Here is a 55,968-nt window from a genome sequence, read left to right as displayed (position 1 = left end):
TTGCCAACGACAGCATCTTGTCGCGATCACGCTGGCGGTAGACCACCCCGCGACCGTCGGCGGTGGTGACGGTGACGCCGTCGACCCGGCCGAGCGAGAACCAGCGCGCCTCGATGGGCGGATAGTTGGCCTGCGGGACGCTGTGATGCCGGGGATCGGCCGGGCGCGCATTGTTCACGACCGCCGCGGCGAGTGCCTTCACCTTCGCGACCGGGCCGGTGGGGACGTCTGCGCCCAGCGCCGTGGCCTCCCCGGTGGCGGTCGGCAGGTCGGTGGCCGAGGGAAGCACCACCGCGTCGGGGTAGCCCTTGCGGATCTGCGCCACCTTGCCCAGGGCGGTGGGCAGCAGCGACCGGATGTGCTCCGGCCCGGCGAGGAAGTCGCGGATCGCCTCGTTCTGGATGGCGACCGTGGAGTACTCCAGGCACAGGAGGTGCTTCGCGGTGGCCTTCGCCATCGACTTGAGGATGCCGTCGATGGAGCCGTCGGTGTAGATCGACGCGACCACCAGGCGGTTGCGCAGATGGAAGTACGCCTGCCAGTCGATGGCGTCGTCCTTGTCGCTCCACGCCATATGCCAGATGGCGATGCCCGGGATGGTCGCGGTCGGATAGCCCGCCCGCTCGGCACGGAGCGCGAACTCCCAGTCGTCCCACTTGATGAACAGGGGCATCGGTAGGCCGACGGTCTCCGCGACCTCGCGGGGGATCATGCACATCCACCAGCCGTTGCCCTCGACGTCGATGCGCCGGTGCAGGTTCTTGGAGTTCTCGCGATCGCTGAGCGGATACTCGGCGAAATTGTGGTCGTACTCGACGAACGGAGCGGCGGTCCACATGAACCGGTTGCGGTCGATCACCTCCCCCATGCAGTGCAGATGGCTGCGATCCTGCAGGTTCAGCATCTGACCGCCGACCAACATCGGCGACTTGGCGAAGCGCGACATCGCGAGCGCACGCAGGATCGAGTCCGGCTCGATCATGATGTCGTCGTCCATGTACAGGATGTACGGGCTGTCGGTGAGCCGCAACGCCTCGTACATGATGCGCGCGTAGCCGCCCGACCCACCGAGATTGCCCTGGTCGAAGATGTGCAGACGATCACCGAGGCGCTCGGCGGCGGCCGAGTAGCCGTCCTCGTCGACCACCTTGCGGGTGCCCTGGTCGGGCATCAGGACGGCGTCGATCACGGCGTCGACCATCGGGTCCGAGGTCAGCGCGCTCAATGCCGCGACCGCGTCGGCCGGGCGGTTGAAGGTCGGAATGCCCACGGTGACGCGGTCGGTGCCGGCCTGTGCGGGCTCGATCGGTGCATACCACCCGGCCGAGAGGATCTCGGTGTCCGTGTCGGTGGTGATGTCGAACCAGATCCAGCCGCCGTCCTCGAACGGGCCGAGGTCGGTCTGAAACTCGAACACGCCGGTCCCGTCGTCCCCGAGCGGAACCAGATCGCCGCCGATCGCGATACGGGAGCCGTCGATCTTGGATCGGTAGAGGTCCACGCGCGCAATTCCGCGCACCTCGACGCGCAGGACCACCGAGTCCAGGACGCTCCAGCGGCGCCAGTACGAGGCGGCGAAGGCGTTGAAGTAGGTCGCGAAGCTGATCTCCGAATCGGCGCCGAGCCGCACGCTGGTGCGGTCGGGCGCGTGGGCGCGCGAGGCGTTGCTCGGCGACTCCACGAGGTACAGCGACCGAACGTCCAGCGGTTCACCCGGACGAGGGAAGATCACGCGCTGAAGCAGGCTGACCGCTCCGGATTGCTGTGCCTGAGTCATCGGGCCGCTCCCTCGGCCAGCGGCGCACCGTCGCGCAGGTGCGGCGCCAGCGTGTTGTCGAACATGGTCAGCGCGCTGGCGATGGCCATGTGCATGTCCAGGTACTGGTAGGTGCCGAGGCGACCGCCGAAGAGCACCTTGGACGAGGCCGCCTCGGCTTTCGCCAATTCGCGGTAGGCGCTCACCATGGCGCGATCGTCCGGGGTGTTGATCGGGTAATAGGGCTCGTCGTCGTCCTTGGCGAAGCGGCCGTACTCCCGCATGATGACGGTCTTGTCGGTCGGATAGCTCTTCCGCTCCGGGTGGAAGTGGCGGAACTCGTGGATCCGCGTGAACGGCACGTCGGCGTCGTTGTAGTTCATCACCGGGGTGCCCTGGAAATCGCCGGTCGGCACCACCTCGAGCTCGAAATCGAGCGTGCGCCAGCCGAGCCGGCCCGCCGAGTAGTCGAAGTAGCGGTCCAGCGGGCCGGTGTAGACGACGGGTGCGTCGGGACTCGCGGCGCGCAGCTCGTCGCGAACGTCGAACCAGTCGGTCGACAACCGCACCTCGATGCGCTCATCGGCCGCCATGTTCTCCAGCCACGCGGTGTAGCCGTCCACCGGCAGACCCTCGTAGGTGTCGTTGAAGTAGCGGTTGTCGAAGTTGTAACGGACCGGCAGACGGGTGATGTTGCCCGCCGGGAGGTTCTTCGGATCGGTCTCCCACTGCTTGGCGGTGTAGTGCTTGATGAATGCCTCGTAGAGGGGACGGCCGATCAGGCTGATCGCCTTCTCCTCGAAGTTCGCCGCCGCATCGGTGTCGACCTCGGACGCCTGTTCGGCGATCAGCGCACGCGCCTCGTCGGGGGTGAAGTAGCGGCCGAAGAACTGGGACACCAGGCCCAAGCCCATCGGGAACTGGTAGGCCTGGCCGTTGTGCATCGCGAAGACTCGATGCTGGTAGCCGGTGAAGTCGGTGAACTGGTTGACGTACTCCCACACACGCTCGTTGGACGTGTGGAACAGGTGCGCGCCGTACTTGTGGACCTCGATGCCGGTCTCCGGCTCCGCCTCCGAGTACGCATTGCCACCGATGTGGTCACGCCGTTCGACGACGAGCACTCGCTTCCCCAGTTGCGTCGCTGTGCGTTCGGCGACGGTCAAGCCGTAGAAACCCGAGCCGACCACGATCAAGTCGTAGGTGCTGTTGTTCGTCACGACTGTTCAGCCTATCGGACCGATCCTGAGTATTCCCGCAGCGAGCACGCGCGACGGCCCGCCCGGCGGTGTGAGATTCGTCCGTGAAAGAGGCCGTGAGAACCGTCAGCCCAGGCCGTCCCGCGTGGGGAAACCGAGCGCGGCCAGGCCGCCCGCGTTCAGGAAGTCGGTCAGCGACTGGCCCATCAGCGCGTGCACGCCGGTGAGCGGGCTGAAGTAGATGACGCCGTTCTCCAGCACCTGCACCAGACCCGGCAGTCCCTTGCCGTCGGTGAGCAGTTCCGGTTTGGCGACGGTGCCCGTGGAGCCCTGCGAGTTGTCGCTGCGCTCCAGATTCACCTGCTTCAGATCCACCTGCTTCGCGGTGAGCTGCTTGAGTCCCTCGGTGACCAGTTTCTCCAGCATCGGGGTGACCTCGCCCACGATGCCGGTCACGTCGGGCAGTCCCACCGCCGACAGCCCGGGCACGATCTGGTTGAGGACGGCGCCCAGCGGGCTGAGGTCGAGCAGTCCCCCTCCCGGCGAGTCCGGTCCCACCTGCGGCTTGACGATCTTCGGCATCGATTTCTGGCCCCGCACGGAGAACCAGTCCGATTTCAGTTGCAGCTTGACCCGCGCGTCGTTGCCCGAGGCCTCCACCGTTCCGCCGGTGCCGGTCACCCGGACCTTGACGACGCGGCCGCCGCCTTCGCCGAGACCGTTGGCCTCGATCACCTCGAAGCTCTTGAGCGACCCGACGCCGAACGCGGAGCCGATGCTCGACGCGCTGACGGTCGCGGACCACGAGTGGTCGGGTGCGATGGAGTCGCCCGCATCGCGGACGGCCGGGAAGAGTCCGCCCGCGGTGTACCCGCCGGTGGAGGCCGAGAACTCGGTGAGAGCGGGTTTGCCGTTCAGCAACCGGATCTGCCCGGCGGTGGCGTCGGCGGCCCGGCTGGTCCGGGGATCCTCGCCGGAGGCGCCGTGATACATCTGGGACGCCTGGGTGTTGTCGATCTTGCGACCCGCGGCCAGTCCGGCCAACACATAGGAGCGCGCCGCGACCGCCTGCGCCTTGAGGGCCTCGAATCCGCCGGTGTCACCCCAGGACGGCATCGACTCCTTGGGGATCACACCCTTGACGTAGTCGTCCACGTGCAGCTTGTTGTAGACGCCGCCCGGACCGATGCCGATGGAGCCGCGGTACTTGTCGCCCCCGTTGCAGAAGGTCAGCAGTTCCTGGTCCGGCCGGTTGGTCCCCGGGTTGATCGGGTCCACCTGCGTGGCCGGAACAGTGCTGACGACGGCGCCGCCGCAGCCGTCGGTGATCGTGGCCGTACCCCCGGACAGGCTGACCGCCTGCCCGGGAGCGACCGTCTGCGTGCCTACGCGCATTCCGGCAGCCGCATGAACACCGACCGACGCCTTCTCGCTCAGCGAGACCGTGACGTCGGGGGTGCTCACCTTCCCCGCGACTGTGTTTCCGTAGTAGTGCCGGAGGATCTGATCCGCCGACCACCCCTGCTTCGCGTAGCCGTACGCACCCCACTGGCCCAGACCGCGTCCGTGCCCGTGCCCGTGCCCGTCGAGGACGATCGGCGTGTTCGCCGCCAGGGCGACCCCGTCGGAGGAGAACACGTCGGTGCCGCCGACGACCAGACCACCCGCGAGCAACGCGGGCGCCAGGCCCAGGGCAGCGAAGGTCAGAGTTCGCTTCTTGGCTCGGCTCGGTCGAACATTCGGCACAGCACAACCCCTTATGGCGGGACCACTGCATGCGTGTGGCCCGTGTGACTAGTGGGACTCCTGTGACAGTAGTGACCAGACTGCGGACACGACAAGTTCAGACGGTCACAACCGAGTCACGCTTTTAGAACCAGCGTTCGAGGACCTGGGCGACACCGTCGTCGAGGTTCGACGAAGTCACTTCGTCGGCCGCCTCCGCCGCTGCCGGATCGCCGTGACCCATCGCCACGCCGTGCGCCGCCCACCGCAGCATCTCGGCGTCGTTGGGCATGTCGCCGAACGCTATCGGTGCCCGTCCGTCGACGTCCGAATGCTCCACGAGCCACGCGAGCCCTGCGGCCTTGTGCGTTCCGGCCAGCGAGAACTCGATCAGGCCGGTGTCGATCGAGAAGGTGATCTCCGCCAGGTCGCCGACGCGCGGCGCCACCGCCTCCGCCATCGCGCGCGAGGACATGCTCGGCATTCGTGCCAGCAGCTTGACCGCAGGCGACGCGGCGACCTCGTCCTGGCTCACATAGACGTGATCGGGATTGAGCCAGGCGTGTTCGTAGCCCGGCGTCGCGACGAACGGCGGCGTCGCGGTGTCGTGGGCGGAGCCTCCGGCCCGCTCCGCGGCGAGCCCGCATCCCGGCAGTACGTCCGCGCAGATCTCGGCGATCCGAGCGAGTGCGCCGGGTTCGAGGGTCGCGGCGTGCAGCACCGTGTCGGTGGCGACGTCGTACACGATGGCGCCGTTGGCACAGACCGCGTAGCGCACGGCGGCGGGGGTGCCCGCGAGTTGATCGGTGATCTCGGGAATCCAGCGTGGCGGGCGACCGGTAGCCAGAACCAGTTCGACGCCGCGCTCACGGGCGCGGCGCAGCACCGAGACCGTGCGGCCGGAGATCCGGTTGTCGTCGTCGATCAGGGTGCCGTCGACGTCCGAGGCGATCATCGTCGGCGTCGGCGAGTCGGTGGTCATTCGGATCGGCTCCCCCGTTTCGCTGCGCGACGTCGCGCCTTCTCCGCTGCTTCCGCGTCCTCGATCACCAGTGCCTCCGCGGGTGTCGGCGCACAGCCGCCGAGTCTCTCCGGCAACCAATCGGCACCGGCGGGCGCCTCCGGGTACCGGTCCTGCACCCGGTGCAGAAGGACGGTCATCGTCTCGCGCAGTCGGGCCGTGCCCACGGCGGGATCCTCGTCGGCGGAGAAGGTCATCGGCGCACCGAACTCGACGTCGATCGGGATGCGATGGAATCCGATCCGGCGCTTGGCGCCCTTGGTCCATTGCCGCTGTGCGCCCCAGACGATCGTCGGGATCACGGGTACGCCGGCCTCGGCCGCCATCCGCACAGCTCCCGACTTGAACTCCTTGAGTTCGAAGCTGCGGCTGACCGTCGACTCGGGGTACACGACGATGAGTTCACCGCCGCGAAGCGCGTCGACGGCGGATCGATATGCGTCCCCGCCCGCTGAACGGTCCACCGGCACCGCCCTTGCGTGTTTGACGAGAAATCTCATGATGCCCAGGTCCATCACTTCGGACTTGATGAGGTACCGCCCGCGTCGACCGCGCCGGTAGAGCCCCAGACCGGCCGGAATGAAGTCCACGTAGCTGGTGTGGTTGATCACCACGACACCCCCGCCCGCGGCGGGAACGTTCTCGAGGCCGAAGTAGCGACGCCGAACCCCCTGCGCCAGCATGATCGATCCGGCGATCCCCTCGAGGGTTCGATAGACCGGCTCCATCGTCAGTCCGCATCTCCGGACGCCTCGCGCCGAGCCCTCTTCGCCGCCTTGGCCTCGGCATCCGCGCGGTCCATCGCGTTGGCCTCCTCGAGCGTGGGGGCACCGCCGCCGCGCGCCGCGGGCACCCAGAACTCACCCGCCGGGTACTCGCCGTAGCCGTCCTGCAGTTCGGTGAGCTTGGCCCGCATGGAGTCGAACAACCGCTGAGTCAGTTCCTCCGGCGTGCCCTCCGGCCTCAGCGGCTCGCCGACCCCGACCATGATCTTGAATCCGGTCCGGCCCAGCTGCCGCGGATGTCCCTTGGTCCAGATCCGCTGCGCTCCCCAGATGATGGTCGGGATGATGGGCGCGCCCGACTCCAGCGACATCCGCGCCGCTCCGGACTTGAACTCCTTGAGTTCGAAGCTCCGGCTGATCGTCGCCTCCGGGTAGACGCCGACCAACTCACCGCGCTTGAGGTAGTCGACGGCGTCGCGATAACTCTGCGCACCGTTGGCGCGATCGACCGGGATGTGCTTCAGGGACCGCATGATCGGTCCGCCGACGGCGTTGTCGAAGACCTCTTTCTTGGCCATGAAGCGGACGTACCGCCGCGGCTTCTGCAGGAATGCGGGAATGCCCGCGAAGGTGAAGTCGAGGTAGCCGGTGTGGTTGATGGCCACCACCCCGGGACCGTGGGCCGGCATGTTCTCCACACCGGAGATATCGAACTTCAAGCCCTGGGCGAGCCAGAGCAGACGGGCGGTGGACACGACTCCGGCGTACACGGGTTCCATGTCAACAGAGCTTAGTCACCGGCTCCGACACCGCAGGACTCCGCGAGGCGTCGTCGCCGGCTCCCGCGCTCATGCGAGCGATCGACTGATCACCAGCCGCTGGATCTGGTTGGTGCCCTCGAAGATCTGGGTGATCTTCGCTTCGCGCATGAATCGCTCGACCCGGAAGTCGCGCGTGTAGCCGTTGCCTCCGAACACCTGGACCGCGTCGGTGGTCACCTTCATCGCCGCATCCGTCGCCACCAACTTGGCCACCGACGCATTGCGCGAATACGGCAGTCCGGCGTCGCGGCGCCGTGCCGCGTCCAAGTACGTCGCCCTCGCCGAGTCGACCGCCGCGGCCATGTCCGCGAGCAGGAAGCCGAGGCCCTGGTGGTCGATGATCTTGCGGCCGAAGGTCTCGCGCTCCTTGGCGTAGGCCACCGCTTCGTCGAGGGCCGCCTGTGCGATGCCGGTCGCGACCGCCGCGATGCCGAGGCGTCCCGAGTCCAACGCACTGAAGGCGATCTGAAGTCCCTGGCCCTCCGCACCGATCCGGCGCTCGGCCGGCACCAGCGCACCGTCGTACCGGGCGGAGGTGGTCGGCACGGCGGCCAGGCCCATCTTCTCCTCGGGGCGCCCGAAGCTGAGGCCCTCCGTGCCGTCCGCCACGAGGAAGCAGGAGATTCCCTTGGACCCCTCGCCGGTCCGGGCGAACAGGTTGTAGAAGTCCGCGACGCCGCCGTGGGTGATCCACGCCTTCTCGCCGGTGATCCGGTAGTCGTCGCCGACCGCCTCCGCGCGGCATGCCAGGGCCGCGGCATCGGATCCGGCCTGCGGTTCGGACAGACTGTACGCACCGATGCTCGCCCCGCCGAGCATCTCCGGAAGCCAGCGTTCCTGCTGTTCCCGGGTGCCGAAGGCGAACAGCGGATGACATGCCAGGCTGTGCACGCTCACTGCGACGCCGACCGCCGCCCAGCGCGCCGCGATCTCCTCGAGTACCTGCAGGTACACCTCGTACGGTTGGCCTCCGCCGCCCCACTCCTCGGGATACGGGAGGCTGAGCAGCCCCGCCTCGCCGAGCTTCGCGAACACGCCCTCCGGATACTTCTCCGCCTTCTCGTGCTCGTCGACGATCGGAGCGAGCACCTTGTCCGCGATGTCGCGCGTCAGGTCGATCAGATCGCGGGCTTCTTCGGTCGGCAGCAGGCGGTCGACGGGCACGTCGGACTCCTCGGGATTCGAAAGCGAACAGTACTGGGAACGGTTTCAGAGTACTGCCGGGCCGGCAGTACTACAAGACAAGGAGCAGTACCCCTGGTCAGTACTATCGAACCCATGTCCGCGCCGACCGATCCCGACTTCGCCACGCGACGCCGCTCGCAGTTGTTCGACGAGTTGCTCGCGATGTTCCTCGAGGAGGGCTTCGCCCACTTCACCCTCGACGCCATCGCCGGGCGCCTGCGGTGCTCCAAGTCGACGCTCTACACGCTCGCCGCCAGCAAGGGCGAACTGGTCCGCGCGACCACCATCCACTTCTTCCGCCGGGCCACCGACGACGTCGAGGCCGCCGTAGCGGAGGCCGCGTCGCCGCGCGAGAAGATCACCGCCTATCTGGAGGCGGTGGGCGACGCACTCGGCGGGGCCTCGCCTGCGTTCATGACCGATCTCGCCGCCTTCGCTCCGGCGAGAGAGGCGTACGAGCAGAACACCCGGATCGCGGCGGCGCGCGTGCGGGAGCTGATCGACGAGGGCGTCGCCACCGGCCAGTTCCGGGACGTGCACGCGGCTTTCGCCGCCGACCTGGCCGCGACCGCGATGGTCCGGATCCAGCAGGGCGACGTGCGCGCGGCCACGGGCCTCGACGACGCCGGCGCCTACCGCGAATTGGCGGCGCTCCTCACAGCGGGGATCAGCGCCTGACCCGGATCATCCGCGGCCAGGTCAGCGCCCAGGCGACCGGTCCGGCCATCGCATCCAGAAGTCCAACTCGAGCGGTCCGGTGCCGGGTTCGGCCCGGTACGGCTCGAAGTCGGTGATCCCCTCCGCGGCGAGCACGTCGTCGTCGATCAGGCACCGGCCGGTGAACTCCGCCGCGGGCTTGGTCAGGACCGCGTACGCGGCGTCGCTCATGATGTCGGCACTGCGCGCACCCCGGAGCATCTCCTCGCTGAGGAGATTGCGGACCGCCGCGGTCGCGATCGAGGTCCGGGGCCACAACGTGTTCGCGGCGATGCCGTCCGCGGCGAGCTCCCGCGCGAAGCCGAGCGTCAGGATGGTCATGCCGAACTTCGACACGGTGTACGCCGCCCCGACCTGATCGAACCATTCGGGCGCGAGGTCCACCGGGGGCGAGAAGGTCAGGATGTGCGGGTTCTCCGACTTCCGCAGGTGCTCGATCGCCGCCTTCGAGAGTGCGAACGTGCCGCGCGCGTTGATGTCCTGCATGAGGTCGTACTTCTTCATAGGGATGTCGTCGGTGGCGGTGAGATCGATCGCCGATGCGTTGTTGACCACGATGTCTATGCCGCCGAACCGCTCCACCGTCTGCGCCACGGCGCCGGCGACGGACTCGTCGTCGCGGACGTCGCCCACGATCGGCAACGCCCGCCCGCCGGCCTCCTCGATCGCCGCGGCCGCGGTGTAGATGGTCCCGGGGAGCTTCGGGTGCGGCTCGGCCGTCTTGGCGAGCAGCGCGATGTTCGCGCCGTCGCGCGCCGCGCGAATCGCGACAGCCTCGCCGATGCCGCGGCTGCCGCCGGAGATGATGAGCGTCTTGCCGCGCAGTGAACCCGTTTCGGTCATGGTCGCCTTCCTGTCCACCGATCCGAGCCGTGACGGCCCAGATCGATCGTTCGTATCCGATCCGAACGTAGAAGGCTCGGACGCGTTCCGTCAATAGCCCGATCCACGCACTTCAAGCCCGTTAAAACAGACCGTCAGTCCTTTCGTGAACCGCTCCGATCGCACACGGCAGATTTAGTATCCTTAAATCCATGAACGATGATTCGGCGTCGGCCGCCACTATCGAAGCCGAGCTGGGATCGCGGATCCGAGCGGCACGCCTAGCTCAGCGGCGGACTCTCCGCGATCTCGCCGCGGCGGTCGGCGTCAGCACGGCCACGCTCAGCTTGATCGAGAACGGGCGATCCGGGCTTCGCGTGGCTCGGCTCGCCCGGATCGCCGACGCACTCGGACTTCCGCCGGCGGCGCTCCTGTGCCCCGAAGTCCCCGAACCGCCGGCTCCGGGGCCGCCCACAGCCGGCGGCATCCTGCCCGACGACGGCGACTGGCGACGGTACCGCCCACTCGTCCTCGATCCCGTTCTCGCCGCAGCGCTCGACGAGATCGTCGAAGTGGGATACCACGGCGCGACCATCCGCAGCATCGCGAACCGGTGCGGAAGCACGGTCTCGGCTCTCTACACCAGGTATGAGAACAAGCAGCACATCCTGATGACGCTGCAGGAGCTCGCCGTCAGCGCGGCGACCGACCGCGGCGCCATCGCCCGCGCGGACGGCCGGAACCCCGTCGAACGCTTCTGCTTCCTGGTGGAGCATCTGGCATTGCTGCACACCTACCGGCGCGAGCTCGCGTTCATCGGCACCAGCGAACTGCGCAGTCTCGATCCGGAGAATCGGCGCCGGATCGCCGGACGCCGCACCGATCTGCAGCACATGGTGGACGAGGAGGTCGACGCCGCCGTGCGCGCGGGGCGGTTCCACCCGGACCATCCGCACGAGGCCTCGCGCGCGGTCGTGACCATGTGCACGGCGATCTCCGGCTGGTGGCGACCGGGCGGCCCGTTGTCGCCGGAGCGGGTGGCACAGTTGTACGTCGGCTTCGCACTTGACCTGATGCGCGCCGATCCGCGATAGCGACGCCGGTCACGGCGCGACGATCTGCCCCCACCGCCGACCGTGCTCGGCGATACCCTGGAACAACAGCCCCTGCGCCACCCGAAAGGCAGCACCCCGTGCAGATCACCAGCATCGGCCACGCCGGATTCCACATCCAGACCGCAGCCGGATCGATTCTCTGCGATCCCTGGGTCAACCCCGCGTACTTCGCCTCCTGGGTGCCCTTCCCCGACAACTCCGATCTGGACTGGAAGGCGCTCGGCGACTGCGACTACCTGTACGTCTCGCACCTGCACCGCGACCACTACGACGAGCAGAACCTGCTCGAGAACGTGAACAAGGACGCGACCGTGCTGCTGCCGGACTACCCGGTGCCGGATCTGCGCCGCGAGCTCGAACGCCTCGGCTTCACGAAGTTCGTCGAGACGCAGGACTCCACGAAGCACACCGTCTCGGGACCCAAGGGCGATCTGGACATCATGATCATCGCGCTCCGCGCGCCCGCCGACGGCCCCATCGGCGACTCCGGTCTGGTGGTCGACGACGGCGAGACCGTCTGTTTCAACATGAACGACGCCCGCCCGATCGATCTCGACGTGATCGCCGACGAGTTCGGCCGCGTCGATGTGCACCTGCTGCAGTACTCCGGCGCCATCTGGTACCCGATGGTCTACGACATCCCCCGCAAGTCGAAGGCCAACTTCGCGATGCAGAAGCGCCAGCGCGGCATGGACCGCGCACGCTCGTACATCGAGCAGGTCGGTGCCACGTGGGTGGTCCCGTCGGCCGGGCCGCCGATGTTCCTGGACGACGACCTGTTCGGTCTCAACGATTTCAACACCGGCAGCGATGCCGACAAGGCCAGCATCTTCCCCGATCAGGCGGAGTTCCTGGAACAGATGCGCACGCACGGCACCGACGACGGGGTCAAACACCGCGGACTGATGATGGTCTCCGGGTCGGCGGCCGACTTCGCGGGAGACGAACTTCGCGAGATCGTGCACCCGTATCCCCCGGAGACGGTTTTCGGCGAGAACAAGAAGGCCTACCTGGAGGCGATGAAGGAGAAGTTCGCTCCGGTCATCGCCGCGCAGAAGGCCACCTGGGCCTCGCCCGACGGACCGTCGCTCCTGGAACCGCTGCGCGAGAAGTTCGAGCCGATCATGAAGCAGTCGGACCTGATCTGCGACGGCATCGGCTACCCCGTCGGTCTGGTGGTGGGAGAAGAGACGTACGTGCTCGACTTCCCCAAGCGGACGGTGCGGATGCGCGAGGACGGCGACGGCAAGTACCGGTACGGATTCCGGATCGCCCCCGAGTTGGTGCGCACGGTGCTGCGCGACGACGAACCCGACTGGGTGAACACCATCTTCCTCTCGACCCGGTTCTCCACCTGGCGGATCGGCGGATACAACGAGTACCTGTACACCTTCTTCAAGTGCCTCACCGATGAGCGCATCGCCTACGCCGACGGCTGGTTCTCCGAGGCGCACGACGACTCGGCGTCCATCGAGCTCGACGGGTGGGAGATCCAGCGCCGCTGCCCGCACCTGAAGGCCGATCTGAGCAAGTTCGGCGTGATCGAGGGCGAGAAGCTCACGTGCAACCTGCACGGCTGGCAGTGGGATCTGGCGAGCGGGCGCTGCCTGACGTCGAAGGGACACGAGCTGCGAGCACAGCGTGCCGAGCCCTAGTCCGGACGCCCCCAGCCGGTGCTATGCCGGCCGTTCACTGGCCGAGCGGAGGGCTGAGCGGCGGGAACGGTTCCAGGAGGCCGGCCTCGAGCTGTTCGGCACCCTCGGCTTCTCCTCCGTCACGGTCTCGGCGCTGTGCGCCGAGGCCGGATTGTCGCGCAGACAGTTCTACGAGGAGTACTCGAGCCGGGAGGCGTTGCTCGCCGAGGTCTACGACAAGATCCAGGAGCACGCACGCAAGACTGTCGTCGACGCGGTGCGGGCGCTCGGGGAGACGAATCCCCGCGAGGCGGCGCGCGCGGCGATGAGCGCCTACATCGACACGATCGCGACCGATTCGCGAGCTATCCGATGCTCCTTCATCGAGGTCGTCGGGGTCTCCGCCGAAGTGGAACGGCGTCGTCTCGCCGGTCGTGTGACATGGGCGCGGTTCATCGCCGACACGATTTCAACGATCCCGGGAACCACGCGCAAAGACTTCGACTACGCCGCGACTGCCTTCATCGGCGCGCTGACCTCGGTCGTTCACCGCTGGGGGACGGCACAGGAGCGTCCGGACCGGTCGGAGATCGTAGATCTGCTGTCGGACATACTCGTTCACATCGCAATCGACCGCACTGACTAGTGCACACAGCCGGTTAACCGTGATAGCTTTGGCACAGGTTCTGAGACGCTAGAGTCTCACACCGCGTGCTCGGTCCGGGTGGAATCGGGGCTCTTGGGAGGGAGCTGCTCGGATCGCCGGAGGGCGCGGCGCCGGTTTGGGGGAGAATCCGCAAACTGCGCCGCGCTTTCTCTTGCCACAGGTCAGGACGGATTCAGCACACCGGTCGCGACCAGGACCGCATAACCGATGAAGGCCACGGTGTCGATCAGCGCGTGCGCCAGGACGAGCGGCCAGAGCCGCCCCGTCGCCTGATACCAGCGTCCGTACACCAGACCCATCACGAGGTTGCCCGCGCCGGCACCGACGCCCTGGTACAGGTGGTAGCCGCCGCGCAGAAGCGCGGACGACGCCAGCGCACCCCGCTCTCCGACGCCCAACTGCCGTAGCCGGGTCATGAAGTAGCCGACCACGACGACCTCCTCGGCGAACCCGTTGCCGAACGCCTTCATCGCCAGAACCGGGATCCGCCACCACAGACCGTCGTCCGGCGCCGCCACGAGCTGCGAATTCCAGCCCATCGCCTGAGAGAACGCGACCAGCGCCAGACCGGGCAGTCCGATGATCGCCGCCAGGACTGCGGCGGGCGGCACATCCGCACGCACGGGCCGCCCGAGGCCGATCCGCCGAAGGCCGATTCCGCTGCGCCACAGCAGGTACGCGCCCAACCCACCGATCGCCAGCAGGCGGACCACGCTCATCGACTGACGGATCACGTCGATCGCGGCCACCGACGAGCTCACCGGGTTGAGGGCGACCGTCGTGTCGCCGATGCCCGCGGTGAGAGCGTTCTCCGCCAACGACAGCACCGCGTACACGGCCGAGAACCCGAAGGTGAGAACGCCGACGAGGATCAGTTCGACGACGATCGCACGCCGTTCGCGGCGGTCGTCGACGCGTCCCACGGCAGGCGCGGGCGGGTGGACGAAAGCCCGCAGAAGTCCGCGGATGCCGCCCGCCTCAGAACTCACCGCTCCAACGGTAGCGGCAGCACTGAGGCGATGCGTTCAGTCCTCGCCGAAGCAGGGATGCAGGGCCAGCGAGTGAATCGCCGCGGACAGTTCCGGGATGCGGGAGACCGGGCGGGCGAACGGCATCCGCACGTCTTCATCGCGATTGCCGACCTCCACGCGGAAGGTGATGCCGAACCGGTCCAGGCGCAGCGGCCGGGCGCGCCCGCCTCGGATGTGGTCGGGCAAGCGCTGAGCGAGTTGGCAGATGAGGTCCTGGTGATCGGCGTCCAGGTGCACCAGCCAGTCGTTCTCGAACTCCCAGAACAGATCCGGACTCGCGGCGGCGAGCGCGTCCACGTCGACGCCGCCCGCCCCGGTCGACGTCGCTATGACAGCCGACTCGAGCGCCATTCGCATGAGGCTGTAACCGTGGCCCACGTCGAGCAGCTTCTCGTCCGGGTGGTCACCGGCGATCTCCACCGCCAGGTCGCGCTCGAGCCGTGCGGGCATCTCGTGAAGCGTGCCCGACAACCAGATCAGCGACCGCACCCGCTCGCGCATCCTGACCGGTGCGACGTCGATGACCTCGACCATCGCCGTGACGTCTCCGCCTTCGCGGACCAGGCGCAGCGCCGGCGTCTCGTCGGGAACCAGGAGAAAGGCGTCGCTTTCGAACAGATGGACCATCCCGACCGAATCGCACCCCTTCGGCTCGGTCGCCGCACCGTCCGGCGCACTGACCGACAGCGTTCCCGAATGAGCACGACGGCAGGCCGTCTGGATCAGTTCGGCATCGCACGGCGCGAGGATCGTGTTCACGTCCACCTCCAGGAAACGGTCTAATTAGCTAAGCCTAACTTATGCTCACCTAACCTAACCTGAGGGCTTTTCGCCGTCAACGCCCCGGCCGCACGGCCGGTTTCTCTCGACTACTGTGAAATGGTGCCCGTCTACGCTTACTTCGGCCCCGCCGGCACGTTCACCGAGATGGCGCTCGATGCCGTCCTGCGCCGACGCGGCGAGGCATCGACGGCGACCAAGATCGCGGTGAGCAATCCGCCGGCCGTCATCGATCTGATCCGCAGCGGGGGCGCGGACTTCGGCTGCGTCCCCATCGAGAGTTCGCTCGAGGGAGCGGTCCCGGCCACGATGGACGCCCTGTCGCCGAGCGCCGGCCTCCCGCGCGTCCAGGCGTACGCGGAGGCGGCTCTCGACATCTCCTTCACCGTCGCCGCGGCAACGCCCATGGACCCCGCCGACGTGCGGACCGTCGCGGCGTATCCGGTGGCCGCGGGTCAGGTCCGCCGCAGCATCGAAGAGCTGTTCCCGCGGGCCGAGGTGGTCGTCGCCACCTCCAATTCGGGCGCAGCGCGCGACGTGGCCGAGGGTCGCGCCGACGCCGCCGTGACCACGGCCGCCGCGGCGCGGATGCATGAGCTGGCGACGCTGGCCGACGGCGTCGCCGACTCCGACGACGCCGTCACCCGGTTCCTGCTGCTGGGGCCTGCGGGGCCGCCGCCGGAACCGACGGGAGCAGACCGCACGTCGGTGATTCTGGACCTTCCGAACACGCCCGGAAGCCTGGTCGCGGCGATGAACGAGTTCGCGATGCGCGGCATCGACCTGACCCGTATCGAATCGCGGCCGGTCGGCCCCGGACAGTACCGTTTCTATCTCGACGCGCGAGGCCACGTTCGGGACGCTGCGGTCGGCGAGGCGCTCCGCGCCCTGCACCGCAGTGCCGAACGTGTGGTCTTTCTCGGATCGTGGCCGGTCGACCCGCAGTTGGCCGTGACCACGGCCGCGACACCTCCCGACCACACCGAGTCACGCGAGTGGTTCCACCGTCTTCTTTCTGGGGAACTCTAAAGACATGGCAAGGCTTCACCTGGTCCGGCACGGCGAGACCACGTCCAACGTGCTCAAACGTCTCGACACCGCACTTCCCGGAGCGTCGCTGACCGATTTCGGCGCGCGACAGGGCGTGCGGTTCGGGCTCGAACACCCGCTGACCGACTCGGCGGTGCTGGTGAACTCTGTCGCCAATCGGGCGCAGCAGACCGCGGAACTGATCGGATCGGTGTGGGACTCGTCCACCGAGACCGTGGAAGGCGTCCACGAGATCCAGGTCGGCGACCTCGAGGGGCGCAGCGACCGCGAGGCGCATGAGCAGTTCCACGAGATCGTCGTGCGCTGGCACCGGGGCGACCTCGACGCCCGGCTGCCCGGTGGCGAGTCGCTGGAGATGCTTCACGACCGCTATCTGCCGATCATCGACGATCTGGCGTCGCGGTACCTCACCGGCGAGAATCAGCGGGACGTGTACCTGGTCTCCCACGGTGCGGCGATCCGGCTGATCGCCGCACACCTGACGCGGCTCGACCCGGAGTTCGCCATGAAGAACTACCTGAACAACACCGGTTCGGTGGAGTTGGAGTTCACCGGCGATCTGTGGGTCTGCCACCGATGGGGCGAAGCCGCACTGCCGGACGCCGACGGTTCGGACACCGCACCCGGCTACGAGGATCCGATGGGCTGACCCGGCCCCGGCGGCCTGATCCGGTCAGCCCCACCCGTTGGCGTGCAGCCACTCGTCGCTGATACCGAAATGGTGCCCCACCTCGTGCAGCACGGTGATCGCAACCTCTCGGCGTAGTTGCTCGGCCGAATGGCACATCGCGAGGAGCGGCTCGCGATAGATCTCGATCGTGTCGGGCAGGAAGCCGCTGTACTCGGTGGTCCGCTCGGTGAGCGCCACACCCGTGTACAGGCCCAGGATGCCGGGATCGTCCTCGTTGTGCGGACGCACCAGGATCACGACGTTCGACATGGCGTGCATCAGCTCCTCGGGGAGGAGGTCGAGCGCATCGCCGACGAGGTTCTCGAACTCTCGCTCCGACATCCGCAGCGGCATGTCAGCCGCCTGCCGGCGCGGGAAGCTGCGCGTCGTTCGGCGTGTAACCGGGAGGCAGTGGCACGGGCTCGCCCACCGACCGTCCCGGCGGGCCGACGTCGACCGGCTTCGGACTGCCGCCGTTGATGAGCAGCGTGTCCGGTCCGCCGCGAGCGTCGCCGACCAGGGTCGCGAAGCCGCCGCGGTCGGGCAGCGCCGCGTAGCAGACCACACGCCGGCTTCCCGTCAGCCAGCTCACCTCGGAGATCACCGACCACTGCACGTTGAGCGTGGTCGCCTTGAACTTCTGCGCGCCGCCGAAGAACCTGTTCGTCTGCGTCGGGCAGATCGTCTTCAGGTAGTCGTTCTGATCCGCGACGCTGGGCCACGGCTTGCCGGAGTTGCGGCCCCCGAAGCGCTGGGACAGGTCCACGGTGCCGGTCACCTGGAAGGCGTGGGGTTCGGCGCAGTTCACGACGCTGCTGGTGGCCTTGCGGGTGGTCTTGTCGATGCCGATGCAGGTGCCGTCGGGCCATGCGAACGACTGGTCCACATCGCGGACGCGGCCGGTGAACTCCTCCTGGCCGCCGCCGGCACCGGGTTGTTCGATTCCGCAGCGCAGACTGCGCACGCCGCGTTCCCACTCCACCTTCGACGGGAACATCAGTCCGGGCGAGAGCCGGCCCTGCGGATCCAGTCCACCGCCCAGGTAGCGGTCGACGATCACGCCGCAGCTCTCATCGCGGATCGCGGCGAAGCGCTCCGGTCCGGGCCACGGTGCCTCCGAGGAGAACTCGGAGCTCGGGAACGCGGAGGTGTCGAGCACACCGGCCACTTCGAACCGATGCGGCGACTCGCACGCCACCGCGCTCGGCTCGCCGGGTGTGTCGGCGCTCCAGGTGAGGCAGTCGCCCGCCTCGGATCGGGTGAAGTCGTTCTCCTGCGCGGGCGATCCCTCACCGATGACCGACGAGCCGACATCGCCGACGTCGTCGAAGACACCGGTGCCGAGCATCACTCCGCCCGCGGCGAGCGCACCGACGAGCACGGCCCCGAGCACCAGCCGCAACGAATTCTTCGGCATCCGGTTGCGGGAGTCGGCCGGCTCGCGGCCGTCGGCGGGCTCGGGCCCCCCGTCGTCCCCATCGCGCTCTCCGCCGTCACCGTATCCGTCGTCACCGTATCCGTCGTCGCCGTGTCCGGCGTCACCGTAGTCGTAGGCGTCCTCCGGTTCGACGCCCCACTCCTCGACGTCGTCCTCGACCTCCGCGTCGTAGTCGTCGAGTCCGGCCGTCGGCTCCGGCTCCCCGCCGATCTCCGGGAGCTCTGCGGTCGCCTGCTCATCGCCTTCGACGGCACCGACCGGCCCCCACACGTCGGCATCGCCGTCGACGACGGGGCGGGCCTCGTCGTCGCCGCGGCCGTCATGCATCGGTTGATCCCTCTTCGAAGTCATCGCGTTCCATCATGCCTGGTCGTTGCTCGCCTCGTGTTCCGAGTAGGGTTCAACGTGTGATCGACCTGAAGATCGTGCGTGAGAACCCCGACCTTGTACGTGCCTCCCAGCGTGCCCGCGGCGAGGATCCCGGACTCGTCGACCAGCTCCTGGAGGCGGACGCGGCACGGCGCTCGGCGATCGCCGAAGCCGACGCCCTGCGCGCGGAGCAGAAGTCGCTCGGCAAACTCGTCGGCAAGGCGTCCGGAGACGAGAAGACCGCTCTGCTCGCCAAGGGCAAGGAACTGGCCGAGCAGGTGAAGGCCGCCGTCGCGAAGCAGAACGACGCCGACTCCGCGTCGCAGGCCGCGCACCGCGCCATCTCGAACATCATCACCGATGCCCCGGCCGGTGGCGAGGACGATTACCTCGTCCTCGAACACGTCGGTGAGCCGCCCGCCATCGACGACCCGAAGGACCATCTCGAACTCGGAGAGAGCCTCGGCCTCATCGACATGGCCCGCGGCGTCAAGGTGTCGGGTTCGCGGTTCTACTTCCTCACCGGTCTGGGCGCGATGCTGCAGCTCGGTCTGCTCAACATGGCCGCGGCGAAGGCGACCGCCAACGGTTTCACGCTGATGATCCCGCCGGTCCTGGTGAAACCGGAGATCATGGGCGGCACCGGCTTCCTGGGCGCGCACAGCGACGAGATCTACCACCTCGACGAGGACGACCTGTACCTCGTCGGCACGTCGGAGGTGCCTCTCGCCGGGTACCACAAGGACGAGATCCTCGACCTCTCCGGCGGACCGAAGCGTTACGCGGGCTGGTCCACCTGCTTCCGCCGCGAGGCGGGGTCGTACGGCAAGGACACCCGCGGCATCATCCGCGTGCACCAGTTCGACAAGGTGGAGGGCTTCATCTACTGCAAGCCGGAGGACGCCGAGGCCGAGCACCAGCGGATTCTGGGCTGGGAGAAGGACATGCTCGCGGCGATCGACGTGCCATACCGAGTCATCGACGTCGCAGGCGGGGACCTGGGCAGCTCGGCCGCCCGCAAGTTCGACTGCGAGGCATGGGTTCCGACGCAGGGGACGTACCGCGAACTCACCTCCACGTCCAACTGCACCACCTTCCAGGCACGACGACTCTCGGTCCGCTACCGGGACGAGAACGGCAAGCCTCAGATCGCGGCGACCCTCAACGGCACCCTCGCGACCACCCGGTGGCTGGTCGCCATCCTCGAGAACCATCAGCAGCCGGACGGTTCGGTTCGCCTTCCCGAGGAACTCGCGCGGTTCGTCGGGGTGGAACACATCCGACCGGTGTAGTCGGCATTCCGGACGTCGTCGTCCGCGCCCTCTCGAAACCGTTTCATCCGTGCCGTCGCCGGGTATCCGACGGCACGGATGAAACCGCCAGAGAGGACCTCGGGTCGATGGACGTGCCACAGAGACTGATCGATCGCATCAGCGAGTTCGAGGAGGCCGATCGGGCCGCAGCGCCGCTCGCCGGTGCGGTACACCGCGTGACTCGGCGCGATGCGGTGAAGAACGCACTGTCGGGCAGCGCACTCGGCCATCAACTGCATCCGGTGCTGACCGATCTGCCGATCGGCGCCTGGACGATGGCGTCCGCGCTCGACTACTTCGGCGGCACTCGTCACGCGGACGGCGCGAGGCGGCTGGTCGCGCTCGGTGTGCTCAGCGCTGCGCCCGCCGCCGCGGCCGGAGCCTCCGATTGGTCGGATTCGTACGGCGGCGACCGGCGGATAGGCCTCGTCCACGGCGTGATGAACCTGGCGGCCACGGGTGTGCACGCCAGCTCATGGGTGGCCCGGATGCGCGGGCGATCGAAGGCGGGGGTGGCGCTGAGCACGATAGGCCTCGCCCTCACGGCGGGGGCGGGATACCTCGGCGGCCATCTCTCGTTCGCCCGCGGCGTCGGCGTCAACCGAACCGCATTCGAACCAGCGGTCACCGAGTGGACGCGAGTGGCGGCGCTGCACGAGCTCGAGGAACGCAAACCCCTGCGTGTCGAGGCCGCGGCGGTGCCCGTCGTTCTCGTGCTCGTCGACGGCCGCGTCCATGCGCTCTCGGCCACGTGCACCCACGCCGGGGGCCGGCTCGACGACGGGATGGTGATCGATGAGGATTCCGGCCCGTGCCTCGTGTGTCCGCTGCACGGCAGTACGTTCCGTCTCGCGGACGGCGGCATCGAGCGAGGGCCGGCCGCGGTGCCGGAGCCGCGCTGGCAGGTGAGAATCGACAGCGGTGAGATCTGCGTCAGCCGGCGGACAGTGCCTGCGGCGAGAGCGTTCTGACCAGATTCCTGGCCCATTCGAACTGGCGCTCGGCTTGTGACAGACACTGATCGACGAGCGCGGAGCACTCGGAATCGTTGGTAGCGGCGGCGCCTTGGCCGAGGATCTCCCACTGCATCGTCAGCCCTGCGATCCGTTGACAGACGCCGCACAATTCGGCGACCGGCAGAAGCGACGCGGGAAGCTCTCGGGCCGGAGTCTCGAACACGCTCGACGGGCCGACGGCGGCCTGAGTGTCGAACGCCGCCTCCGACTCGACGCCGCGAGCGACGGCCAGCGATCTGACGGCACCGGCGTGATTGCGCGACCAGGCCGCGAGATCCGCAGCGAGATAGTGGATCTCAGGGTCGGTCGGGTGGTCTCGTGCGATCGATTCCAGCTCCCCGGCGAGAAGTCGTTCGGAGCGCTCGAGTTCACGAAGGAGGATGCCCAGGTTCTTCATCGCGTCCCCTCGCTCTCCCCGGAGAGCACTGCGATGGCGGCGGCCGCGGTTTTGAATATCGGTTGCTTGGACGCCGGATCCCAGTCCGTGAGCGTCAGCTCGTTGGCGGCCCGGTCGTGAGCTGCCGGTGATTCCAGGTCCCAATAGCCGTAATGGAAGGGCAGAAACAGCACCCCCGGTCGAATGTCCGCGATCCGTGCGGCGGCGCGCACCGTGCTGCGGGGACTTCGGATCTCGACCGGATCGCCGTCGCGAATGCCGTGGGTGGCCGCGTCTGCCGCTGACAGCTCGACCCACACCTCCGGGGCCGCACCGTTGAGTTCCGGTGCCCGGGCGGTCTTGGTTCGGGTGTGGAAGTGGTAGACGGTCCGCCCCGTGATCAGGGCGAAAGGGTATTGCGCCGACGGTGGTTCGTGCGGCGTCTCATAGTCTGCGGACTTGATCAGCGCGCGACCTTTCGGATCGTTCGCCCGGTACCGGGTGGCGTCGACGGGACATCCGGTGATCAGGTCCTTGCCGTACGTCTCGCACTCGTCGGCCGCGGTCCAGAAACGACCGTCCGCATAGAGACGTGCCGTGCCGCCGGGCGCGGTGTCCGTGCACGGCCACTGCACGCTGCCCTGCTCACGCAGCCCCGCATAGCTCATGCCGCTGTAATCGCAGAGTCTGCCGGCGCTGCACCGCTTCCACGCTTCGAACACGGCCTCCGCGTTCGACCACGGCGTCAGCGGGCGGCCGTCTCGGTCACGGAAACCCATCCGTCGCGAGAAGTCCAGAAAGATGTCCAGATCCGCACGGGCCCCTCCGGGTGGGTCCACCGCCTTCTCCGACAGGTGCACGGTGCGGTCCGCGTTGGTGAAGGTACCGACCTTCTCGCCCCACGCCGCCGCGGGCAGCACCACGTCGGCGAGCACGCCGGTCTCGGTGAGGAAGATGTCCTGCACCACCAGGAACAGACTCTCCTTCGAGAGGATCGACCGTACCCGGCGCAGCTCCGGCATCGAGACAGCGGGATTGGTCGCGGAGACCCAGAGCATCTTCAGCGATTCCTGCTCGGCGTACCGGAAGATCTGCATCGCGTGGGTCGGCGGCGCGAAATGCGGGATCGTCGCCGCATCGACGTTCCAGACCGAGGCGAGCTCTCTCACGTGCGCGGGGTTGGCCCAGTTCCGAAAACCGGCCAGGTCGCCGTCGGCGCCGCACTCACGGGTGTTCTGTGCGGTCGGCTGCCCGTTCATCTGCAGTACGCCGCAGCCCGGACGTCCCAGCATTCCTCTGAGCAGGTGGATGTTGTTGACCTGCACCGCCGACGCCGTGGCTTGATGCGACTGGTAGAACCCCTGCAGGACCGTCGACAACAGTCTCTGGGCTTCGCCTATCAGCCTCGCCCCATGCCGGATGTCGTCGGCCCCGACTCCGCAGATGTCTGCTACTCGCTCCGGCGGGTACTGCGAGACGAGGGCGGACAGGTCCTCGAATCCGACGGTGTGTTCCCGGATGAATTCGTCATCGATCCACCCGTTGACGATGAGTTCGCGCAACAGACCGTTCATCAGTGCGAGGTTCGTTCCGGGCAGGGGCGCCAGATGGACGCTCGCCCGTCGCGCGACCGCGGTTGTCCGCGGGTCGACGCAGAGGAGCTTCGGCGGATCCGGAGCCGCGAGACGGTCGAGTATCCGCATCCAGGTGACGGACTGGGTCTCCGCGACGTTGTGCCCGAACAGCGCGATGACGTCCGCATGGTCGACATCTGCCAACGTACCGGGTTGGCCGTCACTGCCGAACGATTCCTTCAGTGCTTCACCGGCGGTAGCGGTGCACAGGCGAGTGTTGCCGTCGAGGTGGTTCGTACCGATCCCGGCGCGGGCGATCACGCTCAGCGCGTAGTACTCCTCGAGGAACAGCTGGCCGGATGTGTAGAACCCGATCGAACTCGGGCCGCTGGAGTTCAGCAGGTCCTCGGCGTGTTCGGCGATCCGGCTCATCGCGGTGTCCCAGTCGGTGGGGACGAGTTCACCGTCCTTGCGCACCATCGGCGTGCTGAGCCGGTCCGGGGAGGCGTTGGCCTTCCAGCCGTAGCGGTCTTTGACGTCGAGCCTTCCGCGGTTGATCCGGTCGTCGGCACGGCCTCGGATTCCGACGATCCGACCTCTCCGGACGGCGATCTCGAGGCCGTCGCCATTCGAGTGAAGAACCGACGCGGTCGGTACCCAACAGTCCACGTCGTCTGACGTCGTGCCGGCCGCCAGCTCGGTATCGACCCGTCGCGGCCACATCTGGGCCCTCTCGTACGGGGTGCGCGGCCCCCAGATGTCGGTCACGGCCATCACTCCCCTGCTTGACAACGCTGTCGCTGCCCAGCGGGTACCCGACCGAACCGCTCTGAAACCTCGGCGAATCTCGACGCGACTCCCCGAGGAGAAGGCTCTCGCGGTCGTACGTGGGCGTACGAGCGCGCGCAGCCGATGCCGACGGATGTTTCGTCTCCGGGGTCCGCGGGCATTCCCCGTGAAGTCCTCCACCGACCTGCAAAGACCGAGATCTCACTCAAGGAGCCGGCATGACCGACCACCTACTGCTCGCCGACGAGGTTCTGGCGCGCTCGTCCATGTTCACCTCTGTGGGCTGGATCGGCTACATCATCATCGGCGGCGTGGCGGGATGGCTCGCAAGCAAGATCACCGGCGTGGACGCACAGATGGGCCTGTTCGCCAACATCGTCGTGGGCGTGGTCGGTGCTCTGATCGGCGGATTCGTGCTGAGCTTCTTCCTCGACACCGCCAGCGCCGGGATGTGGTTCACATTCCTCACCGCGCTCGCCGGTGCGGTGTTGCTCCTCGTCGTCCTCAAGGCCCTTTCACGACGAGCCTGACAGTCTCGTCGCTGAGAGGACGGCTGCGGCGACGGTCTGACCGGCGACCTCGCCCGAGGTGCCGCGCCGCTCGGCGGCCGCACCGACGGTGGCGAGACCGGTAGCGTAGTTCAGATGAACTCCCAGCGACCCGAGCCGCCGTACCAGCGGCGACCGAGCGGAGGCCCTCGACCGGAGGCGCCGACCCGCAGGGTCTCCGGTCCGCCGCCCGGGGAGCCGGGCTACCGGCCGCCACTCGCGTGGTCGCAGGAACCCGACCCCCGATCGCGGCGACGTTCGCCCGCGCCGCCGCCCCCGAACCCGCTGCCCTCGAACCGGCAGGCGCCGCCCGCCGGTCCCCGCCCGGCCGCTCCCGGCGCGGTCGGCTACGCCCCGCGCCAGGAGCCCCAGCCGGTCCCGGCGGGGCGGCGCCCTCCGTCTCCCGCACCGGCCGCAGGTGGCGCACCGCCTCGCCGTCGCTCCGACGAGAGGCGGTCCACACCGCCGCCGACTCCGCCCCGGCGCCGCGGCCGCGCCGCGACCTCTCCCGAACCGCGCAAGCGCAGGCGGTTCCGGCTGGGCCGGATCCTGCTCGTGATCGTGCTCCTGCTCGTCGTGATTCCAGTCGGGCTGCTGTTCTATTACGACGGCAAGCTGCATCGGGTCAACGCCCTGTCCGGCTATCCCGGACGGATCGGCGATACTCCCGGAACCAACTGGCTGATCGTCGGAACCGACTCCCGTCAGGGACTCACCGAGGAACAGAAGAAGAACCTGGCGACCGGTGACGCCGACGGAGCGCGCACCGACACCATCATGATGGCGCACCTGCCGACCTCGGGTAAGCCGATGCTCATCAGCATCCCCCGCGATCTGTACGTGCCGATCCCCGGAATGGGCAGCCACAAGATCAACGCCGCCTTCAACAACGGCGGGCCGCAACTACTGGTCCAGACCGTCGAAGAGTTCACCGGCGTCCGCATCGACCACTACGCCGAGATCGGGTTCGGCGGCTTCGACAACCTCGTCGATTCCGTCGGCGGGGTTCAGATGTGCCTCGATCAGCCCCTGCACGACCCCAAGGCCGGGCTGAACCTGCCCGCGGGATGCCAGAGACTCGACGGCGCTCAGGCACTCGGACTGGTGCGCACCCGCGCCTTCCCCAACGCCGATCTGGAGCGAGTGGTGAACCAGCGCAAGTTCCTCGCGGCACTGATGTCGAAGGCCACGAGCCCCGGGGTGCTGCTCAACCCGTTCCGGCTGTTCCCGTTCGTCAGCGGGGCGGTCGACGCGGTCACCGTCGACAGCGGCGACCACATCTGGAACCTGGCCTGGCTCGCGTACAAGATCAGCGGTGATCCGATCACCACGACGGCGCCGGCCGACGGCGACGAGTTCACCGACGACGGCGACTCGCTGATACCTGGCGAGACGACGAAGAGTTTCTTCGACTACATCGCGCGCGGCCGGGCGGTTCCAGCCGATCTGCTGAGCGGAGGAACCGGCGCCGTGTCGTAGTGGCCGCCGCCACCGGATCGGAGTCGGGCGCCGCCCGTCGCCACCAGCCGGGTGCGGAGCCGGGCCATTAGACTCGTCCCATGACCGAAACGCCGCGCACGCCGTTCCATCAGCTGCTGCACGACCAGATCAGCAACGAGTTCTCCGCATCTCAGCAGTACATCGCGCTCGCGGTGTACTACGACAGCCACGACATGCCGCAGCTGGCGAAGCATTTCTACGCCCAGTCCGTGGAAGAGCGCAATCACGCGATGATGATCGTCCAGTACTTCCTGGACCGCGACATCGATGTCAAGATCCCCGCCGCCGACGCCCCGATCACCGAGTTCGACGACTACCGCGGCCCGATCGAACTCGCGCTGAAGCAGGAGAAGATCGTCACCCAGCAGATCGTCGATCTGGCGAAGACCGCCCGCGACAGCGGCGACTACCTCGGCGAGCAGTTCATGCAGTGGTTCCTCAAGGAGCAGGTGGAGGAGGTCGCGACGATCACCACGCTCCAGACCATCGCCGACCGCGCCAACGGCAACATCTTCGATCTCGAGAACTTCGTGGAACGCGAGGTCAACAACGGCGGCCCCGCACCCGACGCCGCCGAACCGCCGGCCGCGGGCGGAAACCTCTGACGGCCGGCGGGAGGGCTCCGGCGGCTACCGCAGCGTGACCTGACGCCCGATGATGCCCGCCCGGGAGCTTCGCTCGGCGGCGGTGAGGTCGGAGGTCTCGGCCAGCGCCTCGGTCAGCCGGGCGTCGAACTCCTCGACTCCCGAGTGCCATTCCTCGTGGTGCGCCTCGGGATCGAGGTCGAAGACCGGAACCACCAGACCGTGGGTGCGGAACGAACCCGCGAAGCGCGAACCCTCGCCCAAGGTCAGCCCGCCGGCCGCGTGCACGCGGGCGAGTGCGTTCATCAACGCGGTCTCCTCCTCCGGACGCACCCACCTCAGATGTGCACGATCGCCTGCGTCGACCCACCACGGTGCACCGACCCCGCTCGACGGGTGCAGCCGGGCGGTCGGAAGGATTGTCGCGTTGGCGCGCTCGAGCATCATCGAGAGCTCCGCCGGAACGTCGGAGTCGTCGGCGAACCACCACCCGAAGTCCTCATGCACGACCACCTGGAGTTCGGCCTCCGGGTCGATGATCTCGGTGAGCGGACGACCGAGTACGCCGCCCGGGTAGGTGTCGCCGGCGGCGGCTGCACTCGCCCAGGTCAGCGCCGCGGACAGCGAGCCGGCGAGGTCGGCCGGCTCGGGGTTGGTCTGCAGGGCCACGAGGCCTCCGGTGACCTTCCCGCCCTCGTCCCCCTCCGCCGCTCCGCGCTCGCCGAAGACCGCTGCGTCGCGCTGCCGGACCTGGGCCGGCACCGCACCGGGCAGAATGGTCGCGAAGTCGGCTTCGTGCGCCGCGTCGAACCCTGCGGCGAACGGCACCCGGGCAGTGGCGGAAGCGATGAAGGCGCGCAACGCCACCAGATCGCATTCCGCCTTGAGTCCTTGGAACGGGCGCGCCGGCGCCGCCAGTGCGGCTTCCTGCCGCGCCTTGCGGGCGGCGACCCGCTCGGCTCGATTGCTCCCCGGACGCGGGCCGCTGCCGCGCTTGCTCTTCTTTCCCATGCGACCAGCCTCTCATCCGCCGGGACGCGGCGCACGAGGGCACCCGATCGCTGACGTCTCACTCCACCGTGACGAGCCAGTCCCGCACTCGGGCCGGGTAGTTGGTCGCCAGCCAGCGCACGCCGAGGTCGGCGCACAGCTGCACGTCGGCCTGGTCGTCGCACGTCCACGCGTAAGTGACGCGGCCTGCTGCGGCGGCCCGATCGACGAGGTCGGGGTGCAGACGCAGGGTCTCGATGGACGGTCCGACACCGGTGGCGCCGACAGCCGTCGCCGCCGTCCCGCCGATGATGCGGATGCTGTCGCCGAGGAGGATCGTCGGGAGTATCGGTGCGGTGCGCCGCACCCGCCACACGCCCGCCGGGGAGAACGAGATCACGACGGCACGGCTGTGGTCGGCCGACGGCGGCGCAGCGACGCCGAACTCGTGGAGGACTTCGAGGAGTTTGAGCTCCACCATGCTGCCGAAGCGGACCGGATGCTTGGTCTCGATGAACAAGCGCACCGGCCGATGCCAGTCCAGGGTGAGGGTGAGCAATTCGCGCAGGGTGAGCACCGACGCCGCCCGGCCGCTTCGGTGCCACGAGCCGAAGTCGTATTCACGCAGTTGCGCCAGGCTCATCTCGCTCACCACACCACTCGCGTCGGACGTCCGGTCGATGGTGCGGTCGTGGATGCAGACCAGTTCGCCGTCGGCGGTCAGCCGGACGTCGCATTCGAGGCCGTCGGCGCCCTGCGACAGCGCCAGCTCGTAAGCCGCCAACGTGTGCTCGGCCAACTCGCCGGAGGCGCCGCGATGCGCGACCACCGCGGGCTTGCCCGAGCGCGAGATACCCGCCGACATCATGCCGCCACCAGTCGTCGTCCGGATGCGCTGGAACCGACCGGGCCGGTGAGGACCGTCACCAGCCGCGGACCCACCCAGTGGGCGAAGACCGCGGAGACCGCGAGCGAGAACGTGACCAGCGCGAGCGCATTGGCGCTCACCTGGACCGAGTCGCTGAACCATGAGCCGATTCGATAGCAGACCGCGATCAGCGCGACGAGATTGACGATCGCCCACGCGGTCCCCAGACGCTTGATGCGTCCGATCGCCGGAGCCGGAGCGTCGCCGCACAGCGCGGCCTCGCTGAGCAGCAGGGGAACTCCGACGACATTGGCCAGCGGCACCGCCGCCAGCGCCAGTACCACGCGGGCCGGCCGCGGGTCCCGGCGGTCGGCGGCCCGATACGCTGCGGCCCGCGCCGGAAGCAGCCAGCGCACGAAGGCCACGAGTGCCACCAGCATTGCGACGAAGGCGAAGACTCCGAAGACGAGCACCGCGGCGCCCGAGAGCAGATCCAGCCACATCGGAATCGGCGTCGAGCGGTTGACGGCCGCGATGACGTACCGGATCAGATGCACCACCGCCGCCGCGCCGAGCATGGAGGTCGCCATCCGCAGCGCGCGCAGCAGCACGTCGCCGGGGTCCGCGGGCTCCGGGTTCTCCCCCGGCGAGATCGGCCCGCGATCCGACAGACCCCAGCGCGGTATGTACCGGTACGACGGGGTCGGCGTCCATTCGTGCGCGCGGACCGTGACCGGAGCCGGACGCGCCTCGGCCGGACGGTCGGCGACCCAGCGCAGACCGGCCCGCGCGACACTCGTGCGCGGTGCCGAAGCCCCTCGCGCGGCACCGGACTGCGGCCGCTGAACCACGCGGCCCTGTGCGTCGAGCACCATGAGCCGACGGCCGCAGCGCGGGCACAGTTCACGTCCCTCGCGATGCGGCGCCTGGATGCGGCAGCTGGGGCAGACGTCGAGCATCAGGCGTCGCCGCTCCCGTACATCCCTTCGGTTCCGGTGTCGACGGGCTTGTCCGCCGCCTGCCACGCCACCATGCCGCCCTCCACGCAGGTTCCGTCGATGCCGCGCATCGCCAGGTACTGGAGCAGGCGGAACGATCGCCCACTGGTCCGGCATATCACCAGGAGTTCGGAGTCGAGGTCGATCTCGTCGATCCGCGCGGGCACGTCGTCGAGCGGGATGTGCAGCGCCCCGCGCACGTGGGCTTCCTCCCACTCGTAGTTCTCTCGAACGTCGAGAAGGACCTTGTCGGTGACATCGCTGAAGTCGTCGGGGAGGTCGGTGACCGCCACCGTCTCGATCTCGTCCATGCTCACCGTTCCCATGCTTCCACAAGTGCCCCGAACTCGATGCGGAGCCGCCGCGGATGATCGCATCGCGGAGCCTTCGGCGCTACCACAACCGCCCAGCGGCGCAACGCGCTCACCCATATGCAAGGTTGCATATTTTTATCCACAGCGGCGTGTCGCACTGTCGATCCACACATACCCACAACCTCCGCCAGTCCTGTGGACAGCCCTGTGGATTTGTGGATAAGGGGAGGTGAAAGCAAGACTTTCTGTGTCGCACGTCTCATTCCGGCTGACAATTCCCTGAATCTTCATCGCATTTCCCCTGGATTGTCGCCTGACGGCCAAGCGATTCTTCCCCAAGTGCACTGTGGACAACGTGGGGATAACCCAGTCGAACAAACCCTCAAGTTCTACTTGCGACTTGCTCGGGCGCTGATCGCGGCACACTACACTCCGAGGTTGTGCACGTGCGCTGGCTCACCGCTTTCTTCGACTTCCCGGCCTCCGAATTCGGCGCTGAGGTGACCTTCTGGCGCGCGATCTCCGGCAGTACGGTGTCCCCGCCGCGCGGCGAGTTCAAGGAGTTCGCGACGCTCGAACCGTTCCACGGCGACCCTTATCTGCGTGTTCAGCGGGTCGACGACGGTCCGGGCGGGATGCATCTGGATCTCCACGTGGACGATCCGTCGCAGGCGATGCTCGAGGCCGAGTCGAGGGGCGCGACGGTCGAGTCCGTCGCCGACGGTGTCGTGACGATGCGCTCGCCCGCCGGCGGCGTGTTCTGCCTCATCCCGTGGCGGAACGAATCAGTCCGGGCCCGGCCCATCCGGTGGCCCGGAGGAGGCATCAGCATCATCGATCAGCTCCGATTCCAGGTGCCGTCCGCCGACTTCGGTACCGAGGTGCAGTTCTGGGCCGGACTCACCGGCAAAGACGCCGGCCCCACCGAGGGCGTCGATGCGGTCGCTCTCAACAACAGTCCCCGACTCTCGCTGCAGGTCGTCATCATGCGGACCGACGAGAGCGTCGCCAGCGCGCACACCGCGATCGCCGCCACCAACGTGCCGGACGAAGTGGAGCGGCACGAGGGCTGGGGCGCGACGGTCGTCGCGCGCTCAGCCGACTGTGTGCAGATGGCCGACCCGTGCGGCCGGCTCTACTGCATCACTGCGCGCAATCCGCGGACCGGTGTGTGAGACCACCCCCGGCTGCCCCACGCGTCCGTCAGCCCAATTCGGCGAGTCTGCGGGCCTCACGTTCACACTCACGGCGCTGCGCCGGCCGCAGGTCCACGAGCTCGGTGAGCTCGACGCCGGCCGCCGTCCGCCGCCAGGTCCCGGCCAGTCGCCCATCCGCCAGGATGAATCCCGGCGACTGCCCGTTGGGTGTCACGGTCCGCGCGTAGACGTCCGGGTCGGCGACTCGGGCGCGGTCGGCGTCGGTGAAGATCACGGTGTCGAAGGGTGCGACGAGCCGAATCGGCACCGCGGTTTCCGGATCAGCGAGCGCCAGCCCGTCCAGGTCGTACAGCGTCTGTCCGTCGGGTCCGGTGAGACGCACCAACTCCCAGTCGTCCGTCATCTGCTCCAGTACCGGGCGCAGTCCGCGCAGACCGGACCAGGTCTGCACCGCCGCGACCGTCGACGGCCCGAAACCCCTCAGGTAGAGGCGGATCAGGTCGCGAATCGCCTCATCACCGGCGACGGCCGGCTCCCCCGGTCCGATCCAGTCGTCCAGCAGTCGGAAGGCCGGGCCGCCCGACCGTCGCCACAGTCCCCGCGGGGGCGTCTGGACCAGCGGCATCCACGCCCGGACCACCGCGGCCATCGCGTCGACGGGTTCGGCCGGCCAGATCTCCGAGAGCGCCGTACGCAGCCGGGCCGCCGTCACGGGCTCGGGTCCACCGCCGATGATCCGCGCGCCCACGGCCGCCACCTCGTCCGGGGCCGGACCGTTGAGTCGTCGGACGTGATGGCGAGCCCCGCTGATCAGCGTCGGGCTCAGCAGCGCCCTGATCCACCGCGCGTCGAGGGCGTCCATCAGGAAGACCGTGCCCCGCTGAAGCGCCATCCGGACCATCGATCGATCCTGGATCAAACTGTCCAATTCGGCTGGATCGAAGTCCTCGATCCGGGAGGCGAGCGCATAGAACGCGGCCTGCGGATCCTGCGACTGCAGGCCGACGCACCGGTCGACGACCTCCACGGCGTCCTCGTCCACCCGCTCGATCAGGTGTTGCCGCTCGAGCAGCGTGCGGTTCCATTGGCGCAGACTGATCGCTCCGGTCACGGCCGCGAGTCAGCCTGCCGCCGGGAACTCCAGGCCCGTGGTGGCATGGCAGCGGTATCCGTTGGGGTTCGTGAACAGATACTGCTGGTGGTAGTCCTCGGCGTAGTAGAACATCCCGTCGCCGGCCTCCGACATCAGCGAGATCTGGCTGGTCACCGGACCGTAGCCGGCAGCGGCGAGGACCGGTTCGAACCGGCGTGCGGCGGCCGCGGCCTGGTCGGCCTCGGCCTCGTCGAAGGTGAAGACGGCCGACCGGTACTGAGTGCCGATGTCGTTGCCCTGCCGCATCTCCTGGGTGGGGTCGTGCGAGGTGAAGAAGACCTCGAGGATCTTCTGGAAGGTCAGCACCTCCGGGTCGTAGACCACAAGCACCGACTCGGTGTGGCCGGTCTGTGCGGTGCACACCTCCTCATACGTGGGATTCGGCGTGTAGCCGCCCGCGTACCCGACGGCGGTGGTGTGGACTCCGGGCAGCTGCCAGAAGATCTCCTCGAACCCCCAGAAGCATCCACCGGCCAACACCACGGCGCGCAGGTCCGGGCCCCAGTCGCCGATACCCGCCGGAGCGAACTCTCCGTTCTCGTCGGCCGCCCCGCGCAGCGGCCGATGCAGCACCCGATGCTCCGCCGGTATCGGCATCGGCGCCCGACGGCCGGGAAGTGCGTCGTCGCGAGCCACCATCACGCGTTTGACGTCGGCTGCGGCCAGAATCCGATCGAAGAGGCTCATGCATTCCAGCGTACGTCGATCCGGACGGTTGTCGGGGCCGTCGATCCCGAGTAGCGTCTGGTACCCAGGAAGTCTGGTGTGAGGCACATCACGTCCAACAGTCGGGGAGGCTCAACGATGGCGGGACAGGCACGGTCAGCACTCGATCGGCCCGCGGAGGACACTTCACGTCTCGACCTGCACATCGGACAGCAGTGCGCCGCGACCGCGGCCACCATCGCGGCGATCATCGTGGCGATCGTGCTCGTCGTGCTCATCTGAGCCCGGGCGGTCGGCGGGTTTCGCGCAGTCGGCCGCCCTCTGTTGCAAAGCGTCTCAGTCTACGGAAATGTAGAAACCAGACCCGGGTACGGATCTTTCACACTTTCCACAGAGAGGACCATCGTGGCTGAATACACTCTGCCTGAGCTGGACTACGACTATGGCGCCCTGGAGCCGCACATCTCCGGCAAGATCATGGAGCTCCACCACAGCAAGCACCACCAGACCTACGTGAACGGTGCCAACACCGCTCTGGAGAAGCTGGCCGAGGCGCGCGAAGACGGCACCATCGCCGGCAAGGTCTACGGACTGTCGGCCAACCTCTCGTTCCATCTCGGTGGCCACACCAACCACTCGATCTTCTGGAAGAACCTGTCGCCCAACGGCGGCGACAAGCCCGTCGGCGACCTCGCCGACGCGATCGCCAACGATTTCGGCAGCTTCGACAAGTTCCAGGCCCACTTCACCGCGGCGGCCACCACCCTGCAGGGCAGCGGCTGGGCCATCCTCGGCTGGGACACCATCGGACAGCGTCTGGTCATCGAGCAGCTGACTGACCAGAGCGGCAACACCTCCGCCGCCCTCATCCCGGTCGTCATGCTCGACATGTGGGAGCACGCCTTCTACCTCGACTACCAGAACGTCAAGCCGGACTACGTCAAGGCTTGGTGGAACGTTGTGAACTGGGCCGACGCCGGCGAGCGCTTCGATCGCGCCCGCACCCAGGGCGCGGGCCTCATCGTCCCGGCCTGACACTGGGCCCGGCGACATACCCGGCACGGCGGCCCGGCACCGAAAGGTGCCGGGCCGCTCTGCGTCTCGGGAGGGGCCGGCCCGGAAGGGACCGGTCCGACTGTCACTGCGACGGGCCCCTGGCCCCCACCACGCGATAGCGCGCGATCACGAAGGCCTTGTTCCGGGCGGTCTCGAGCAATTCGAAGTCGAAGGGCCGGGTGAACAGCGGCCGCCCCGCTCCCAGCGCGACCGGGGCGTAGCAGACCACCATCTCGTCGAGCATCCCGTCCGCGGCGAAGGCGGCGGCGAGGCCGCCGCCGCCGACCACCCACACGCCGAGTTCACCGGCCGCGGTCTCCAGGAGTTCGCGGTGCTCGGCAGGGCTTCCGGAGATCACTCTCACCGTGGGATGCACCAGGGGCAGTTCGCGGTGACTGAAGACGAAGGTCTGCTGATCCGGATAGGGCCACGGCTCGTCGGGCGTGTGCTCGAGCACCCACTCGTAAGTGGTCGCGCCCATCACGATCACGCCGGTTGCCGCCATCAGGTCGGCGATCGAGAACGGACCGTCCTCGTCGATCGGCTGCGACAGCAGCCAGTCGAGCGAATCGTCCGGATCAGCGAGGAATCCATCGAGTGTTGAAGCGGTGTAGTACGTGTAGTCGGTCATGGGGTTCCTCCTCCGGTGTGGCGTCGGTGCCAGACGATCGGGTCGGGGTCGAGGGCCGGAACGTCGACGTCGACGCCCGCGTCGCGGAGCATCCATCGCACCAGCAGCCGACGGTGTGCCGAGAACGTCAGTTCATGAGCCACGATCTGGCCCAGCAGAAAGGACTCGGGCGGTACGCACAGCGCATCGACCACTCGGTCCGACCAAGCGTCGCGACGATCGATGTCGCGGACGGTGGCGAGCCAGCGCGCGGAGACATCGGCGTGCCGGTCCCTCAGCGCCCCGATCTCGCGGACCGGTGTGAGGTCGGGCATCTGTTCGCCGGCGATCGTCGCCAGCCACGGCTGCTTGCTGACCACGAGATGCCACATCACCTCCGACAGTGATTCGTCCGGCCCGTCCCAAGAACGCGGACGGCTCCCGGGCAGCCTGCGCCGCGTGTACTCGTCGTCGCCGAGTTGCGCGACGGCGTCGATCAGCACACCGATGTCCGCGACGTCGTGCCTGGACATGATCTCGACGACGTCCCCGGCCGGTCCGGAGCCTGCCGTGCGGCTGTCGCCGGCGTCCACGTAGAGCGCGGTCGGCGAATGGAAGTGGATGCCGTTCGGGGCCGGCAGCCAGTGGCCGGATCGATCGGCGGGCGGCAGAGCCGTCGGGGGGTGTCCGTACGCGCGGGCGAAGGCCCGGCTGAACCCCTCCACCGATCCGTAGCCGTTGGCGAAGGCCGTCTCGGTCACCGAGGCGCCGCGCTGCAGTTGCCACGCGGCTCGTTCCAGGGTCACTCTGCGCCGCAGCGCCACCGGCGACTCGCCACTTCCCTGCCGCACCTGCCGCGCGAAGTGGAACTGCGAGGTGTACGCCTCGCCCGCCATCGCATCGAGATCGTCGTTCGCGTCGTCGAGAACCGCGTCGAGGAGCATGCGCAGCGGATCGGGCCTCGGTTCGCTCATGCACCGAGTATCCCCGGGGCGCTCGGCCGGACGCTTGACCGTTCTTGCTGTGTTCGACGGGCCGCCGCTGACTACAGGTAGATCACGCTCACCGTGACCGCGGCCGCACACGCCACCGCGAACACCCCGAGCACCAGCGCATCGATGCGGCCGGGACGGGACGGATACGCGGTCAGCCGCCCGGTGCCGCCGCGCGCGGTGATGGCCTCGGCCATCTCCGAACTGCGCCGCATGGCCGACGACATCGCGGCCACGATGATGTCGAGCACCGACAGCTCCGCCGAAGGGTGTCCGGAGTCCGAACTCGACCGCGGTCGCAGTCGGTGCGCGGCCCACAGGAGCCGGATCTCCTCCACGAGCAGCGGAAGGCCGCGGAGCGCCAGGGCGATGGTGACGGCCCATTCGTCGACGGGAAGCCGGAGGATCCGCAGCGGCGACATCAGGCGCGCCAGCGCCGGCGCCAATTCGGCCATCGGAGTCGTCCAGATCACGAGCACCGACATCGACACCACCAGCAGGCCGAGGAGAACCCCGCGCAACGCCGTGATGCCGCCGTCGCTGCCGCGGGCGATCCACGACCACACCACCGTCGCCGCCATCAGCGCCCAGAACCACCACGGCGGCCGCGGCAGCGCGCCGAGCGGGATCTTGGCGATCAGCACGAAGGCGATCAGGCAGATCGCGACGAAGCCGAGCCCGGGCCAGGAGGGAAGGACCCACGTCATGAGCCCCAGGACGAAGATGATGATCAGCTTGCTGCCGGCCCACAGCCGGTGCACCGGCGAATCGCCGGGGATCTCGCGCAGCATCGGAATCTGCATCACAGACCGCCTTCCAGCACACCGTCGACCAGTTCGATCCGACGGTTGCACACCCGATCGAGCGACTCCAGATCGTGCGAGATGATGATGATGGTCGCGCCCTTCTCCCGCAGTCCGGCGAGGACGGCGAGGACCTCCTCGCGCGCCTGCGGATCGAGTCCGGCCAGCGGCTCGTCGAGCACCAGGAGTTCCGGCCCCGAGGCGATCAGGGAGGCGAGCACCACGCGGCGCATCTGACCTCCGGAGAGGGCGTCTACCCGCCGCGCGGCGATCTCCCTCGGCAACGCGACCAGGTCGAGCACATGCCCGACCTCGGCGGTACCGACTTCGAGACCGCCCACCGCCATGATCTCGTCGGCGACCGTCGTCTTCTGCAATTGCAGTCGCGCGTGCTGGAAGCCGAGTCCCACGTCGCCCACCCGCTCCGCCGTCGGCTCACCGCCGAGCAGCACCGAGCCGCGGGTGGGGGTGATCAGTCCGGCGAGAATCCAGGCGAGGGTCGACTTCCCGGAGCCGTTGCCGCCGACGATGAGGACACCGTCACCGGAATTGACCTGGAAGTTCACCGATTTCAGCGCGGTGACCTCCCACGGCGATCCGGGCAGATAGGTGTGCGCCAGATCGCGGACCACGAGCAGCGCCTGCCCGTGCTCGTCGTGCCGTTGCGGTAGCGGGGGGCTGATCGCCTCCGGCCGCATCCACTCCGGATGGTGCTCCACCACCCGGCCCGCCTCGAGGTGGATCACGCGGTCTGCGGCGCGGGCCTCGGAGTCGCGGTGGGTGATCAGCACGACGGTGATCGCCCGGCGGCGCGGGAGTTCAGCGAGGATCTCGATCAACTCGGCGCGCCCGACCGGGTCGACCATCGACGTCACCTCGTCGGCGATGAGCAGCTGCGGGCTGCGCGCGAGCGCGGCGGCCACCGCCAGTCGCTGCTGCTGACCGCCGGACAGATCAGTGGTCTCGCGGTCGCCGAGTCCGGCGAGACCCACTTCCGCGAGCAGTCCGTCGACGTCGACCTCCGCGTCGTCGGGCAGTCCCCACACGAGGTCGTCCGCGACCCGCGCACCGAGCATCTGGGCTTCGGGCCGCTGCAGGACGAGTGCCGTTCCGCCCTCTCGGCCGAGGCCGGGCGCACCCGGGCGGTCGACGATACCGATGGTCGGATCCACCCCGGCCAAGAGCTTGGCGAGCGTCGACTTCCCGGAACCGTTTGCGCCGACGACAGCCACGAACTCACCGCTGATCAGCGAGAGGTCGATGTTGTGGAGCACCTGCCGGTCCGACCCCGGATAGGTGTAGCCGACCCCGGCCATGCGCAGCGGAAGGGGCTCCACGGGGCGATCGCCGTCGGCGATCCCGGCGATCTCCAGGGTGTCCTCCAGCGGCACCTCGTCGAGGCGGTCGAGCACCTTGCCCAGCAGCCACCCGGCGATCAGCAGCGTCACCAGCGTTCCGATCACGCCGGGAATCCACATCCACAGCCACCAGTTGTCGACCACATTGCGCGAGAGCGCGTCCATCGCGTCGCCGACGGCGTCGAGTCTGATCGCGCGCGCGGTCTTCGCGATTCCGGTCAGCACGTTGTCGAGGACTTCGAGTGCCAGTTTGCGCAGCGGCACCAGTACCCACATCAGCAGTACCGACACCCCGGCGAGGATCGGCGAGGCCAGCAGCGACATCAGCGCCATGGCGGGCATCCGCCCGCCGCGCCGATGCACCTCGCCGATCAATCCGCCCATCACCGCCGAGACGAGCACCGCGAAGGCGGGCCCCAGTCCGGCGACCACGAAGGTCACCGCCACCGTCGTGACGATCGCCGCCAGGACCGCCCGCGGGCGGGTGCGCGCCGCGAGCAGCGCGACCGGCACCGGTGTCATGAACCCGAGCGCCGCCGCCAACGGCACCACGGAGACGATGACGGCGGGCACCACCGTCAGACCACTGAAGATCGCGATGGCCGCGATCTCACGGGCACGCAGGCCCCCTGTCGGCGTCGCCGGGACGTCGATTGCTTTGCTGACCACCTGTCCATTGTGCCCGGTCGGGGTGCCGGACACCGACGCTCAGGGCTCCCGGGGCGGGTCGGTACGGGTACCCGAATCACCCCTTTTGGGCTCCCTACCAGCGATTTTCCAGGCCGTCGATCTGTTGCGTACGGCAGATAGGCCGCCCTAACCTAGCGATATGTTCGCCGCTCTGATGCTCAGCTCGGGCATCATCTTCGTCGCCGAGCTGGGCGACAAGTCTCAGCTCATGGCGATGACTTACGCTCTCCGATACCGCTGGTGGGTGGTACTGGCCGCGATCCTGACCGCGACCACCCTCGTCCACGCCGTCTCGGTCTTCTTCGGTCATTTCCTGGGCCTGTCGATACCGTCCGACATCATGTCGGTGCTGGCCGGACTGTCGATGCTGGTCTTCGGACTCTGGACGTTGCGGGGCGACGAGCTCGACGAAGAGGAGTCCGCCCGGGCGCGACGGGTCGGTGCATCGGTGTTCCTGGCCGTGATGAGCTCGTTCATGCTGGCCGAACTCGGCGACAAGACGATGCTCGCCACCATCACGCTCGCCACCGATCACGACTGGGTGGGCGTGTGGATCGGCTCGACGGTCGGCATGGTCGCCGCCGACGCGCTCGCGATCGCCGTCGGCCGACTGCTCGGCAGGCATCTCCCCGAGCGCGCCATCGCGGTGGGCGCGGCGGTCCTGTTCTTCGGATTCGCCGTCTGGCTGCTGGTCGAGGGTCTGTCGGGTGCTTCCGGAGTCCTCGTGGCCGTCGCGGTCCCGGCCGCGGTCCTGATCGTCGTCGCGGGTGTGTTCTGGATCCGGGTGACGCATCGGCGCAGGCAGGCGCGCTCGCAGGTCGCCGAACACGACGTCGCCGAAGCCGACCGGATCCGCGAACTGTACTGAGAGAGGCTTGCGGGTACTATTGCATCGGCCCTACCGAGCGAGCGCTCGGGGTTGTGGCCGATCAATCCGTCACGGTGCCCGGTCCGGTGCGGGCCGCACCCGCCTGAAAGGAATTCGTCCATGGACGTCACAGGTTCCGCAGTCATCGTCACCGGCGCCGCATCCGGCCTGGGTGCCGCCACGGCACGTCGGTTCGCCGAGCAGGGAGCGACCGTCTTCGGCATCGACCTGCCGCAGTCGATCGAGAAGGCGGAGTCCGTCCCGGGCGTGCAGTTGGTGGCCGCCGACGTCACCAGCGAATCCGAGGTCCAGGCCGTCATCGATCAGATCGCCGAAGCCGGTCTGCCCTTGCGCGCGGCGGTCAACTGCGCGGGCGTGGGCTGGGCGTCACGCATCCTCGGCAAGGAGGGCCCGCACGATCTGGAGCTCTTCCGCAAGGTCATCGACATCAACCTCGTCGGCACGTTCAACGTGATGCGCCTGGCCGCCAACCGGATGCAGCATGAGTCCGCGGTCACCGACGACGGCGCTCGCGGCGTCATCGTCAACACCGCGTCGGTCGCGGCCTTCGAGGGCCAGATCGGGCAGATCGCCTACACGGCCTCGAAGGGTGCCGTGCATGCCATGACGATCTCCGCCGCCCGCGACCTCGCTCGAGCCGGCGTCCGCGTGTGCACCATCGCCCCGGGCACCATCAACACCCCGATGCTCGCCGGCGTCACCGACGAGTTCAAGAAGACGCTCGAGGCGGGCATCCCGTTCCCGCAGCGTCTCGGCGAGCCTTCGGAGTACGCCGACCTCGCGGCGTTCATCGTCTCCCACGACTACCTCAACGGCGAGACCATCCGCATGGACGGCGCACTGCGCATGGCTCCGCGCTAGAGGACCTCGCGCAGCGGTGGCGGGCCGGCCGGTGAACGCCGGCCCGTCACCGCCCGCCGGGCCGAACGCCGCCGCCGGCGTTCTCGGCCAACAGATCGGCGGCCAGCGGAAGCTCGAGCACTTCGTCCGAGTCGATCCATTCGCGGAGCACCTTGGTGGCGCGGACGTCGTCCTCGTTGTACTGAAGCAGACGCTCGCGCTGACTCTCGTCGCGCACCGCGCCGTCCAAACCCACCGCGGCGGCGTACCACTCCATCGACGCCTCGCCGCCCGCCTCGTCGTCGCGCCAGTTGAATCCGGCCACCGGAGCGATGCGCTTGAGTCCCTTACCCTTCGGGCACACGAAGTTGTCGTTGACGGCCTCGAACACGTCCACCCACTCGCGGGATGCGATGAAGGCGTCCACCGCGGTCCGCGACGGAACACCCGGCATGCCGGCGAACCGGTCGGCGCTGCCGCGCAGCCACCGGTTCTCGGCATGCTGCGAATAGCAGTAGGCGGCGAACGTCTTGCCTGCGGCACGCGCCGCATCGCGTTCGGCCGTCAGCCACGCCCAGAACTGCGCGAACGACCGCCCCTCGTCGCGCGTGGGCAGCGGATCCCACGTGACGAACGGACGATAGGCCACCGGCCGCGCCGGATCGGTGTTGTCGGTCAGGAGTGTGCCCCACATGTACGCGCCGCGCTCGGAATAGCTCTCCATGTCGACGTCGACCTCGACATCAGCCCGCTGGACGCGCGGGCGGTCGTGCCGCCGGACCAGCGGGATGTCACGGACCCAGCACTTCGCGGACACGACGGTGTCGTCGAAGCGCACCGCACCCACCCACTCGGCCGGCTCCGCGCCGCGATAATCGGCGAGCTGATCGATGGTGACGACCCCGATGTCGCGGAGAATCTGCCCCTGGTTCCCGCCGACCACCAGACTCACGTCACGTTTCTCAGTGAGTTCGGCCTCGCATCGCGGCCACCAGTGGCAACTGCGGCACTCGCTCACCCGTCGGGGCGAGGTCGCGATGTCCCCCGCGGCGATCGCCCGGCGGCGATCGAAGGTCTCGTCGTAGTCGTGGGCCGATTCGCCGAGCGGGACCACGACGATGCAGTCGGCGTCGAGACCGATCAGTCCGCCGAGCGCCTCCTCCCGCGGGGCGTGCAGCCGTCCGAGGTCGTCGAGCATCGCCGCGATCTGCGCCAGCCGCATCACGTCGCCGCGCCTGCTGCGGAACGACCGCGTCGCATCCGGCTCGGGGTGCCAGCCGAACAACGGACTGGTCCGCAACGTCGGCACCTCGCTCTCGCGGGGTTCGGCGATCGTCGTGGTGACACGGTGGTTGACGACGATGATCGGGAGGTAGCCCTCCCCCTGCCGCAGCAGCGCCTCGGCGTGACCGCGACGGCCGCGCTCCACGTCGGTCGGCAGTGCGGCCTGGAGAATCCACTGCGCCCCGCGATCCATCGCCGCACGGGTCGCCGCCACCCGGTCTCGGTGATCGGCCGCCTCCACCACGACGACCGTTCCCTCCGGACGGTCGCTCCAGAACCCGCGAATCAGATCGAGCACGTGACGTCGATGCGCCTGAGCTGCCTCGATCCGTCGATTCGCCTCGGCGGTCTCCGGCTTCGCGACACCGTCCGCGGCAGCCGCGGAGTCGAGCGCCAGCCGGTGCTCGCAACCCGTGAGATTCCGCGCACCGAGAATCGCAGATCCCACGTGATCGGCCTCGACTTTCCGTTTCCGAGCGGCAACACGGCCACGGGGGCCGAGTTGTTCATTACCCACAGAGACTATGCAAAGCTGGAGACAACTGATCGCAGGTGTCGGGTATCCGACGGGAAGGTCGCCATGGGACTGCTCTCATCTATGAGCTCGAAGAGGGCTCAGCGCAAGGCCGATGCGAAGGTTCGCAAGGCGGAGGAGAAGGCGATCCGCAAACGCGCCGAGGTCCAGGCGGAGGCCGAGTCCCGCGCGAGCCGCAAGGCGCAGAAGCGTCGGCTCAAGGATGAGCACAAGTTCCACAAGCGGGCGCAGAAACAGGATCGCAAAACGGTCAAGGCCACCGGCAAGGCCCAGCAGAAGGCGGCGGCCGCCGAGGCCAAGGCGATAGCCGAACAGGCGAAGGCCGACGCCGCCGCGGCGTTCTTCACGCCGGCGAAGATGAAGCGGTACCTCGCGGTGGCCCGGATGGCGGCCCCGATCGTGGTTCCGATCGCGTATCGGGCCGCGGTCGGCGCCCGCAGCCAGGTGACCGCCGTCCAGGCCCGCCGAGCGGGCGTGTCGCCGGCGCTCCTGACCCAGTACGGCGGCCCCAGCGCATCGCTGCGGGCGCGCATCGCGGCCTGTCGCGCCACCGCGGACGAGGTCGCGGCGCTCGAGCAGTCGGCCGAGGGCAAGGCCTTCGTCTCGGCGATGTCCAGCCGCCTGGACAACCTCCAGGTCGCTGCCGATGCCGCCGACACCATGCCCGCTCAGCAGCGGAAGAACGCCCAGCGCGCCATCGACAACGAGTTGACGGCGATCGACAACGATCTGCTGGCGCGGCTCAACGTCCATCCGGTCCAGGCGGGCTGAGCCGTGACGCGCCGGGTACTCGCGCTGCTGTCCTGCCTGATCGTTGCGGCCGCCGGTCTGCTGACCGGCGGCGCGACCCTCGGCCGCGCCCCCTCGACCGCGGCACCGCGGTGCGTCGACGTGCACGTCCTGTTCGCGCGCGGCACCGTCGAGGAGGCTCCCCCGCTGGGCGTCACCGGGATCGCGTTCGGCAACGCCGTCAGGAACCGGTTGCCCGGTAAGTCTGTCCGCATCGAAGCCGTCGACTACGCCGCGAGCGGCAACTTCACCGACCGGCTCGCGTTCGCGCGCACCTTCGTCGACGGAGTCAAGACCGCGCAGCGGCGGGTGAAGTCGATCGCCGCCGCGTGCCCGGACACGCGGATCGTCATCGGTGGCTACTCGCAGGGCGGCGCACTCGCCGGATACGCGATCAGTTCGGCCTACCGGGTCCCCGATCGCTATCAGCAGTACCGCACATACGTGCCCGAACCCCTGCCCGCGGCCGTCGCGCCCCACATCGCCGCCGTAGTGGAGTTCGCACCGCCGTCGGCGCGCTTCCTCCGCGAGGCAGGCGCTCCCCCGGTCCAGCCGCAGGCGGTCTACCGGAACCGGACCGTCGAGTACTGCATCCAGGGCGACACGATCTGCAACGGCGCACCGCTCGGCGGCCCGAACGCGCTGCACCTGCTGTACTCGGTGAACGGCATGGCCGATCAGGCCGCCGATTACGTCGCCCGGCACCTGTAGCGCGACCCGCGAGCCCCGGCCCGGTACCCCGCTCAGCTCAGGGCGATCAGCGACAGCGGGTCCGAGAGCGCGTCGGCGACCGTCGCCAGGAAGACCGAGCCCTGCTCGCCGTCGACGAGCCGATGGTCGAAGGAGAGGCTGAGGGTCGTCACCTGCCGCAACGCGATCTCACCCTGCCATTCCCAGGGTCGAGGCCGGACCGCGCCGAAGCAGAGGATCGCCGCCTCACCCGGGTTGATGATCGGCGTACCCGAGTCGACGCCGAAGACGCCCACGTTGGTGATCGAGAACGTGCCGCCGAGCAGGTCGGCGGTCGGCGTCGCACCGGCCTTCGCGACGGTCGTCAGTTCGCCCAGCTCCCGAGCGAGTTCCAGCAGGCTCATCGTGTGGGCGTTCTTGATGTTGGGGACCAGCAGTCCGCGGGGCGTGGCCGCCGCGATCCCGAGGTTCACATAGTGCTTGGTGACGATCTCCTGCGCGTCCTCGTCCCACGTCGAGTTGAGCGACGGGTTGCCGCGCAGCGCCACCAGCGCCGCCTTCGCGACGAGTGCGAGAGGTGTCAGCCGTACTCCGGAGAAGCGTCGGTGAGCGGCGAGGTCGTCGACGAGTTCGGTCATCGCCGTCACGTCCACGTCCACGAACTCGGTGACGTGCGGAGCCGTGAACGCGCTCGCCACCATCGCCTCGGCGGTGCGGCGCCGGACGCCGCGGATCGCGGTGCGCTCCTCGTCCGGCCCGGCGGCCCCCGCCGCGGTCGGCGCTGCCTCGTCGACCGCACCGGCCTTCACCGCGGTCAGATGCCGGTCGAGGTCGGCTCGAGTCACTTCGCCCGAGCGTCCGGTCGGCCGCACGTCAGTCAGGTCCACGCCGTGTTCGCGCGCGAGCTTGCGGACGGGCGGAGCAGCGAGCGGTCGTTCCGGAGCGCTGTCGCCGACCGCCCCGACCGTGTCGCGCGCGTCGGAGGCGGGCGCGGGCTTCCGCCGCCTCCGGGTGCCGCTCTCCGCCGCGACGCCGTACCCGACGAGCACGGGTTCGGGTGCCTGCGGCTCGGCGGCATCGGCCTCCGGCGCATCCGCCTCGTCGCCGGCGACCCGGATGTCGATGAACGGGCTGCCGACGTCGACGGTCTCCCCCTCCTGAACGTGCAGCTTCACCACGGTGCCCGCATACGGCGACGGCAGTTCGACGGCGGCCTTCGCGGTCTCCACCTCGGCGATCACCTGGTTGAGTTCCACGGTGTCACCGACCGTCACCTCCCAGCGCACCAGTTCGGCGTCAGTGAGCCCCTCACCGAGGTCGGGCAGATCGAAGGTCGAGATGACGGACATGCCGGGTCCTTCCGCAGGAGTCAGTCGAGGAGTACCGCGTCGACGGCGGCGAGGATGCGGTCGACGTCGGGCAGGAAGTGACGTTCGAGTTTCGCCGGCGGATAGGGGGTCGCGAACCCGCCGACCCGCTGGATCGGTGCCTCCAGATGGTAGAAGCACTCCGACATCACGCGGGCGGCGATCTCGGCGCCGACGCCCATGAACACCGGCGCCTCATGCGCGATCACCAGCCGGCCGGTGCGCCGGACCGAGGCCGAGAGCGTGTCCGTGTCGAGGGGCGAGATCGATCGCAGATCGACCACTTCGACGGATCGTCCCTCGTCCTCTGCGACGGCGGCCGCCTGCAGCGCGGTGGTGACCAGCGGCCCGTAGGCCACCAGCGTGACATCCTCGCCGGGACGTGCGACGCGCGCCTTGTGGAGGGGATACGGATCGGCGTCCAGAGCCGGGTAGTCCGTCTCGCCCTTCTCCCAGTAGCGCCGTTTGGGCTCGAAGAACAGCACCGGATCGTCTGAGGCGATCGCCTGCTGGATCATCGTGTAGGCGTCTGCCGCGTTGCTGCAGGTCACCACCCGCAGACCGGCGGTCGCCGCGAAGTAGCCCTCAGGCGACTCGGAGTGATGTTCCACCGCGCCGATGCCGCCGCCGAAGGGGACCCGGATGGTGATGGGCATCGAGACATGGCCCGCAGTCCGGTAGTGCAGTTTGGCCACCTGCGACACGATCTGATCGAACCCCGGATAGATGAAGCCGTCGAACTGGATCTCGCACACCGGGCGGTAGCCGCGGAAGGCGAGCCCGACCGCCGTACCGATGATGCCGGACTCGGCGAGCGGGGTGTCGATGACCCGGCCGGTCCCGAACTCCTCCTGCAATCCGTCGGTGATGCGGAAGACCCCGCCGAGGCGACCGATGTCCTCGCCCATCAGGACGACCTTCGGATCGTCGGCGAGCGCCTTTCGCAGACCCGCGGTAACGGCCTTCCCGAGTGGAGTCGGGGCGGGCGCCGCGGCGGTCATCATGCCTCCAGGGTGTCGAGGTAGGCGGCGTACTCGCGCCGTTCGGCGTCGATCAACGGGTGCGGTTCGGCGTACACGTCGTCGAAGATCGACAGCGCAGGCGGGTCGTCCAGCGCGAGGCATCCCCGCCGGAGTTCGGCGGCCGCGGCGTCGGCGTGCTCACCGATCAGCTTCGCGTCCTCGTCCGACAGCGCGCCCGCGGCCTCGAGCAGCAGGCGGATGCGCTCGATCGGGTCGCGCCGGATCCACTCGGCATCATCGGCCGCGGTGCGGTAGCGGGTGGGATCGTCGGACGTGGTGTGCGGTCCGCGGCGGTAGGTGACCGCTTCGATGAAGGTGGGGCCGCCGCCCTCTCGCGCCAGTTCCAGAGCCGCCCGGGTGACCGCCAGCACGGCCAGCACGTCGTTTCCGTCCACCCGCACGGTCGGCATCCCGTATCCGCGGCCGCGGTTGACGATCGGCGTCTTGCTCTGGAGGGTCACCGGCTCGGAGATGGCCCACTGGTTGTTCTGGCAGAAGAAGACCACCGGCGCAGCGAAGCTCGCCGCGAAGCCCATCGCCTCCGAGACATCGCCCTGGCTGGTGGCGCCGTCGCCGAAGTAGGTGATGACCGCGCTGCCCGCACCCTCGAGGTTCAGTCCCATCCCGTAGCCCGCGGCGTGCAGGGTCTGCGCCCCGATGATGATCGCCGGAGTCGCGATGTTGTACTCGTGCGGATCCCAGCCGGACAATGACGTGCCGCGCCAGAACGGCATCATCTCCTCGAGCGCCACGCCGCGGCAGTAGGCGACGCCGTGTTCTCGGTAGCTCGGGAAGACGAAGTCCTCGGCGTCGAGCGCTCGGGCCGAACCGATCTGAGCGGCCTCCTGCCCGAGCAGCGGCGCCCACAGACCGAGCTGCCCCTGGCGTTGCAGCGCCGTGGCCTCGGCGTCGATGCGTCGGACGACGACCATGTCCTCGTAGAGTCTCCGCAGTTCGGCCATGTCGATGTCGTCGACGTAGGTCGAGAAGTCGGGATGGATGTGCCGCTCGCCGGTGATGGTGACGAGTTGAACGATTTCGTCGATGTCGGACACGACTGCCTCCTTCGGGACGTCCGCGTGGATCGCACGCTTCCTGGTCCGTGTGGCCACCGTCTCAGTAGATTGCAGCCTGCGCAAGGTCCATCGGGGAAATTGATCAGAATGCCCAACATCGGCACCGTTCGACGAGCGATACTGTGCGCTATGGCCAGGCTGGACCGAACCGACGCGAAGATTCTCCGTGCTCTGTGCGAGTTCCCGCGCGCCACCGGCGTGCAGTTGGCGGGACTGGTCGACATGGCGCGCAACACCGTCCAGGCCCGGATCGGGCGGTGGGAGACCGAAGGCGTGCTGGCCCCTTTCGACCGTCGCGTGCATCCGCGCGACCTCGGCTTCCCCCTGCGCGCCTATATCGCCGTGGTGGTCGACCAGCATCGCCTGGAGCAGGTGCTGGACTCGCTCGACGGGATTCCCGAAGTACTCGAAGCCGTAGGCGTCTCCGGCATCGCCGATCTGCAGCTGCTGGTGGTCGCCGCCGACGCCGACGATCTCTACCGGATCGCCGGACATGTGCTGGCCGTTCCGGGAGTGGAACGGACGACGGTATCGGTGGTGATGCACGAGGCGATCGGGTATCGGACCCTTCCGCTGATCGAGCGCCTCGCCGGCGGACGTCCGCCCGACTGACCTCTCCGACTGGTCGGTTTGTGGATCTCACCGATCGGCGGCCTACCGATTCGTGCTGATGACCAAGACGTGGATCACATCTCGTGCCTACCCTCGGAGGGGAGGACACATCTCGCCTCTTCGACCTGCCGAGGGGAAGCCCCATGGACAACACCGCTTCGATCACCGCCGCCGACTTCGACACAATCGTCGTCGGCGGCGGAATCGCCGGCGTCTCGATCGCGTACGAACTGGCCGCCCACCGATCGGTCGCCCTCGTCGAACGTGAATCGACGCTGGCCTACCACACCACCGGCCGTTCGGCCGCGACCTTCCTGGAGAGCTACGGCAACGCCACCGTGCGTGCGCTCACCCGGGCCAGCCGCGACTTCTTCGTCGCGCCGCCCGACATCGTCGACGGCCCGCTGGTGGCCGAACTGCCGTTGCTGATCGTCGCCGAGGAGACCGAGGTCGACGGACTTCGCGCCCTGTACGAGACGGTGAGTCCGCGCAGCCAGACCATCGAGCTGGTCGACGGGAACGCGGCGGAACAGCTGAATCCGATGCTCCGGTCGGGTTACACCGACCTCGCGATGGTCGACTACGGTTCGCTGGAACTCGACGTTCACGGCCTGCACCAGGGCTTTCTGCGCGGGCTCCGGCGCCGGGGCGGCACCGTGCTCAAGTCGGCGGGCATCGTCGAAGCCCGCCGCGAGCGGTCGTCCTGGGTGCTGCGCGATGCGGCCGGCGACGAACTGCGCGCCCGCACCGTGGTCAACGCGGCGGGGGCGTGGTGCGACGAAGTCGCGGGCATGTTCGGCGCCGCCCCGATCGGCATCGCTCCGCTCCGCCGGACCGCGTTCATGGTTCCCGGCCCGCGGGAGACCCCTGCCCGCTCCATCGCGGCGCGCCGCACCATGACGATGTCGGCGAGCGAGGACTTCTACTTCAAACCCGACGGCGCCGGCTTCTTGTGTTCGCCCGCGGAGGAGACACCGCAGCCGCCCTCGGACGCCAAACCGGACGATCTGGAGATCGCCCGCGCGATCGAACGGCTCAACGAGGCGACGCTGCTGGCCGTGCGCAGCGTCTCGACGTCGTGGGCCGGCCTCCGCAGCTTCACCGCCGACCGCACGCCGGTGGTCGGACCCGATCCCGCGGTCGACGGCCTCTTCTGGTTCGCAGGCCAGGGCGGCTACGGAATCCAGATGGCTCCGGCGCTCGCGCGCGCCGGAGCGTCGCTGGCACTCACCGGCGATCTGCCCGCCGACCTCGCCGACTTCGGCATCACGGCGGCGTCCCTGGCCCCCGGCCGATCGGCCCTGGCCGCCTGAGGGTCAGGCGACCGGGCCCGGCGGCATCAGTTCGCGAGCAGCCCTGCCCACACCAGCCCTTCCCGTTCAGCGAGCACCGCCGCCCGTGCCCGCGACGACGTGCCCGTTTTGGCCAGGATCGAACTGACGTGGGCGGCGACGGTGCGTTCGCGAACGCCGGTGCGGATGGAGATCGAATAGTTCGACAGCCCCGCCCAGACGTACGAGAGCACCTCGGTCTCCCGATGCGTCAGTCCATACGGGACAGGCGCGTCAAGCACCGTCACGGACGCACCGTCGGGAAAGTAGCGGACCTGGACCCGAAACGGACGACCGTCCGCCGCCGACCACAGACAGCGCACATCACGTCGATCGCGAACGCGGCTCAGACTGGCCGCCAGAGCCCTCAGCCGACTCCCCTCGGGCCCACCCGGCGCGAGCAGCGTCTCCACGCGGCCGTCCGAGCAGACGATCAGCCGGGCCACGGTCTGCACGGAAGCATCGTCACCCGTCCCGTGGACCGGTTCGGTCCGCGGGAGTTCGCTGCGGCACAGACCGGCCAGGATGGGGCGGACCCGATGCAACGCCACCATCCCGGACTCGGTGGGCCGACTCCGGCAGGTCGTACTCAGGTGGAGGTCGCCGACGTAGCCGTCGGTCTCGTCGACGATTCTCATCGACACCCCGCCCCGGTATCCGGCAGGGATGAGAAGGTCGCGGGTCATGGCGCTGGACACGAACTCCTCACCCACGTCCCGCCAGCTGCGGAGGGGCCGGACGGGGTCGTCGGCCAGCGCCCGATAACTGGGTCCGCGGGTGAAATCGCCGGTGATCGCCTCGACCAGCGGCGGCGAATACTCCTGAACCGCCAGAACCGGACCGGTCCGGACACCATCCGGTCCGGCGAGCAGACCAGCGACCGCGCCCGTCGCATTCATCAGCACTTGCAGAACGCTCCGGGCGCGGTCGACGGATTCGGCGACGCAGATCTCGGCCAGTTCGAACCCCAGCGACCCGATGCCATCGGCCATGCACCACTCCGTCCGTCGACCTCAGACCAGGATCTCCGCAGCCCGAGCTCCTGACAAGTCCCCGTCAGCTGATCGCCGAGGCGTGAACGCGCGGACGACGGTCCGACCATCCGGCGGCCCGCTCGTACTCGCCGGCCAACTGCATCAGCAGCCCGTCCTCGTTGATGCGCCCGGCGAACTGCACACCGATCGGCAGACCGGTGGAACTCGGCCGTGCCGGAACGCTCACCGCCGGGGTCCCGGTGAGATTCTGCAACGGCGTGAAGCTGACGGTGTCGAAGATCCTCCGAGTCCACTCCTCGTGGCTCAACGAGGAGTCGTCGGAGTCGAGATGACCGAGAACAGGCGCGACCGTGTTGGTGGTCGGGGTCAGCAGCACATCGTAGTCCCGATAGAACGCGGCGACCGACCGGGTGATCGTGTTCACCACGGCCGACGCTTCCGCCATGTCGAGCACGGTCAGCGACCTGCCGTATTCCCAGCCCTTCAGGATCGCGGCTTCAAGGGTCTCCGGCCCGGGTTCCAGGCCGGACATCGCGCTGATCCCCGCGATCGACTCGGCGACGAACCCGCCCCAGTAGCGGTAGTGCGCCTCCATGAACTGGTCCCAGTCGAAGGACGGCGTCGCGACCTCCACACGATGGCCGAGATCCTGCAGCGTTTGCGCTGCGGCCTCCACCGAGGCCACGACCTCCGGATCGACGTACGTGCCAGCCCACGACTCGGTGTGGACGGCGATGCGCAATCGCCTCGGGTCCTGCCGAGCGAGCCCGGCGAAGCCGTAGTCCTCGCCGGACCAGGCGTACTTGTCACCCGGTGCGGCTCCGCAGATCGTGTCGAACACGGTCGCGGTGTCGCGCACCGACCTGGTCACCACCGACTCCGCCGCGCACCCGTACAAGGCCTCCTGCATGTCCGGCGCCAGGCTGACCCGCCCACGACTCGGTTTGAATCCGACCAGACCGTTGTACGCCGCCGGGATCCTCGTCGAACCGCCGCCGTCGTTCGCATGCGCGACGGGCACCGCACCGGCCGCCACCAACGCGGCCGAGCCGCCGCTGGATCCGCCCGCCGACCGGCAGGTGTCCCACGGGTTGCGGGTGGATCCCGACGTCACCGGCTCGGTGTTCGCGTTGTAGCCCAGCTCCGGGGTCGTGGACGTGGCCAGCGTCGCCAGACCGCTCGCGCGGAACCGCGACATCAGTTCGGTGTCGTGATCGAACACGACACCGTCGGGGCCCGTCAGCCGGGTGCCCATCCACGTCCGGACTCCGGCCGCGTGGCAGATGAGGTCTTTGATGACGAACGGGACGCCACCCAGCGGACCGTCGGACGAGTACTCGAGCGGTTCCTCGAACGGTCCGGCGACGACGGCGTTGAGATCGTCGTTGACTGTGGCGAGTGCTTCGCGCGCGGCGGCGTGGACTTCGTCGGCACCGACCTGACCGGTCGAGATCAGCTCGGCCAGACCGGTGGCGTCGTGGGTGGTGTACTCGTCGAGGTGCATCAGGGACTCCTTGTCGAAACTATGAGGTGTCCCACAGTTCACTCGGAGCCGTCGACAGGAGCCATTGGCAGATCTGCCACCTTGACGATAGGCCCGGCCGCGGGTAGCGCGACCGGGCCTCGAACCCACGCTTACCGGCCGGGCAGGTACTTGAGCGACTTGATGATCTGCGGGGTCAGCTTCAAGTACAAGCTCTGCGGGATCCCGCGGATGCCGTCGAGACCGATGAACCGCTGGGTGGCGATGGTCTGCGGCTCGGTGTACTTGAGCAGCCCCTCCTCACCGTGTCGGCGTCCCATGCCCGAGATGCCCATGCCGCCCATCGGAGCTGCCGTGGAACCCCATGCGGCGGCGTAGCCCTCGTTGATGTTGACCGTGCCCGCGTGGATCTGCTCGGCGATCTTCTGCGCTTCGTCGTTGCTGCCCGCGAAGACGCTGGCGTTGAGACCGTACTCGGTGTCGTTGGCGCGCTTGATCGCCTCGTCGGTGGAGTCGACCGGGTAGATCGACACCAGCGGGCCGAAGGTCTCGTCCGCGTAGCAGGTCATCTGTTCGGTGACGCCGGCGAGCACGGTCGGCTCGTAGAAGAACGGGCCCAGGTCGGCGCGCTTGCGTCCGCCGGCGAGCACCTTGGCGCCCTTGGCGACGGCGTCGGTGACGTGCGCGTCGACGGTGTCGACCTGCTGTGCCGAGGCGAGCGAGCCCATGTCGGCGCTGAAGTCATAGGTGCCCGCCAGGTTCATGCCCTTGACGTGCTCGGCGAACTTCTCCGAGAACTCGTCGGCGATGGCCCGATCGACGTAGATCCGCTCGATCGAGATGCACAGCTGCCCGGAGTTCGAGTAGCACGCGCGGGCGGCACCGGCGACGGCCCGGTCGACATCGGCGTTGCGGGTGATGATCAGCGGATTCTTTCCACCGAGCTCGGCCGAGAAACCGATCAGCCGCTTGCCCGCCTGAGCCGCGAGAGTCGACCCGGTGGCCGATGATCCGGTGAACATGACGTAGTCGGTCTGCGCGACGATCGCCTGCCCGACCACCGAGCCCGGACCGGGCACCACCGCGTACAGCTCGCGCGGGAGTCCCGCCTGGTACAGGAGTTCAGCCAGCGCGAGGCAGCAGTACGGGGTGTTGCTGTCGGGCTTGATGACGACGGCGTTGCCCGCGATGAGCGCGGCCACCGCGTCGGAGACCGCCAGCGTCAGCGGGTAGTTCCACGGGCTGATGACGCCGACGACGCCCTTGGGCTGGTAGCGGACCCGAGTGTCGGTCGCGCCCGGAAGCATGCCCTGCACCTTGCGATCGGCAAGCATCTTCGGACCGTGCTGCGCGTAGAAGCGGGCGGTCAGCGCGACGTCGATGACCTCTTCCTGCGCATAGATCCGCGCCTTGCCGGTCTCGGCCTGCGCGATGTCCATGAGCTCCTCGGCGTGGTCGTTGACCAGCTCGGAGAAGCGGTTGATCACCTTGGCCCGGTCGGCGGCCGAACGATCGCCCCACGCGCTCTGAGCGGCGCGGGCGCGGGCCACGGCCAACTCGAGATCCTCGGCGGTGCCCACTGGCACGGTCGCCATCTCGACGCCGCTGTAGGCCTCGAGCACCGGCCGGGTCGGGCGGTCGGCCGGGTTGTCGATCGCGGCCAGCGCCGCCAGACGCTGGAAGTATGCGGGTGCGGGCTTCGGCATGATGTGCTCCTAGAGTTCTGTGGCCTGCGGTCAGGCTTGGGGCGCGACGAGGACGATGCCGTCGTCGTCGGAGTAGACGATGTCGCCCGGATTGAAGGTGACGCCGCCGAGCTCCACCGGCACGTCCCGTTCGCCCGCACCGGTCTTCGTCGACTTGCGCGGGTTGGTCCCGAGCGCCTTGACGCCGATGGCCATGCCGCCGATGGTCTTCGCGTCGCGGATAGCGCCGTTGGCGATGATTCCCACCCAGCCGTTGGACCGACCGAGTTCGGCGATGATGTCGCCGACGAGCGCGGTGTGCACCGACGCGTCGCCGTCGATCACGAGCACGCCGCCCGGGTTGGGCTCCGACAGGATCGACTTGAGCAGCGCGTTGTCCTGGAAGCACCGGACCGTGGTCACGGTACCGACGAACTCACGGTTCCCGCCGTACTGGGTGAACTGGGTGTCGCAGCTCCGGACATCGGCGCCGATCTCGTCGACGAGGTCGGCGGTCGGGGTGAAGTTCAACGTGCTCATGGCCATCGATTCTAGGCGGGCGGACTCTTATCTGTAACGCCCGGTTACGTCACAGCTGCCGCAGCCGGTGAGCACCGGCTTCGGGCACCGGCTTCGGCGGCCCGCGCGGCGGCGGTAGCGTGTTCTATCCGTACGACCCGAGTCTCCACTTCCGGAAAGGCGGCCGACCGACGTGCCGAAGATCAGTGCCGACTCGCTCGCCGAGCACCGCGAGGCAGTGCTGTCGGCGTTGATCGACGGAACCGAGCGGATTCTGCTGAGCCGGGAACGGCTCACCGCGGCCTCGGTCGCCGCCGAGGCGGGCATCGCCCGGAACAGCATCTACCGCTACGTCTCCTCGATCGACGATCTGGTGGACATGGTGGTCGCGCGAGGCTTCGAGGAGTGGGCGTCGCAGGTCCGCGCGGACGTCGCCGCCGCTGCCGACCCGCGCGCCGCCGTGGTCGCCTACGTGCGCAGCAACCTCACACTCGCGGCCGGCGGCGAGCACGCTCTGCAGCGGTCACTCGCCCACGCCGGCCTGTCGGAGTCGGCCCGTGAGCGGATCTCCGACCTGCACGGACAGATCGCAGCCGTGCTGCACGAGGCGGTCGCGCGTTCCGGCGCCGCGCACCCCGACCTGGTCATCGCCGCGGTCGGGGCGCTCGTGGACTCCTCACTCGCCCTGGTCGGTCCGGAACAGGACTCGGAGTCGGTCATCGACTTCATGTGCGGCGCCGCGGAGGCGATCGTCGACTCCGACTGAGCCCAGTTAGGGACACCCTGTCGCGATCATGTACCGTCCTTCGCGACATAGTGTCTCTAAGATGGGAGCGATGGTGTTCATCGCATTGCGTGAACTGCGAGCGGCCTGGGGCCGCTTCGCGATGATCGGCCTGGTGGTCGCGCTGGTCGCGGCCCTGGTCGGAATGGTGTCGGGCTTCACGATCGGCCTGGGCAACGACACGGTGTCGGCGCTGCGTGCGCTCAACGCCCAGTCCGTGGCCTTCGCCGACGGAACCTCCGACTTCAACCGGAGCGTGATCTCGGCGAAAGACGTGGACGCCTGGCGATTCCAGTCCGGCGTCGAGGCGGCGCCGATGGGCGTCACCATGTCGCACGGCGAGACGCAGAAGGGCACGATGGTCGACCTCGCGGTCTTCGGCGTCGATCCGGACGGTCCGCTGGCTCCGGACACCGAGAGCGGTGATCGACTGACGCCGGCACCCGGCGAAGTGGTCGTCTCCGAGAAGCTGCACGACGACGGCGTCGGCATCGGCGACGTGCTCGCGATCGACAACAGCGACGTCCGACTGCGGGTGGTCGGTATCTCCGAGGCCCGCTCGTACGGCCACGTCCCCGCCGCGTACACCTCGCTCGACACCTGGCGGACCATCCGGTACGGCACCACCGGTCTGGGCCCGCGCCAGCAGGGAACCGCCGCCGCCGTGGTCATCGTCGGCGGGACACCGCCCGATACGCTCGGCGGCACCACCACGCAGAGCGAGGGCGTCCTGCTCGCCGCGGCTCCCGGCTACTCCGGCGAGCGGCTCACCATGAACTCGATCCTCGCCTTCCTCTACGTGATCGCTCCGCTGATCGTCGCCGCGTTCTTCGCCGTCTGGGTGCTGCAGCGTCAGGGCGTGTACGCGTTGCAGCGGGCGCTCGGCGTGTCTCGCTGGTCGCTGATCGGTTCCGCACTCGCCCAGGCCGCGGTGGTCGTCGCGCTCTCCACCATCATCGGCTCGGCGGTCGCGTATCTGCTCGGCCTGTTGCTCGGCGACGCCGTTCCCTTCGACCTCTCGTTCTCGTCCCTGGCGACGACCACGCTGGCGGTGATCGCGGCATCGCTCGTCGGCTCCGCCGTCACCCTCCGCTGGGTGGTCTCTGCCGATCCCCTGACCATGCTGGGAGCATCCCGATGAGCCTCGACCTCCGCGACGTCCGCGTCGAATACCACTCGGGTGAGGAGCGTCTCACCGTCCTCGACGGATTCGACGCGACCTTCCGAGCCGGTGAGGCCACGGCCATCGTCGGCCCGTCGGGCTCGGGCAAGTCCACCCTTCTCGGTGTGTGCGGCATCCTGCGACAGCCCGACAGCGGGAGCGTCACCCTCGACGACACCGAGGTCACGGGCCTGTCGGTCCGCGCCCGCGACCGGATGCGGCGCACCCGGGTGGGCTACGTGTTCCAGTCCGGCAACCTGTTTCCCGGACTCACCGTTCTCGACCAGGTGCTGGCCCAGGCCGTCATCTCCGGACGCCGACCGTCGCAGGCCCGCGACCGCGCCCTGCACCTGCTCGATGAAGTGGGGCTGGCCGGACACGAGAAGCAGCGGCCCGATGAACTCTCCGGCGGCCAGCGCCAGCGAGTCGCGATCGCACGCGCCCTGGTCCACGAGCCACGACTGCTGCTGATCGACGAGCCGACGGCTGCGGTGGACCGCAGCCAGGCCGGCCGCATCACCGCCCTGATCAAGCAGGTGACCGCCGAGTCCGGCTGCATCACGGTCATCGCGACCCACGACCCCGAGGTGATGGCCGCGGCAGACAGCACGCTGTCGCTCGCCGCGGTCTGACCGCACGCGCTCGAAAACTTTGGCTCCCGGACCGGTCTCACAGCCCGTTCCGGGAGCCAAAAGTTTTCGGGGTCTATTGGTGCGGCTTGGCCAGCGGGAACGCGAGCGACTCGCGGATCGACTGACCGGTGATCAACATGACGATGCGGTCAACGCCGAGGCCGAGACCGCCGGTCGGAGGCATCGCGTACTC

The 55,968-nt window shown here is 68.6% G+C and carries 56 protein-coding genes (2 of these 56 only partly in view); 23 read left to right on the top strand and 33 right to left on the bottom strand.

The features are described 5' to 3' along the window. From P5P27_RS20025 to P5P27_RS19995, 7 genes are all read right to left on the bottom strand, one after another. A protein-coding gene (locus tag P5P27_RS20025; protein ID WP_278125763.1) for a glycosyltransferase crosses the window boundary here: on the bottom strand, window positions 1–1,777 show its 5' portion. 125 nt of this gene lie to the left of the window's left edge; 1,777 of the gene's 1,902 nt are visible here — the first part of the coding sequence; its start codon is at window positions 1,775–1,777; its stop codon lies off the left edge, out of view. Next, window positions 1,774–2,976 carry a UDP-galactopyranose mutase gene (gene glf / locus P5P27_RS20020; protein WP_278125760.1) on the bottom strand — a complete coding sequence of 401 codons (1,203 nt, stop codon included), beginning with the start codon at window positions 2,974–2,976 and terminating at the stop codon, window positions 1,774–1,776. The genes P5P27_RS20025 and glf overlap by 4 nt, the downstream gene beginning before the upstream one ends. Window positions 2,977–3,081: 105 nt before the next feature. Next, on the bottom strand, window positions 3,082–4,701 hold the full coding sequence (locus P5P27_RS20015; RefSeq protein WP_006897134.1) for a SpoIID/LytB domain-containing protein: 1,620 nt from the start codon (window positions 4,699–4,701) through the stop codon (window positions 3,082–3,084). Between the two features lie 124 nt (window positions 4,702–4,825). Continuing rightward, window positions 4,826–5,662: an HAD family hydrolase gene (locus P5P27_RS20010; protein ID WP_278125757.1), complete on the bottom strand. Its 837-nt coding sequence runs from the start codon at window positions 5,660–5,662 to the stop codon at window positions 4,826–4,828. Further along, complete coding sequence (locus P5P27_RS20005; RefSeq protein WP_278125755.1) at window positions 5,659–6,429, bottom strand: lysophospholipid acyltransferase family protein; 771 nt, start codon at window positions 6,427–6,429, stop codon at window positions 5,659–5,661. The genes P5P27_RS20010 and P5P27_RS20005 overlap by 4 nt, the downstream gene beginning before the upstream one ends. Window positions 6,430–6,431: 2 nt before the next feature. Then, window positions 6,432–7,205: a lysophospholipid acyltransferase family protein gene (locus tag P5P27_RS20000; protein WP_006897137.1), complete on the bottom strand. Its 774-nt coding sequence runs from the start codon at window positions 7,203–7,205 to the stop codon at window positions 6,432–6,434. A 69-nt stretch (window positions 7,206–7,274) separates the two neighbouring features. Next, a complete protein-coding gene (locus P5P27_RS19995) occupies window positions 7,275–8,411 on the bottom strand; it encodes an acyl-CoA dehydrogenase family protein (RefSeq protein ID WP_006897138.1) in 1,137 nt (378 codons plus the stop codon). Window positions 8,412–8,525: 114 nt separating this feature from the next. On the opposite strand from P5P27_RS19995, the gene P5P27_RS19990 reads away from it, so the two are divergent. Further along, window positions 8,526–9,110: a TetR/AcrR family transcriptional regulator gene (locus tag P5P27_RS19990; RefSeq protein WP_006897139.1), complete on the top strand. Its 585-nt coding sequence runs from the start codon at window positions 8,526–8,528 to the stop codon at window positions 9,108–9,110. Window positions 9,111–9,131: 21 nt separating this feature from the next. Here the strand turns inward: P5P27_RS19990 and P5P27_RS19985 are convergent, their stop codons facing one another. Beyond that, on the bottom strand, window positions 9,132–9,992 hold the full coding sequence (locus tag P5P27_RS19985) for an SDR family oxidoreductase (RefSeq protein ID WP_006897140.1): 861 nt from the start codon (window positions 9,990–9,992) through the stop codon (window positions 9,132–9,134). Window positions 9,993–10,183: 191 nt separating this feature from the next. Here P5P27_RS19985 and P5P27_RS19980 point away from each other — a divergent pair, with 191 nt between their 5' ends. From P5P27_RS19980 to P5P27_RS19970, 3 genes are all read left to right on the top strand, one after another. Then, window positions 10,184–11,065, top strand: coding sequence for a TetR-type transcription factor C-terminal domain-containing protein (locus tag P5P27_RS19980; protein WP_278125750.1), 882 nt, complete (start codon window positions 10,184–10,186; stop codon window positions 11,063–11,065). A 98-nt stretch (window positions 11,066–11,163) separates the two neighbouring features. Further along, the gene (locus P5P27_RS19975; RefSeq protein WP_006897142.1) at window positions 11,164–12,741 is read left to right on the top strand and encodes an MBL fold metallo-hydrolase; all 1,578 of its coding nucleotides are present in this window, start codon (window positions 11,164–11,166) and stop codon (window positions 12,739–12,741) included. Continuing rightward, the gene (locus tag P5P27_RS19970; RefSeq protein WP_045538145.1) at window positions 12,728–13,366 is read left to right on the top strand and encodes a TetR/AcrR family transcriptional regulator; all 639 of its coding nucleotides are present in this window, start codon (window positions 12,728–12,730) and stop codon (window positions 13,364–13,366) included. Before P5P27_RS19975 ends, P5P27_RS19970 begins: the two co-directional genes overlap by 14 nt. 182 nt (window positions 13,367–13,548) lie before the next feature. Here the strand turns inward: P5P27_RS19970 and P5P27_RS19965 are convergent, their stop codons facing one another. Together P5P27_RS19965 and P5P27_RS19960 are read right to left on the bottom strand one after the other, a co-directional pair. Beyond that, window positions 13,549–14,376, bottom strand: coding sequence for a CPBP family intramembrane glutamic endopeptidase (locus P5P27_RS19965; protein WP_006897144.1), 828 nt, complete (start codon window positions 14,374–14,376; stop codon window positions 13,549–13,551). 36 nt (window positions 14,377–14,412) lie between these two features. Beyond that, window positions 14,413–15,183, bottom strand: a complete 771-nt coding sequence (locus tag P5P27_RS19960) for a DUF2470 domain-containing protein (protein ID WP_278125747.1) — start codon at window positions 15,181–15,183, stop codon at window positions 14,413–14,415. A gap of 114 nt (window positions 15,184–15,297) precedes the next feature. Between P5P27_RS19960 and pheA the strand changes: the two genes are divergently transcribed. Together pheA and P5P27_RS19950 are read left to right on the top strand one after the other, a co-directional pair. Beyond that, window positions 15,298–16,227, top strand: a complete 930-nt coding sequence (pheA, locus tag P5P27_RS19955) for a prephenate dehydratase (protein WP_006897146.1) — start codon at window positions 15,298–15,300, stop codon at window positions 16,225–16,227. A gap of 4 nt (window positions 16,228–16,231) precedes the next feature. Then, window positions 16,232–16,897: a histidine phosphatase family protein gene (locus P5P27_RS19950; protein ID WP_278125744.1), complete on the top strand. Its 666-nt coding sequence runs from the start codon at window positions 16,232–16,234 to the stop codon at window positions 16,895–16,897. Window positions 16,898–16,921: 24 nt separating this feature from the next. On the opposite strand, the gene P5P27_RS19945 is transcribed toward P5P27_RS19950, so the two are convergent. Together P5P27_RS19945 and P5P27_RS19940 are read right to left on the bottom strand one after the other, a co-directional pair. Next, complete coding sequence (locus tag P5P27_RS19945; protein ID WP_006897148.1) at window positions 16,922–17,272, bottom strand: metallopeptidase family protein; 351 nt, start codon at window positions 17,270–17,272, stop codon at window positions 16,922–16,924. Window position 17,273: 1 nt separating this feature from the next. After that, the gene (locus P5P27_RS19940; RefSeq protein WP_278125742.1) at window positions 17,274–18,683 is read right to left on the bottom strand and encodes a septum formation family protein; all 1,410 of its coding nucleotides are present in this window, start codon (window positions 18,681–18,683) and stop codon (window positions 17,274–17,276) included. Between the two features lie 80 nt (window positions 18,684–18,763). Here P5P27_RS19940 and serS point away from each other — a divergent pair, with 80 nt between their 5' ends. After that, window positions 18,764–20,017: a serine--tRNA ligase gene (gene serS, locus P5P27_RS19935; protein WP_278125740.1), complete on the top strand. Its 1,254-nt coding sequence runs from the start codon at window positions 18,764–18,766 to the stop codon at window positions 20,015–20,017. Window positions 20,018–20,124: 107 nt separating this feature from the next. Beyond that, complete coding sequence (locus P5P27_RS19930) at window positions 20,125–21,009, top strand: Rieske (2Fe-2S) protein (protein ID WP_278125737.1); 885 nt, start codon at window positions 20,125–20,127, stop codon at window positions 21,007–21,009. Here P5P27_RS19930 and P5P27_RS19925 read toward each other — a convergent pair. After that, window positions 20,972–21,451 (bottom strand): hypothetical protein, encoded by a 480-nt coding sequence (locus P5P27_RS19925; RefSeq protein ID WP_278125735.1) that lies wholly within the window; start codon window positions 21,449–21,451, stop codon window positions 20,972–20,974. The two genes, P5P27_RS19930 and P5P27_RS19925, sit on opposite strands and share 38 nt — an antisense overlap. Beyond that, on the bottom strand, window positions 21,448–23,778 hold the full coding sequence (locus P5P27_RS19920) for a molybdopterin oxidoreductase family protein (protein WP_278125733.1): 2,331 nt from the start codon (window positions 23,776–23,778) through the stop codon (window positions 21,448–21,450). The genes P5P27_RS19925 and P5P27_RS19920 overlap by 4 nt, the downstream gene beginning before the upstream one ends. 233 nt (window positions 23,779–24,011) lie before the next feature. On the opposite strand from P5P27_RS19920, the gene P5P27_RS19915 reads away from it, so the two are divergent. From P5P27_RS19915 to P5P27_RS19905, 3 genes are all read left to right on the top strand, one after another. After that, complete coding sequence (locus P5P27_RS19915) at window positions 24,012–24,323, top strand: GlsB/YeaQ/YmgE family stress response membrane protein (protein ID WP_006897154.1); 312 nt, start codon at window positions 24,012–24,014, stop codon at window positions 24,321–24,323. A gap of 114 nt (window positions 24,324–24,437) precedes the next feature. Continuing rightward, entirely contained in the window at window positions 24,438–25,820 is a 1,383-nt protein-coding gene (locus tag P5P27_RS19910) for an LCP family protein (RefSeq protein ID WP_278125731.1), read from the top strand. A gap of 80 nt (window positions 25,821–25,900) precedes the next feature. Further along, window positions 25,901–26,446 carry a ferritin gene (locus P5P27_RS19905; protein WP_006898078.1) on the top strand — a complete coding sequence of 182 codons (546 nt, stop codon included), beginning with the start codon at window positions 25,901–25,903 and terminating at the stop codon, window positions 26,444–26,446. 24 nt (window positions 26,447–26,470) lie between these two features. Here the strand turns inward: P5P27_RS19905 and P5P27_RS19900 are convergent, their stop codons facing one another. Genes P5P27_RS19900 through P5P27_RS19885 form a run of 4 tightly spaced genes read right to left on the bottom strand, consistent with a single transcriptional unit; the run spans window position 26,471 to window position 29,592 of the window. After that, window positions 26,471–27,436, bottom strand: coding sequence for a DUF5926 family protein (locus P5P27_RS19900; RefSeq protein WP_006898079.1), 966 nt, complete (start codon window positions 27,434–27,436; stop codon window positions 26,471–26,473). 58 nt (window positions 27,437–27,494) lie between these two features. Further along, complete coding sequence (locus P5P27_RS19895) at window positions 27,495–28,283, bottom strand: glycerophosphodiester phosphodiesterase family protein (RefSeq protein WP_085950764.1); 789 nt, start codon at window positions 28,281–28,283, stop codon at window positions 27,495–27,497. After that, window positions 28,280–29,242, bottom strand: coding sequence for a DUF4328 domain-containing protein (locus P5P27_RS19890; protein ID WP_278125729.1), 963 nt, complete (start codon window positions 29,240–29,242; stop codon window positions 28,280–28,282). The genes P5P27_RS19895 and P5P27_RS19890 overlap by 4 nt, the downstream gene beginning before the upstream one ends. Next, window positions 29,242–29,592, bottom strand: a complete 351-nt coding sequence (locus P5P27_RS19885; protein ID WP_006898082.1) for a rhodanese-like domain-containing protein — start codon at window positions 29,590–29,592, stop codon at window positions 29,242–29,244. Before P5P27_RS19885 ends, P5P27_RS19890 begins: the two co-directional genes overlap by 1 nt. Window positions 29,593–30,035: 443 nt before the next feature. On the opposite strand from P5P27_RS19885, the gene P5P27_RS19880 reads away from it, so the two are divergent. Further along, window positions 30,036–30,770 carry a VOC family protein gene (locus P5P27_RS19880; protein ID WP_006898083.1) on the top strand — a complete coding sequence of 245 codons (735 nt, stop codon included), beginning with the start codon at window positions 30,036–30,038 and terminating at the stop codon, window positions 30,768–30,770. Window positions 30,771–30,798: 28 nt separating this feature from the next. Here P5P27_RS19880 and P5P27_RS19875 read toward each other — a convergent pair whose 3' ends face one another. Both P5P27_RS19875 and msrA read right to left on the bottom strand, forming a co-directional pair. Further along, entirely contained in the window at window positions 30,799–31,863 is a 1,065-nt protein-coding gene (locus P5P27_RS19875; protein WP_278125726.1) for a winged helix DNA-binding domain-containing protein, read from the bottom strand. A 9-nt stretch (window positions 31,864–31,872) separates the two neighbouring features. After that, window positions 31,873–32,592: a peptide-methionine (S)-S-oxide reductase MsrA gene (msrA, locus tag P5P27_RS19870; RefSeq protein WP_006898085.1), complete on the bottom strand. Its 720-nt coding sequence runs from the start codon at window positions 32,590–32,592 to the stop codon at window positions 31,873–31,875. Between the two features lie 117 nt (window positions 32,593–32,709). Here msrA and P5P27_RS19865 point away from each other — a divergent pair, with 117 nt between their 5' ends. Then, entirely contained in the window at window positions 32,710–32,853 is a 144-nt protein-coding gene (locus P5P27_RS19865) for a hypothetical protein (RefSeq protein WP_156150494.1), read from the top strand. Between the two features lie 123 nt (window positions 32,854–32,976). Next, window positions 32,977–33,606, top strand: coding sequence for a superoxide dismutase (locus tag P5P27_RS19860; protein WP_045539355.1), 630 nt, complete (start codon window positions 32,977–32,979; stop codon window positions 33,604–33,606). A 103-nt stretch (window positions 33,607–33,709) separates the two neighbouring features. Here the strand turns inward: P5P27_RS19860 and P5P27_RS19855 are convergent, their stop codons facing one another. The 4 genes from P5P27_RS19855 to P5P27_RS19840 all read right to left on the bottom strand — a co-directional run bounded on the left by P5P27_RS19855 (window position 33,710) and on the right by P5P27_RS19840 (window position 38,059). Further along, window positions 33,710–34,258 (bottom strand): dihydrofolate reductase family protein, encoded by a 549-nt coding sequence (locus P5P27_RS19855; RefSeq protein ID WP_006898087.1) that lies wholly within the window; start codon window positions 34,256–34,258, stop codon window positions 33,710–33,712. Continuing rightward, a complete protein-coding gene (locus tag P5P27_RS19850) occupies window positions 34,255–35,211 on the bottom strand; it encodes a helix-turn-helix domain-containing protein (protein WP_006898088.1) in 957 nt (318 codons plus the stop codon). Before P5P27_RS19850 ends, P5P27_RS19855 begins: the two co-directional genes overlap by 4 nt. 71 nt (window positions 35,212–35,282) lie before the next feature. After that, window positions 35,283–36,032, bottom strand: a complete 750-nt coding sequence (locus P5P27_RS19845; RefSeq protein WP_006898089.1) for an energy-coupling factor transporter transmembrane component T family protein — start codon at window positions 36,030–36,032, stop codon at window positions 35,283–35,285. Then, the gene (locus P5P27_RS19840) at window positions 36,032–38,059 is read right to left on the bottom strand and encodes an ABC transporter ATP-binding protein (protein WP_045539365.1); all 2,028 of its coding nucleotides are present in this window, start codon (window positions 38,057–38,059) and stop codon (window positions 36,032–36,034) included. Before P5P27_RS19840 ends, P5P27_RS19845 begins: the two co-directional genes overlap by 1 nt. Before the next feature lie 160 nt (window positions 38,060–38,219). Between P5P27_RS19840 and P5P27_RS19835 the strand changes: the two genes are divergently transcribed. Next, complete coding sequence (locus P5P27_RS19835; RefSeq protein WP_006898091.1) at window positions 38,220–38,948, top strand: TMEM165/GDT1 family protein; 729 nt, start codon at window positions 38,220–38,222, stop codon at window positions 38,946–38,948. A gap of 120 nt (window positions 38,949–39,068) precedes the next feature. Beyond that, window positions 39,069–39,830: an SDR family oxidoreductase gene (locus tag P5P27_RS19830; RefSeq protein ID WP_006898092.1), complete on the top strand. Its 762-nt coding sequence runs from the start codon at window positions 39,069–39,071 to the stop codon at window positions 39,828–39,830. 46 nt (window positions 39,831–39,876) lie between these two features. Here the strand turns inward: P5P27_RS19830 and P5P27_RS19825 are convergent, their stop codons facing one another. Beyond that, window positions 39,877–41,541: a TM0106 family RecB-like putative nuclease gene (locus P5P27_RS19825; RefSeq protein WP_278125719.1), complete on the bottom strand. Its 1,665-nt coding sequence runs from the start codon at window positions 41,539–41,541 to the stop codon at window positions 39,877–39,879. Window positions 41,542–41,673: 132 nt separating this feature from the next. Between P5P27_RS19825 and P5P27_RS19820 the strand changes: the two genes are divergently transcribed. Both P5P27_RS19820 and P5P27_RS19815 read left to right on the top strand, forming a co-directional pair. Continuing rightward, a complete protein-coding gene (locus tag P5P27_RS19820; RefSeq protein ID WP_039868111.1) occupies window positions 41,674–42,399 on the top strand; it encodes a DUF6474 family protein in 726 nt (241 codons plus the stop codon). Between the two features lie 3 nt (window positions 42,400–42,402). Next, window positions 42,403–43,128, top strand: coding sequence for a cutinase family protein (locus P5P27_RS19815; RefSeq protein ID WP_006898095.1), 726 nt, complete (start codon window positions 42,403–42,405; stop codon window positions 43,126–43,128). Between the two features lie 32 nt (window positions 43,129–43,160). Here P5P27_RS19815 and P5P27_RS19810 read toward each other — a convergent pair whose 3' ends face one another. Genes P5P27_RS19810 through pdhA form a run of 3 tightly spaced genes read right to left on the bottom strand, consistent with a single transcriptional unit; the run spans window position 43,161 to window position 46,551 of the window. Next, a complete protein-coding gene (locus tag P5P27_RS19810; protein ID WP_062367820.1) occupies window positions 43,161–44,456 on the bottom strand; it encodes a dihydrolipoamide acetyltransferase family protein in 1,296 nt (431 codons plus the stop codon). 20 nt (window positions 44,457–44,476) lie between these two features. After that, window positions 44,477–45,475, bottom strand: coding sequence for an alpha-ketoacid dehydrogenase subunit beta (locus tag P5P27_RS19805; RefSeq protein ID WP_006898097.1), 999 nt, complete (start codon window positions 45,473–45,475; stop codon window positions 44,477–44,479). Next, window positions 45,475–46,551 carry a pyruvate dehydrogenase (acetyl-transferring) E1 component subunit alpha gene (gene pdhA / locus P5P27_RS19800; protein WP_045538349.1) on the bottom strand — a complete coding sequence of 359 codons (1,077 nt, stop codon included), beginning with the start codon at window positions 46,549–46,551 and terminating at the stop codon, window positions 45,475–45,477. Before pdhA ends, P5P27_RS19805 begins: the two co-directional genes overlap by 1 nt. Before the next feature lie 150 nt (window positions 46,552–46,701). Between pdhA and P5P27_RS19795 the strand changes: the two genes are divergently transcribed. Both P5P27_RS19795 and P5P27_RS19790 read left to right on the top strand, forming a co-directional pair. Continuing rightward, on the top strand, window positions 46,702–47,184 hold the full coding sequence (locus P5P27_RS19795) for an Lrp/AsnC family transcriptional regulator (RefSeq protein WP_006898099.1): 483 nt from the start codon (window positions 46,702–46,704) through the stop codon (window positions 47,182–47,184). 143 nt (window positions 47,185–47,327) lie between these two features. After that, the gene (locus P5P27_RS19790; protein WP_278125713.1) at window positions 47,328–48,497 is read left to right on the top strand and encodes an NAD(P)/FAD-dependent oxidoreductase; all 1,170 of its coding nucleotides are present in this window, start codon (window positions 47,328–47,330) and stop codon (window positions 48,495–48,497) included. Between the two features lie 26 nt (window positions 48,498–48,523). On the opposite strand, the gene P5P27_RS19785 is transcribed toward P5P27_RS19790, so the two are convergent. From P5P27_RS19785 to rraA, 4 genes are all read right to left on the bottom strand, one after another. Next, window positions 48,524–49,507: a helix-turn-helix transcriptional regulator gene (locus P5P27_RS19785; RefSeq protein WP_222111360.1), complete on the bottom strand. Its 984-nt coding sequence runs from the start codon at window positions 49,505–49,507 to the stop codon at window positions 48,524–48,526. A gap of 64 nt (window positions 49,508–49,571) precedes the next feature. Next, window positions 49,572–51,014: an amidase gene (locus P5P27_RS19780; RefSeq protein WP_278125710.1), complete on the bottom strand. Its 1,443-nt coding sequence runs from the start codon at window positions 51,012–51,014 to the stop codon at window positions 49,572–49,574. 131 nt (window positions 51,015–51,145) lie between these two features. After that, window positions 51,146–52,699, bottom strand: coding sequence for a succinic semialdehyde dehydrogenase (locus P5P27_RS19775; protein WP_006898103.1), 1,554 nt, complete (start codon window positions 52,697–52,699; stop codon window positions 51,146–51,148). Window positions 52,700–52,729: 30 nt separating this feature from the next. Next, the gene (gene rraA / locus P5P27_RS19770) at window positions 52,730–53,218 is read right to left on the bottom strand and encodes a ribonuclease E activity regulator RraA (protein WP_039868113.1); all 489 of its coding nucleotides are present in this window, start codon (window positions 53,216–53,218) and stop codon (window positions 52,730–52,732) included. A 172-nt stretch (window positions 53,219–53,390) separates the two neighbouring features. Between rraA and P5P27_RS19765 the strand changes: the two genes are divergently transcribed. From P5P27_RS19765 to P5P27_RS19755, 3 genes are all read left to right on the top strand, one after another. Continuing rightward, window positions 53,391–53,963 carry a TetR/AcrR family transcriptional regulator gene (locus tag P5P27_RS19765; protein WP_006898105.1) on the top strand — a complete coding sequence of 191 codons (573 nt, stop codon included), beginning with the start codon at window positions 53,391–53,393 and terminating at the stop codon, window positions 53,961–53,963. Window positions 53,964–54,033: 70 nt separating this feature from the next. Continuing rightward, the gene (locus P5P27_RS19760; RefSeq protein WP_006898106.1) at window positions 54,034–55,122 is read left to right on the top strand and encodes an FtsX-like permease family protein; all 1,089 of its coding nucleotides are present in this window, start codon (window positions 54,034–54,036) and stop codon (window positions 55,120–55,122) included. Further along, window positions 55,119–55,775, top strand: coding sequence for an ABC transporter ATP-binding protein (locus tag P5P27_RS19755; protein WP_006898107.1), 657 nt, complete (start codon window positions 55,119–55,121; stop codon window positions 55,773–55,775). The genes P5P27_RS19760 and P5P27_RS19755 overlap by 4 nt, the downstream gene beginning before the upstream one ends. A 73-nt stretch (window positions 55,776–55,848) precedes the next feature. Here P5P27_RS19755 and lysX read toward each other — a convergent pair whose 3' ends face one another. Beyond that, window positions 55,849–55,968, bottom strand: partial view of a bifunctional lysylphosphatidylglycerol synthetase/lysine--tRNA ligase LysX gene (lysX, locus tag P5P27_RS19750; protein WP_278125704.1) — the 3' end only. 3,273 nt of this gene lie beyond the right edge of the window; the window shows 120 of its 3,393 coding nt (coding positions 3,274–3,393); its start codon lies beyond the right edge, outside the window — the gene reads right to left on this strand; it ends in the stop codon at window positions 55,849–55,851.

Origin of the sequence: Gordonia sihwensis (assembly GCF_029632925.1) — a bacterium.
In the GTDB taxonomy this organism is placed as follows: domain Bacteria; phylum Actinomycetota; class Actinomycetes; order Mycobacteriales; family Mycobacteriaceae; genus Gordonia; species Gordonia sihwensis.
The sequence above is the reverse complement of the archived record's forward strand: the minus strand, read 5'-3'. Positions and strand labels throughout refer to the sequence as shown.

Bases quoted from the DNA above. Each gene is read 5' to 3' on its own strand.
- P5P27_RS20010 (WP_278125757.1), bottom strand. From the start codon at position 5,662: ATGACCACCGACTCGCCGACGCCGACGATGATCGCCTCGGACGTCGAC.
- P5P27_RS20005 (WP_278125755.1), bottom strand. From the start codon at position 6,429: ATGGAGCCGGTCTATCGAACCCTCGAGGGGATCGCCGGATCGATCATG.
- P5P27_RS20000 (WP_006897137.1), bottom strand. From the start codon at position 7,205: ATGGAACCCGTGTACGCCGGAGTCGTGTCCACCGCCCGTCTGCTCTGG.
- P5P27_RS19990 (WP_006897139.1), top strand. From the start codon at position 8,526: ATGTCCGCGCCGACCGATCCCGACTTCGCCACGCGACGCCGCTCGCAG.
- P5P27_RS19985 (WP_006897140.1), bottom strand. From the start codon at position 9,992: ATGACCGAAACGGGTTCACTGCGCGGCAAGACGCTCATCATCTCCGGC.
- P5P27_RS19980 (WP_278125750.1), top strand. From the start codon at position 10,184: ATGAACGATGATTCGGCGTCGGCCGCCACTATCGAAGCCGAGCTGGGA.
- pheA (WP_006897146.1), top strand. From the start codon at position 15,298: ATGGTGCCCGTCTACGCTTACTTCGGCCCCGCCGGCACGTTCACCGAG.
- P5P27_RS19950 (WP_278125744.1), top strand. From the start codon at position 16,232: ATGGCAAGGCTTCACCTGGTCCGGCACGGCGAGACCACGTCCAACGTG.
- P5P27_RS19945 (WP_006897148.1), bottom strand. From the start codon at position 17,272: ATGCCGCTGCGGATGTCGGAGCGAGAGTTCGAGAACCTCGTCGGCGAT.
- P5P27_RS19940 (WP_278125742.1), bottom strand. From the start codon at position 18,683: ATGCATGACGGCCGCGGCGACGACGAGGCCCGCCCCGTCGTCGACGGC.
- P5P27_RS19930 (WP_278125737.1), top strand. From the start codon at position 20,125: ATGGACGTGCCACAGAGACTGATCGATCGCATCAGCGAGTTCGAGGAG.
- P5P27_RS19925 (WP_278125735.1), bottom strand. From the start codon at position 21,451: ATGAAGAACCTGGGCATCCTCCTTCGTGAACTCGAGCGCTCCGAACGA.
- P5P27_RS19920 (WP_278125733.1), bottom strand. From the start codon at position 23,778: ATGGCCGTGACCGACATCTGGGGGCCGCGCACCCCGTACGAGAGGGCC.
- P5P27_RS19915 (WP_006897154.1), top strand. From the start codon at position 24,012: ATGACCGACCACCTACTGCTCGCCGACGAGGTTCTGGCGCGCTCGTCC.
- P5P27_RS19910 (WP_278125731.1), top strand. From the start codon at position 24,438: ATGAACTCCCAGCGACCCGAGCCGCCGTACCAGCGGCGACCGAGCGGA.
- P5P27_RS19905 (WP_006898078.1), top strand. From the start codon at position 25,901: ATGACCGAAACGCCGCGCACGCCGTTCCATCAGCTGCTGCACGACCAG.
- P5P27_RS19900 (WP_006898079.1), bottom strand. From the start codon at position 27,436: ATGGGAAAGAAGAGCAAGCGCGGCAGCGGCCCGCGTCCGGGGAGCAAT.
- P5P27_RS19895 (WP_085950764.1), bottom strand. From the start codon at position 28,283: ATGATGTCGGCGGGTATCTCGCGCTCGGGCAAGCCCGCGGTGGTCGCG.
- P5P27_RS19890 (WP_278125729.1), bottom strand. From the start codon at position 29,242: ATGCTCGACGTCTGCCCCAGCTGCCGCATCCAGGCGCCGCATCGCGAG.
- P5P27_RS19885 (WP_006898082.1), bottom strand. From the start codon at position 29,592: ATGGACGAGATCGAGACGGTGGCGGTCACCGACCTCCCCGACGACTTC.
- msrA (WP_006898085.1), bottom strand. From the start codon at position 32,592: ATGAGCCTCTTCGATCGGATTCTGGCCGCAGCCGACGTCAAACGCGTG.
- P5P27_RS19865 (WP_156150494.1), top strand. From the start codon at position 32,710: ATGGCGGGACAGGCACGGTCAGCACTCGATCGGCCCGCGGAGGACACT.
- P5P27_RS19855 (WP_006898087.1), bottom strand. From the start codon at position 34,258: ATGACCGACTACACGTACTACACCGCTTCAACACTCGATGGATTCCTC.
- P5P27_RS19850 (WP_006898088.1), bottom strand. From the start codon at position 35,211: ATGAGCGAACCGAGGCCCGATCCGCTGCGCATGCTCCTCGACGCGGTT.
- P5P27_RS19845 (WP_006898089.1), bottom strand. From the start codon at position 36,032: ATGCAGATTCCGATGCTGCGCGAGATCCCCGGCGATTCGCCGGTGCAC.
- P5P27_RS19835 (WP_006898091.1), top strand. From the start codon at position 38,220: ATGTTCGCCGCTCTGATGCTCAGCTCGGGCATCATCTTCGTCGCCGAG.
- P5P27_RS19830 (WP_006898092.1), top strand. From the start codon at position 39,069: ATGGACGTCACAGGTTCCGCAGTCATCGTCACCGGCGCCGCATCCGGC.
- P5P27_RS19820 (WP_039868111.1), top strand. From the start codon at position 41,674: ATGGGACTGCTCTCATCTATGAGCTCGAAGAGGGCTCAGCGCAAGGCC.
- P5P27_RS19810 (WP_062367820.1), bottom strand. From the start codon at position 44,456: ATGTCCGTCATCTCGACCTTCGATCTGCCCGACCTCGGTGAGGGGCTC.
- P5P27_RS19805 (WP_006898097.1), bottom strand. From the start codon at position 45,475: ATGACCGCCGCGGCGCCCGCCCCGACTCCACTCGGGAAGGCCGTTACC.
- P5P27_RS19795 (WP_006898099.1), top strand. From the start codon at position 46,702: ATGGCCAGGCTGGACCGAACCGACGCGAAGATTCTCCGTGCTCTGTGC.
- P5P27_RS19790 (WP_278125713.1), top strand. From the start codon at position 47,328: ATGGACAACACCGCTTCGATCACCGCCGCCGACTTCGACACAATCGTC.
- P5P27_RS19785 (WP_222111360.1), bottom strand. From the start codon at position 49,507: ATGGCCGATGGCATCGGGTCGCTGGGGTTCGAACTGGCCGAGATCTGC.
- P5P27_RS19780 (WP_278125710.1), bottom strand. From the start codon at position 51,014: ATGCACCTCGACGAGTACACCACCCACGACGCCACCGGTCTGGCCGAG.
- P5P27_RS19775 (WP_006898103.1), bottom strand. From the start codon at position 52,699: ATGCCGAAGCCCGCACCCGCATACTTCCAGCGTCTGGCGGCGCTGGCC.
- rraA (WP_039868113.1), bottom strand. From the start codon at position 53,218: ATGAGCACGTTGAACTTCACCCCGACCGCCGACCTCGTCGACGAGATC.
- P5P27_RS19760 (WP_006898106.1), top strand. From the start codon at position 54,034: ATGGTGTTCATCGCATTGCGTGAACTGCGAGCGGCCTGGGGCCGCTTC.
- P5P27_RS19755 (WP_006898107.1), top strand. From the start codon at position 55,119: ATGAGCCTCGACCTCCGCGACGTCCGCGTCGAATACCACTCGGGTGAG.